Here is a 56982-nt window from a genome sequence, read left to right on the forward strand (position 1 = left end):
TGACCGGTGGTGTCAGGTCGTGGCGCCGTCGGTGGGCGGGGCCGGTGTGGTGGTGTCCGGCTTCCGCCACTCGCGAGGGCCGTGTCCGTCCTGCGGTCCGGGGAGCGCGTCCCGCCACTGGCTCGGGGTCGGCTTCTCCCCGGTGTCCGGGAAGGCGCGGCCTAGGCGGGTGTCGCTGTGGCCCTGGTGACCGGTGGTGTCAGGTCGTGGCGCCGCCGGTGGACGGGGCCGGTGCGGTGGTGTCCGGCTTCCGCCACTCGCGAGGGCCGTGTCCGTCCTGCGGTCCGGGGAGCGCGTCCCGCCATCGGCCCGGGTCCGGCTTCTCCCAGGTGCCCGCGAGGACGCGCTCGGCGGTCCTGGAGTCGCCGGACCGGGTGCCGGTCAGCGCGACCGTCTCGCCCTGTTCGAGGTCACCGGCTCCGGTGCCCCGGCCGCCGTCCCGTAGGACGGGTGTGTCCGAGGCGACGGTCCACGTCCATTCGGCGCCGTCCTCGCTCTTCACGGTGACGCGGTCGCCGTCGGCGCTCTCGACGGTGCCCCGCTGCCAGACGCGGACGACCCAGTCGCCGGTGCCGGGGTCCTTGACGGTGCTCTCGCCGTGCACGCCCTCGCCGCCGGGCCCGAACCACCGGCCGTGCCCGTGGCCGTGCCCCCGCTCCCCGGGCGAGGGCGACGCGGACCCCGAGGCCGAGGGCGTCGCCCCGCCGTCCGCACCCGACGAGGTCGCCGCGTAGGCGACGACGGTCCCGCCGAGGGTGAGGGCCGCGACGGCCGCCGCCGCGGTGAGGGTCCGCCCGCGGACGGACCGCTGCCGCCAGTGGTCCCGCAGGACGCCGTGTTCGCCAGGGCCTTCCAGCACCTCGGGCGGTGTCGCTCCCCGGTCCGGATCGTGCGTCATGGCTCGCTCCCCTCGGCCTCGGCACCCTGGGCCACGCCTGCCTGTGAGTCTGGCCGGGGTCCGATAAGAAGCGGGTAACGAATTCCTGTGAATCCGCGGGCCCGGCCGGCGGACCTCAGTCCCGGTGCTGCGCGCGGGCGATGAGCAGGGCCACGTCGTCGCTGTTGTCCGGCTGGTGCAGCGTGCGCAGCAGCAGGTCGCAGACCTCCTGCAAGGGGCGGTCGGGACCGTCGAGCAGGTCCAGGAGCGCGTCGAGGCGTTCGTCGAGGGGGTGCTGGCGGGTCTCGACGAGTCCGTCGGTGTAGAACACCAGCCGGTCGCCGGGCTCCAGGTCGACGGTCGTGGTGGCGAACGCGACGCCGCCCACGCCCAGCGGCGCCCCGGTGGGCAGTTCGAGCAGCTCCGGCTTGCGTCCGGCGCGCAGCCGCACCGGCGGCAGATGACCGGCGTTGGCGATCCGGCACTGCCGCAGCCCAGGGTCGTGCACCGCGTACACGCAGGTGGCGATCGAGTGGGCGAGATCCTGGGTGATCCGGTCCAGATGCTCCAGCAGACGCTCCGGCGCGAGGTCGAGCGAGGCGAGGGTGTTCGTCGCGGTGCGCAGCCGGCCCATGGTGGCCGCCGCGTTGATCCCGCTGCCCATCACGTCGCCGACGACGAGCGCCGTCTTGCGCTCGTCGAGCGGGATCACGTCGAACCAGTCGCCGCCGACCTCGGCGGTCCCGCCCGCGGGCTGGTAGCGCGAGGCGACCTCCAGGCCGCCGGTCACCGGCGGATGGCTGGGCAGCAGGCTGCGCTGGAGGGTCAGCGCGGTGTCCCGGGCGTTCTGGTACCAGCGCGCGTTGTCGATCTGCACCGCCGCTCGCGCCGCCAGCTCCCGGGCCAGCAGCACGTCGTCCGCGCTGAACGGCAGTGGGTTGCGGGTGCGCTTGAGGTCCAGCGCGCCGAGCACCTCGCCGCGCGCGGTCAGCGGCACCGCCAGGTACGAGTGCACGCCCGCGCGGGCCAGCAGGTCGGCCGCCTCGGGCGAGCGGGCGATCCGCGGCAGGTCCGCCTCCCCGACCTCCGCCACCAGGACCGCCTCGCCGGTGCGCACGCACTCGGTGACCAGCCGGTCCGGGCCGTACCGGGCGACCTGGCCGGGCGGGTCGGCCGCGGCGAGGGCCTCCGGCGCGTCGTCCGCCCGGACGGCCAGGGCGCGGATCACGGCCGGTTCGCTGGGGCCGAGGCTGCTGCGCCGGCCCGCCGTCACCGCTTCGAGGAGGTCCACGGCGGCGACGTCGGCCAGCTCCGGTACGGCCACTTCGGCCAGTTCGAGGGCGGTGCGGTCCAGTTCCAGGGTGGTGCCGATACGGGCGGAGGCGTCCGCGATCACGGCCAGACGGCGGCGCGCGGACTCCGCCTCCACGGCCGCCCGGTGCTGCTCGGTGACGTCCACGACCGAACCGGCCACGCCGAGCACGGTGCCGGCGGCGTCCTCCAGCCGGTACAGCGAGATCGTCCAGGCGTGCTCCTCGTCCGGGTCCGCCGGCGTCCGGCCGACGGTCTGCTGGTCGACGAGGGGAAGACCGGTCTTGAGGACGTCACGGGCGGCGGCCTCGATGGCGTCCACGTCCAGATGCGGGAGCACCTCGCGCATGGTCCGCCCCAGATGATCCTCGGCCGGGACGCCGTTGAGCCGTTCGAGCGCCGGGTTGACGGAGACGTACCGCAGATCGGTGTCGAGGACGGCCAGGCCGATGGGGGACTGGGCGACGATCCGCGTCGACAGGGCGACGTCCCGCTCCAGCCGGCTGACGGTGGTCTGGTCGGCGGCCAGGCCCAGCGCGTACACGTCCCCCCGGTCGTTCAGGAGCCGCATGTTGCGGAACTCCACGAGGCAGGTGCTGCCGTCCTTGCGGCGGATCGGGAAGGCGCCCGCCCAGCCCTCACCGGTCTCCATGACGTCGGCGAACAGCTTCACCACGAGGTCGAGGTGCTGCTCGTGGACCATGATCCGCGCGGCGTACTGCCCGAGGGCCTCGCTCGCCGAGTAGCCGAACAGCTCCTCGGCCTGCGGGCTCCACAGCGCGATGCGGCCCTCGGAGTCCAGCAGCACGGAGGCCACCCCGAGGACGTCGAGCAGTCCGGTGGGGCGCACCACACCGCGCGTGTCCCCACGGCCCGCTCTTCGTGCCGGTCCGTCGCCCTCGGCGACGGGAGACCGGGCTGCACTCATCGCACGCACCGCCTTCGACCGTCCACACGGCACGTCGTCCCCCGTGCCGGCTCCCCTGTTCTATCGCGTTCAACCGTTTCCCGGGCGTCATCGGCGCCTCCTCCACCATCCCTCACCACGCGGGAACGCGTCGGTCGAGGTCAGAAGTTCGACGTCCCGTCGCGACATTGGTCTGTACATGACCGGTGAGTAACGCAAGACTGTGCGCCGAACCGCCCCACCCCCCTCACGAGGAGTAGTTCGCCATGCCCCTGCGCACCCGGCAACGTTGTCGTACCGTCCTCGCCGGACTCGTCGCCGTCGCCACGAGTGCCGTCCTGTCCACCGCCTCGCCCGCCTCGGCGGCGGACACCTGGACCGAGGTCGGCTCCGACCGGGCCGACCCGCTGACCGAGAGCCAGGGGCTGGCCTCGGTCGAGGTGCCGGCGAACAGCGCCAACAGATACACCGGCATCGGCACCATCCCGATCGGTGTCTACAGCCGCGGCTGGAACCACGTGGGGGACCCCGACGCCTCCTACGACGGCTACTACGTCGAGCCCTACCAGGCCGACTCCGGCACCGCGAAGATGTACCGCGTCCAGTCCCCGGGCGGCACCTGGTCCGAGTACGTGCACACGCTGAGCAGCGGCGAGGCGCTCAACAACTCCTGGGTCGCGATCACGCCGAACAGCCAGTGGATGCTCACCGGCGAGTGGGGCACCATGACCCGCTTCCTCGTCCTGCCGACCCCCGGGGCCAACGCGAGCACCTCGCCCTCGGCGAACCTCCCGCAGGCGTCGACCGTCACCCTCGACCACGCCGTGCGCGACGTCCAGGGCTGCGACTTCGTGACCGCCACCCAGCTCCTGTGCTCCTCCGACGACCCCGCGGGCACCCTCTTCGGCATCACCAAGCCGCTGCTCCAGATCGACCTGTCCGCCGAGCCCGGCTCCACGAACGTGACCGGCCACGTCACCGCGCTCCGGCAGCTGCCGCTGCGCAGCTCCTGCTCGGGCGGCTTCGAGGCGGAGGGCATCGACTACGACCGGCGTACGGCCACCCTGCGGGTGATCGTCGTGTCGCCCGGGTTCTGCGTGCTGACCGACAGCAAGACGTACCGCTTCACGAAGAGCTGACCCCGGAGCGCCGGGCGCCGGGGCCGGCCGGTGGCCCCGGCCGCCCGGCGGTGCTTTTCTGATGGTGTGGCGCGGCGCGCGGGGGGACCCGTGCGACCGTGCCGTCGTCATGAGAGGAGCGATCACGATGGACCGCGCGCGTATGCACGAGGAACCCGTCTCGCTGGAGATCAGCGGGTGCAGCAAGGAGGACGCCCGGATCGTGTTCGACGTGCTGTGCCAGTGCTTCGAGTCCGACCGGTCCGCCGAGGACGTGCCCCAGCAGCTCCACGAGACCCGCCCGATGGTCTGGCTCGGCACCTTCGAGGTCACCGACGCCCACGAGTGCGCGGCGCCGCCCCGCCTGGCCTCCTCCGTCGAGCTGGACGCACAGGGCGGCTACTGGGCCATCGACCGGCTGCGCTCGACCCTCGACCCCCTGTTCGCGGTGCGCGACCTCGCCTCCGCCTCGGGGGACCAGGAGCGGGAGCTGCACGTCCTGCTGGCGAGCAGGTGAGCCGCGGCCGGCGTGCCGCACCCCGGTGACCTGCGGCACATCGGCCCCACCCCATTGTGCAACTAGTTGCACAACCCGTGCGCGGTCCTCTACAACAGGAGGGACAACCGCCGCGCACGGAGGCCCGCCATGAGCCGTTACCCCCATCTGCTGAGCCCGCTGGACCTGGGCTTCACCACGCTGCCCAACCGCGTCCTGATGGGCTCGATGCACGTGGGCCTGGAGGAGGCCGAGCGCGGCTTCGAACGCATGGCGGCCTTCTACGCCGAGCGGGCCCGCGGGGGAGTGGGCCTGATCGTCACCGGCGGCATCGCGCCCAACGACGCGGGACGGCCGTACGAGGGCGGCGCCAAGCTGACCACGGACGCGGAGGCCGAGCAGCACCGCACGATCACCGAGGCCGTGCACCGCGAGGGCGGCCGGATCGCGATGCAGATCCTCCACTTCGGCCGCTATGCCTACCACCAGGACCTGGTCGCCCCGAGCCCGGTCCAGGCGCCGATCAGCTTCTTCCCGCCCCGCGAACTCACCGACGCCGAGGTCGAGCAGACCATCGACGACTACGCCCGCACCGCCCGCCTCGCGCGCCGGGCCGGCTACGACGGCGTGGAGATCATGGGCTCCGAGGGCTACCTCATCAACGAGTTCATCGCCGCTCAGACCAACCACCGCACCGACCGCTGGGGCGGCTCGTACGAGAACCGGATGCGCTTCCCGGTCGAGATCGTGCGCCGCGTCCGCGAGGCCGTCGGCGAGGACTTCATCATCGTCTACCGCCTGTCCATGCTGGACCTGGTCCCCGGCGGCTCCACCCACGACGAGGTCGTCACCCTCGCCCGGGCCGTCGAGGCGGCGGGCGCCACCATCATCAACACCGGCATCGGCTGGCACGAGGCGCGCATCCCCACCATCGCCACCTCGGTGCCGCGCGGCGCCTACACCTGGGTCACCAAGAAGCTCATGGGCGCGGTGTCCGTCCCGCTCGTCACCACCAACCGCATCAACACCCCCGAGCTGGCCGAGGAACTGCTCGCCGAGGGATACGCGGACATGGTGTCGATGGCCCGCCCGATGCTCGCCGACCCGGAGTTCGTCAACAAGGCCGCGGCCGGCACGCCGGAGGCGATCAACACCTGCATCGGCTGCAACCAGGCCTGCCTCGACCACACCTTCAGCCTCCGGATCACCTCCTGCCTGGTGAACCCGCGCGCCTGCCACGAGACCGAGCTGGTCCTCGCCCCGACCCGGCTCAGGAAGCGCGTGGCGGTCGTCGGCGCCGGCCCCGCGGGCCTCGCCTGTTCCGTCTCCGCCGCCGAACGCGGCCACGACGTCACCCTGTTCGACGCCGCGAGCGAGATCGGCGGCCAGCTCAACGTGGCCCGCCAGGTCCCCGGCAAGCAGGAGTTCGACGAGACGATCCGCTACTTCCGCCACCAGCTCGGCGCCCACGGCGTGGACGTACGCCTGAACACCCGCGTCACGGCGGCCGACCTGGAGGGGTACGACGAGGTCGTCGTCGCCACCGGTGTCTCCCCGCGCACCCCCGACATCCCCGGCGTCGACCACCCGAGCGTCGTGGGCTACCTCGACGTCCTGCGCGACAAGGCCCCCGTCGGCGACCGGGTCGCGATCCTCGGCGCGGGCGGCATCGGCTTCGACGTCGCCGAGTTCCTCACCGACGCCGGCGACAAGGCGAACGAGGACCCGGCCACGTACTTCCGCCACTGGGGCGTCGACATGGAGTACACGGGGCCCGGCGGCCTCGGCCGCCCCGAGCGCCCGGCCCCGCCGCGCACGGTCCATCTGCTCCAGCGCAAGACCACCAAGGTCGGCGCGGGCCTCGGCAAGACCACCGGCTGGATCCACCGCACCGAGCTGAAGCACCGCGGCGTCACCATGGTCCCCGGCGTCAGCTACGACCGGATCGACGACGCCGGTCTGCACATCACCGTCGGCGAGGAGAGCACGGTCCTGGAGGTCGACACCATCGTGCTGTGCACGGGGCAGGACCCGCGCCGCGACCTGTACGAGGCGCTCGTCGCCGCCGGGGCGAACGCGCACCTCATCGGCGGTGCGGACGTGGCCGCCGAACTGGACGCGAAGCGGGCGATCAAGCAGGGCACCGAGCTGGCCGCGGCGCTCTAGGGGGCTCGGGCCGTCCCTAGGATGACTCCATGTCACTCCCGCACGCGATCCTCACCGCCCTGCTGGAACGGCCGTCCTCGGGCCTGGACCTGACCCGCCGGTTCGACCGGTCGATCGGCTACTTCTGGTCGGCGACGCACCAGCAGATCTATCGCGAGCTGGGAAAACTGGAGGCCGAGGGCCTGATCCGGGAACTGCCCGCGGCGCAGCCCGCGCGCGGGCAGCGCAAGAGCTACGAGGTGCTGCCCGCGGGCCGCGCCGAACTGGCCCGCTGGACGGCCGCCGCCCAGGACCGCAAGCCCTACCGGGACAGTCTGTTCCTGCGGCTGCGGGCGGCGGCCGTGGTCGGCACCGAGGGCATCGAGGACGACCTGCGCCGCCACCTGGAGGCCCACCGGCGCCAGCTCGCCGAGTACGAGGCGATCGAGCACCGGGACTTCCCGCCGGACAAGGACGGCCCGCAGGACCGGTTGCGGCATCTGGTCCTGCGGGCGGGCATCGATCTGGAGACCTTCTGGACCCAGTGGCTCACCCGGGCCCTGGAGGACTTCCCCGAGGTGCCCGGACCCTCCGAGAGCTGAGAGCTGAGAGCTGAGAGCTGAGAGCTGAGGGATGGGAGCTGGGGGCTAGAGCCGGTACGGCTTGGAGCGGCGGCGCAGGAACCAGGCCGCCGCGATCCCGCCGCCGGCGACCAGCGCGGCACCCGCGCCCAGCGTCAGCGGACCGTAGTCCTTGGTGGCGCCGCCGAGCCCGCCCATGACACCCCGGGAGGGGGAGGCGGTCGCGGTGGCGGAGATGGTGGGCGTGGAGACGATGACCGACTGGGTGCCGGCGGTGGTCGTGTCGGAGCACATGACGACGACGGTGTAGGTGCCGGCGCTGACGTTCGACCAGGCGGCGGACTGGAGGGAACTCGTCCCCGAGAGCGTCACCTGACGGCCCTGGGAGAAGTTCGCCTGGCTGCTGGTCAGGAGCGAGGCGGTGCCCCAGTTGCCGCCCGCGTTCTGGGCGCAGGCGCTCGTGGTGACGGAGACGGTGGACCCGGTGGTGCTCACCGAGATCCCGGACGCCGCTGTCGCCGGACCGGCCGCCAGAGCGACGGACAGCACCGCGCCGGCAGCCGCTGCCGGGCCGGAGCGGAGGAGTTGCGGGGAGATGCGCATGTGGACTGCCCTCCGGCGGCACGGTCGGCGGTACGTCCGTGCGCCGCCGAGGGTCGGGGAACTCCCGTGCGCCTCAGAGGCATCCCATGTGCCCGCGGCCCGGCGCGCACCCGGACCGCCTCCGGGCAGGTGACGGATTCCGTCGTCCGGCCCAAACGGGCGGCGCGCGGGACCTCCCGCGCGGGGCCTCAGCCGCCCGTCGTCACGGTGCGTTCCGGGGTGAACCCGCCCCAGGTCCCGTCGGGCAGCCTGGGCCGTACCCGCACCCGGTGGGTCTCCCCGGCCCGCTCCCCGACGTAGAAGCTGTACGTGGCCCGGTCGCGCGGCGGGGTGCCGCCGTACACCAGCGAAGTGGCCGGGTGCCCGTCGAGGTGGATCTGGTACTCGGTGATCACCCCGTCCGCGGCGGGCGGCACCCAGGACAGGTCGATGGAGTAGGACCCGTCGTCGGCCCGCCGGGTCGTCGCGCGGAAGTCGGACGGCGCGGTGCCGCGGCCGTCGTCGGCGCCCGCCGCGGTGGTGAGGCGGACGGTGGCGCTCGCGGGGGAGACGTTGTCGGCGGCGTCCCGGGCGCGCACGGTGAAGGCGTAGCGGGTGCCCGGCCGCAGCCCGGTCACCACGGCCGCGGTCTGGTTGCCGCCCACACTGTGGATCTTCGTCCCGCCCTGAAGGATGTCGTACGACACCACACCCACGGCGTCCGAGGACGCGGACCACGACACCTGCACCGCCCGGTCCCCGACCACCCGGCCCGTCACGCCGCCGGGACGCGTCGGCGCCCGGGTGTCCGCCGGCCCCGAGGCGGGGGTGGTCGCGCGGACCGCGCGGCTCGGCGGACCGAGCCGGCCCTCGGTGTCGCGGGCCCGCACGGTGAAGACGTAGGCGGTGGACGGCCTGAGCCTGGTGACGTCCACCATGTGCGTGCCGGCGGGCACCTCCGTCACCTTGGCGGTGCCGCGGTACACCTCGTACACCTCGATGCCGCCGTCCGTCGCGGGCGCCGCGTTCCACATCACGTGCACGCTGGTGGAGCTGCCCGCCTCGGCGGTGACGCCCGCGGGGGCGCCCGGCATCCGTCCCTCGTCCCCGGCCGGGCCGGGCCCGCCGCACCCGGAGAGCGGGAAGAGGGCCGCGCAGAGCGCGAGCACAGCGACGCGTCGCACGACACCGCCTCCCCGGACACCACCACGGAATGGTCCGGACCAATATGGCGCGGGTGACGTGATCCCATCAAGAGGGCGTGGTGGAGGACCTGTGGAGGCGAGGGTGCGACCGGTGAAGAGTCCGCCGGGCGGTCGCCGTTGTGGAACGGACGGACGGGTTACGTATGCTGAAGCTCCTCGGTCGAACTCCCTTCGAGGGCTCGGGAGTTCGTGCCGTTGGCGCGGGCCCGCTGTCGTCGCTGTCCCCGCGCCGGACGCGGGTGGCCGGGTGGCCGGGCCGATCTCGGTTCAGCCGCCCGGCCCCTGACGCCGCCTCGGCCGCCGCCCGCCGTGCACCGTCCGGCCCCCTTCATGTGGCCGCCCCGCCCCTCCGGCACCAGATTGGGCTGAGTGTCCGTCAGTGTCCCCCAGGAGAGGGTCCCTTATCGTGCGTGTCCAGTCCCTCACGCTGGCCGCGGCAGGCGTCGCCCTGCTCGCCCCCACGACGACGTCCCCCACCGTCGTGCCGCAGGCCCAGGACCAGCCCGTCGTCCGGCACGAGGGCGACGTCCGCGCCGCCGATCTGCTGGCCAAGGTGCGTGAGTGCGTGCCCGTGTCCAAGGGGCGGTACCGCACCGACTACGACGAACCCGCGACCGTCCGGGTCTGCGGCACCCGGGACGCCGTCTTCTGGAAGGCCGACATGGACATCGACTGCGACGGCCGCCCCGGCCGCCGCTGCAACAGCCGCACCGACCCGCTCTTCTCGCCCATGACGGCCTACCAGCAGGCCGACGGCCGCTACCTCAGCGCCGAACGGCTCCCCTACATCGTCGTCCCCGGCGTGAGCCGCATCTGGGACCACAGCAAGAGCGGGGTGCGCGGCGGCGCCGTCGCCGCCGTCGTTCACGAGGGCCGCGTCCAGTACGCCGTCGTCGGCGACGTGGGCCCCGCCGACGTCATCGGCGAGGCCTCCTACGCCACCGCCAAGGCGCTCGGCATCCCGGCCGACCCGCACGGCGGCGGCACGGACTCCGGGGTCACCTACATCGTCTTCAAGGACTCGCAGGTCAAACCCATCGAGGACCATGACGCCGCCGTGGCCACCGGGGAACGGCTGGCGCGGCTGTTCGTACGCGGCGGCTGAAGCCGAGCGGCGCCCGAGGCCGGGCGGCGACCGGGTTCGCGTGGCGGGCCGGGGCTCAGACCGCCGACCAGCCGTTGTCGACCGGCAGCACCACACCGCTGATGTTGCTCGCCGCGTCCGAGGCCAGGAACACGATCGCCGCGGCCTGCTCCTCCGGCGTCGAGATGCGGCCCACGTTGCCGAAGTACGGGCCGAGCGCCCGCGGCCCGTGGGCCTCGCCGTCGACGTCGGGGACCATGCCGGTCGCCGTGCCGCCCGGCGCGATGGCGTTGGCGCGGATGCCCTGGCCCCGGTACATCACCGCCAGGTTCTTGGTCAGGCCCACCACGCCGTGCTTCGAGGCCGTGTAGGCGGCGCCCGCCGCGCTGCCGCGCAGACCGGCCTCGGACGCGGTGTTCACGACCGCGCCCCGGCCCGCCGCCAGCATGTGCGGCAGCACGGCCCGGGTGAGCAGGAACGGCGCGGTCAGGTTCACCCGCAGGACCCGCTCCCACTCGGCGTCGCTCACGTCCGCGAGCGCCGACATGCGGTCCATGATCCCGGCGTTGTTCACCAGGACGTCCACACCGCCGAACCGCTCCACCGCGGTCTGGGCGACCCGGTCGACGACGGCCTGCTCGCTCAGGTCGCCGGTGACGGCCAGCGCGGTGCCGCCCGTCTTCTCGATCTCCTCGACGACGGCCCGCGCGCCCTCCTCGTTCAGGTCCGCCACCAGCACGCGGGCCCCTTCGGCGGCGAAGGCGAGGGCGGCGGCGCGCCCGATGCCCGAGCCCGCTCCGGTGACGATGACGCTGCGTCCGTCGAGTCCAGTGGTCATGGTGGTTCCTGTCCGTGCGGAGGAAGGCGGACCGGACGGGTCCGCGGAGCCCACTCTACGACTTAATGTCTTCGAGCGACATAAAGTCGTCGCGTGCCGCCCCGAAGCCGTGGGGGAGAATCCCGGAAGAGCGATCACCGCACCCGGAGGAGCCCGATGACCCGTACCGGACGACCGCCCCTCACCGAGGAGCGCAAGGCCGAGATCCGGCTGGAGATCGCCCGCGCCGCCGTGGACCTGTTCGTCGCCCAGGGCGTCGCCGCCACCACCGGCGAGCAGATCGGCCAGGCCGTCGGCGTCTCCGCGCGCACGGTCTGGCGCTACTTCCCGAGCAAGGAGAGCTGCGTACGGCCCCTGTTCTCGGCCGGGATCGACGTGATCGTGGAGTGCCTGCGGGAGTGGCGCCCCGGACAGCCCCTGGAGCACCTCTTCGACCGCCGCCTCGCGGTGGACCCCGGCTTCGTCGCCGGCCCCGAACGCGCCACGGTCGGCGGCCTCGTCCGCCTGACCCGCACCGAACCCGGCCTGCGCGCGATCTGGCTCCAGACGTACGACGAGGCCGAACCGGCGTTCGCCCGCGCCCTCGCCGAACGCGCCGGACTGCCCGCCGGTGACCTGCGGCCCGCGATCCAGGCCGCCCTGTTCAACGCGGCCCTGCGCGCGGCCGTCGAGCACTACGCCTGGCGGCCGGACGCAGCCGCGGACGACGGGGCGACGGCGGAGGCCGAACTGGCCGCGACCATGCGTGCGGCCCTCGCCGTCGTCGCCGAAGGGCTCCGCTGAGAGCGCGGAGCCCGTCTCAGACCTTGCGGTAGCCGTACGCCTCCGTCGCCGCCGCCTCGACCGCGGCCAGGTCCGCGCCGGTCGACGCCGTGACCACCGCGGCGACGGCACCCTCGACGAACGGGGCGTCCACCAGACGGGTGCCCTCGGGCAGCTCGTCGCCCTCCGCGAGCAGTGCCTTCACCGTCAGCACGGCACTGCCGAGATCGGCGAGGACGGCCACCCCGGCACCCCGGTCCACCGAGGCCGCCGCCGCCGCGATCAGCTCGGAGCTGGTGCCGAGCCCGCCGCCCTCGGTGCCGCCCGCCGGCGCGACGGGCACCGTGACCGCGCCGCCGACCAGGCCCCGCGCCAGCTCGGCGACCGACTCGGCCACCGCCGCGCTGTGCGAGACCAGCACGATCCCCACCAGCTCGTCGTCACTCACCAGCGGCCTCCGCGAGCGCCGCGACCAGCAGGGCGGACGACGTCGCTCCCGGGTCCTGGTGCCCGATGCTGCGCTCGCCGAGATAGCTGGCCCGGCCCTTGCGCGCCTGCAAGGGGGTCGTCGCCTCGGCGCCCCGCTCGGCGGCGGCCCGCGCGGCGGCGAAACCGTCACCGAGCGCGTCGACCGCCGGCACCAGCGCGTCGATCATGGTCTTGTCGCCGGGCGCGGCACCGCCCAGCGCCCGCACCGCCTCCACCCCGGCCCGCAGCGCCTCCGCGAACTGCTCCTCGCTGACCTCGGCGGCGTCCCCGAGCGCCTTGCCGGTCCGCCGCAGGAGCGTGCCGTACAGCGGCCCGGACGCCCCGCCGACCGTCGAGATCAGCTGCCGCCCGGCGAGCGTGAGGACCCCGCCGGGCGTGGCGGGGGGCTCCTTCTCCAGCACGGCCGCGACCGCCTGGAACCCGCGCCGGAGGTTGCTGCCGTGGTCGGCGTCGCCGATGGGGGAGTCGAGAGCGGTCAGTCGGTCCGCCTCACGCCCCACCGAGGCGTCGGTCGCCGTCATCCAACGGCGGAAGAAGTCGGCGTCGAGCACTGGATCTCCTTGCGTGGTAGGTGCGTTGACGGTCCGGCGCGCGATGCGGGAGCCGGGCGGGCCGGAGGTCCGGCTCACACGCCCCAGCGCAGCCCGGCCGTCTTCACCGGCGCGTCCCACAGACGCAGCGTCTCCTCGTCGATCTGGCACAGGGTGACGGAGGCGCCCGCCATGTCGAGCGAGGTCACGTAGTTCCCCACCAGCGTGCGCGCCACGGCGACCCCGCGCTCGGTGAGCACCCGCTGCACCTCGGCGTTGAACCCGTACAGTTCCAGGAGCGGGGTCGCGCCCATGCCGTTGACCAGCAGCAGCACCGGGTTGCGTGGGCTGAAGTCGTCCAGGATCGCGTTGACCGCGAAGTCGGCGATCTCCCGCGAGGTCATCATCGCCCGCCGCTCCCGGCCCGGCTCGCCGTGGATGCCGATGCCCAGCTCCAGCTCCCCGTCCGGCAGGTCGAAGGTGGGGCTGCCCTTGGCGTACGTCGTGCAGGCGCTCAGCGCGACGCCGAAGCTGCGCGCGTTCTCGTTGACCTGGCGGGCGATCGACTCCACCCGCTCCAGCGGCTGCCCCTCCTCGGCGGCGGCACCGGCGATCTTCTCGACGAACAGGGTGGCCCCCGTGCCGCGCCGGCCGGCCGTGTAGAGGCTGTCGGTGACGGCCACGTCGTCGTTGACGAGGACCTTCGCGACCTGGATGCCCTCGTCCTCGGCGAGTTCGGCGGCCATGTCGAAGTTGAGGACGTCCCCGGTGTAGTTCTTCACGATGAACAGCACGCCCGCCCCGCTGTCCACGGCCGCGGCGGCCCGCACCATCTGGTCGGGCACGGGGGACGTGAACACCTCGCCGGGACAGGCCGCCGACAGCATGCCGGCACCCACGAACCCGCCGTGCAACGGCTCGTGCCCCGACCCGCCCCCGGACACCAGCGCGACCTTCCCGGCCACGGGCGCGTCCCGCCGCACCACCACCCGGTTCTCCACGTCGACGATCAGCTCGGGATGAGCGGCGGCCATCCCCCGCAACGCATCCGCGACCACGGACTCCGGCACGTTGATGAGCATCCTCATGGGTTCCTCCTGGAGAGCTCTGCAGGCAGCTTCACTTCGATGATGGACGTCAGGTCGCGTCGGCGAACGGACGTGCGGGGGCGGAGTCCCGTATGTCGGCAGTATCGACCTTGGGGCGGCGAAGGTCACGGGCGCGGTACACAGTGCCGCCGGTGGTGTCGTGACCGATAGGTCAGGCCTATGCGGGGCATCGATTTTTGGTCGTGGACCCCGTCCCGCGTGGGCCGCTTCACTGTGGCGAAAGCCGGCGTGCGCTCCGATCGGGCTCGGGGACGCGCCCTCAGGGAGGCTGCAATGACGCATACCCCAGGCAGCGGAAGCGGACGAGCCGAGCAGGCCGCGCGGATCGCGGCGAGGCCGTGGTACCGGCAGCTGTACGTGCAGGTGCTGGTGGCCATCGTGATCGGCGTCGTGCTGGGCTGGCGGTGGCCGGATCTGGCCACTGGCATGGAGCCGATCGGCACGACGTTCATCACCGCGATGAAGATGCTCATCGGGCCGATCGTCTTCCTGACGATCATCGGCGGCATCGCCGGGGTCGCCGACCTGCGCAAGGTCGGCCGGACCGGCGTCAAGGCGCTGACCTACTTCCAGGCCGGCACGATCGTCGCCCTGCTGACCGGGCTGGTCGCGATCAACGTCTTCCGCCTCGGCGACGGCGTGCACGCCGACCCCGCCACGCTCACCACCTCGGGCGACGCGAGCCAGTACATCGAGCAGGGCGAGCACCAGCACTGGTGGGAGTTCCTCACGGGCATCGTGCCGGACAGTTTCTTCGGCCCCTTCGTCGAGGGGAACATCCTCCAGGTCATCTTCCTGGCCGTCGTGTTCGGTATCGCGCTCAAGACGGTCGGCAGGACCGGGGAGCCGATCATCGCGGCCGTCGGACGGCTCACCGAGGTCGTCTTCAAGGTCCTGTCCTTCGTCATGAAGGCCGCCCCGCTGGGCGCGTTCGGCGCGATGTCGTACGCCATCGGGAAGTTCGGCCTGTCCACGCTGACCAGCCTGGGCTCGCTGATCGTGCTCTTCTACGTCACCTCGGCGCTGTTCGTCGTGCTCGTGCTCGGCGGCGTGCTCGCCCTGTACGTACGGCTGAACATCTTCCAGCTCTTCCGCTACCTCAAGGAGGAGTTCTGGCTGATCCTCGGCACCTCCACCGCCGAGCCCGCGCTGCCCGGACTGATGCGCAAGCTCCAGTTCATGGGCGCCGAGCGGTCCACGGTCGGCCTGGTCGTGCCGACGGGCTACAGCTTCAACCTGGACGGCGCGGCGATCTACCTCTCGCTCGCCACGCTCTACATCGCCCAGGCCACCGACACCGCGCTCTCGCTCGGCCAGCAGCTCGGGCTGCTGGCCGTCATGCTGCTGACGTCGAAGGGCGCCGCCGGTGTCGCGGGCGGCGGGTTCATCGCGCTCACCGCGACCCTCTCGACGGTCGGGTCCGTGCCGGCCGCCGGCATCATGCTGATCTTCGGCATCGACAAGTTCATGTCGGAGTGCCGGGCGCTGGTCAACTTCTTCGGCAACGCCGTGGCCACCCTGTTCATCGCCAAGTGGGAGAACGGCCTCGATCTGGAGCGGGCGCGGGCCGTGCTCGCCGGGAAGGCGGGGGAGCCCTCCGTGGCCGTCGAGGCGGGCACCGACGCGGGGGCGGAGACGGACAGCGGCGCCGGGCGCCGGCGTCCCGCCGGGCTGCCTGCTCCGGCCGCGACCGCCGAGGTGGCGTCCTGACGGGGGTCGCGGGCGCCGAGGCGGCGTCCTGACGTGGTCCGCGGGCGGCGGGTAGGCTCGCCTGCCGCACCGAGAAAGAACGAGGTGGCCCGGTGGACGCCCGGCAGCTGGAGTACTTCCTCGCCATCGTCGAGCACGGCGGCTTCAGCAGGGCCGCCGCCGCCCTCCACGTGGCCCAGCCCTCCCTCTCCCAGGCGATGGCCAACCTGGAGGCCGATCTCGGGGTGGCGCTGTTCCACCGGGTGGGCCGCGGTGTCGTCCTCAGCGAGGCCGGGCAGGAACTGCTGGAACCCAGCCGCCGCGTGCTGCGGGACCTCGCCGCCGTACGGGACACGGCCGCCGCGCTCGCCGGGCTGCACGGCGGCACCGTCGAGATCGCCACCATGCCCTCGCCCGGCATCGAGCCCCTCACCACGCTCGTCCACCGCTTCGCCGCACTGCACCCCTCGGTGACGGTGAGCACGCAGGCGGCGTTCACCCCGGACGAGGTCGTCGCCCTGGTCCGCAGCGGAGCCTGTGAGCTGGGGCTGCTGGGCAGCGCGGCGCCGGTGCGGCCGACGGGGCTCGACGTCCTGGAGGTCGAGGACCAGCCGTTCGTCGTCGTCGCGGCGCCGGGCGGGGTCGTCGAGGACGAGGTCGTGATCCGGCCCGGGGACCTGGCCGGGCAGAAGCTGATCGCCTCACGGACCGGCAGCCTGATGCGGACCATCGTCGACGAGATCACCGCGGGCGGCACCGGCACGGAGATCGTCACCGTCGTCGACCACCGCACCTCGATCCTGCCGCTGGTCCTCACCGGCGTCGGCGTCGCCGTCCTGCCCTCCTCCTGGACCCGGCTGGCCCGCCGCTGCGGCGCGGTCGTCGCCCCCATCGAACCCACCGCCCACCTCCATGTCGCGATGGTCAGCCTGCCCGCCCACCTGACGCCCGCGGCCCGCGCCTTCCTCGGCCTCACCAGGTCGCTCGCCCGGCGGCGCGGCCACGCCGGCTGACGCCGGACCGATCGGCTGCGCCTATACGTCGCATCGGAAGCAGGTCTTGGACGCCGCGCACCCGGGATGTGTTGACTCGAAACCGATCCCGAACCGACGCCGGACACCGCCCCGGAGGCACCCATGACCGCCGCATCCCGCACCTTCCGCATCGCCGCGATCCCCGCCGACGGGGTGGGCCGGGAGGTCGTCGCCGCCGGGCGGGCCGTCCTGGACGCGCTGGCCGAGCAGTCGCACGGCGCGTTCGCCTTCGCGTGGGAGGAGTTCCCCTGGGGCTGCGACCACTACGAACGCACCGGGAAGATGATGGACGAGGACGGGCTCGACCGGCTCAAGGACTTCGACGCCATCTACTTCGGCGCGGTCGGCTGGCCCACCGTGCCCGACCATGTCAGCCTGTGGGGCCTGCGCCTGCGGATCTGCCAGTCCTTCGACCAGTGGGCCAACGTCCGGCCCGTGCACTTCCTGCCCGGAGTCCTCAGCCCCCTGCGCAAGGCCGACGACACCGACCTGGACTGGGTCGTCGTCCGGGAGAACAGCGAGGGCGAGTACGCCGGGCTCGGCGGCCGCAACCTCGGCGGACGCGGCCCCGGCGGCGAGGTCGCCGTCCAGTCGTCGCTGTTCACCGAGGTGGGCTGCGAGCGGATCATACGGTTCGCCTTCGACCTGGCACGGACCCGCAGCCGCCGCAAGGTCTCCTCGGTCACCAAGAGCAACGCGCAGCAGTACGGCATGGTGCTCTGGGACGACGTCTTTTGGCGGGTCGCCGCCGACTACCCGGACGTCGAGACCGAGAGCGTCCTCGTCGACGCGATGTCCGCGAAATTCGTCCTGCGCCCCGAGGACCTGTCCGTGGTCGTCGCCTCCAACCTCAACGCCGACATCCTCTCCGACCTCGGCAGCGCCCTCGCCGGCAGCCTGGGTCTGGCCGCCAGCGCCAACCTCAACCCCGAGCGCCGCTTCCCCAGCATGTTCGAACCGGTCCACGGCTCCGCCCCCGACATCGCCGGACAGGGCCTCGCCAACCCGATCGGGGCGGTCGGCAGCGCGGCCCTGATGCTGGAGCACCTCGGTCTGCCCGAACAGGCGGCCCGTCTGGAGAAGGCGATCGAGACGACGACCGCCTCCGGGGTCCTGACCCGTGACGTCGGAGGCACCGCCACGACCGAGGACGTCACCCGGGCGCTGATCGCCGCCCTCACCGGCTGACCCCGCCGGCCGGCGCCGCGGGTGGGCCCTGGCGGTCCGGCGGAAGGTCACTAATCTGAGCGCTGACACTGACGTTCGATCAGCGCGAGGAGTCGTCGATGAGCGATGCCGGGTCCCGGTCCCCTCAGGTGGTCACGGCGGCGGGCACGGTGCGTGGCCTGCGCGAAGGCGGGCTCGACGTGTACCGGGGCATCCCGTACGCCCGGCCGCCGGTCGGCGAGGCGCGGTTCGCGGCGCCCCGGCGGCCGGACCGCTGGGACGGGGTGCGCGAGGCGACGGCGTTCGGCCCGCCGCCCCCGCAGGAGCCGCTCGGCCCCGACGGCCCGCTGCCGCCCCGGTTCCTGGACGCGGGCGACGACTGGCTCACCGTGAACGTGTGGACGCCCGACGCCGATCCCGCGGCCCGTCGCCCGGTGATGGTGTGGGTGTACGGCGGGGCCTACAAGCTGGGTTCCGCCGACGACCCCGCCTACGACGGCGGACGCCTCGCCCGTGACGGCGACCTGGTCGTCGTCACCCTCAACTACCGTGTCGGCATCGAGGGGTTCCTGCGGATCGAGGGGGCGCCCGCCAACCGGGGGCTGCTCGACCAGGTGGCCGCCCTGGAATGGGTCCAGGAGAACATCGCCGGCTTCGGCGGCGACCCCGCGCGGGTCACCGTCTTCGGCGAGTCGGCCGGCGCCGGGTCGGTGGCCTCGCTGCTGGCCATGCCGCGGGCCAGGGGGCTGTTCCGGCGGGCCATCGCGCAGAGCGTGCCCGGCACGTTCTTCTCGGACGCGCTCGCCGGGGACATCGCCGTGGCCGCCGCGGACGTGCTGGGCCTGCGCCCCACGGTGGCCGACCTGGCCGGGGTCGAGCCGCGGAAACTGCCCGACGCGGGCGCGGCGCTGGGCGGCCGGATGCCGGCGCACGCCCACCGCTGGGGCCGTGTCGCCCACACCGCCACCCCGTACTCGCCGGTCGTCGACGGCGACGTCCTGCCCGCCACGCCCTGGGAGGCCCTCGCGGGCGGCGCCGCCCGCGACGTGGAGCTGATCACCGGTCACAACCGCGACGAGTACCGCCTGTTCATGCTGCTCGGCGGTGAACTCGGCCGTGTCGACGCGGCGGCGGCGTCCCGGGCGCTGCGTCTGTTCGGGCCGACGCCGGACGCCGAGGCGGCCTACCGTGCCGCGTTCCCGGACGCCTCGGCGGAGCGGCTGTACGAACTGGTCAAGTCCGACTGGCTGTTCCGCATGCCCACCCTGCACCTGGCCGACGCGCACGCCGCCGCCGGCGGCCGGACCCACCTCTACGAACTCACCTGGTCCGCCCCCGTGGACGGCGGTGTGCTCGGCGCCTGCCACGGCCTAGACATCCCGTTGACGTTCGGCCGCTTCGAGACCCTCGGCGCCCTCCTCATCGGCCCCGAGCCGGGCCCGGACGCCGAGGCCCTCTCGGCCCGCTTCCGCACGGCCTGGACCTCCTTCGCCGCCACCGGCGACCCGGGCTGGCCCCTCTACGACACCGAGCGCCGCGCGACCCGGCTCCTCGACACGGAACCGACGGTGACCGCCTACCCGGAGGAGGCGTCCCGCCGCCTGTGGGAGAGCCACACCTTCGGCCCGCTGCCGCTGCTGGAGGGGTGAGCGGCGAGGGTCGGCCGTGCCCGCACCGGAGCAGCGGGGCTCAGTCGCGTCCGCACCGGAGCGGCGGGGTCCTGTCGCGCCCTCGCCGGAGCGGCGGGTTCAGTCGCGCCCCCGCCGGTCCGGGTCCGGTCCCGTGCGGGTGGGGCTGTTGCCGAAGCCGGGCATCTCGTGCGGGGTCGTCCGCTCGTCGCTCCTGGGCATCTCGGCGGGCTCCCGCTCCTCCATGACCTCCCGCACCGGCCCGCCCTCCGGCAGCCGCGGCTGCTCCTCGGGACGGGGCGGCGGGAGTTCACGCCTGCGGACCCGCGCGCCCGTCCAGAACGCGCCGAGCAGCAGCGCCACGACCAGCACGCCCGCCACGACCAGCCCGACGCCCAGGGCGCCCCGGCCTGCCGCCATCTCGATCCATGTGGTGCTCATGGTGCGCCGGGTACCCCTCGCGGCCCGGCCGAACCGGCCCGCGGGACAGCCGGTCCGCGGGAACCTGGTCCGCGAGAACCCGGCCCGCAGGAACCCCGGCCCCGGGGTTTGGCGCGCACCGCGACGGCTACCCGCCCGGGGTGACTACGACGACATCCCAACAGGAGCTCTTCCGGTTCCTGGAGGACCGCTTCGCGTGCGCACAGGCGTGCACCGAGTGTGCGCGGGCGTGCGCGCTGCGGGCGAGCCTCATCGATCCGGAGGGGACGGAACAGCAGGAACTCGTGCGGCGCAAGGGCATCATGTGCGCCGAGGTCTGCGACGCGACCTGCCGTGTCCTGTCCGAGGAGAACCACCTGGACGAACACGCGATCCGCGTCCAACTGGAATGGTGCCGGGCCGTGGCCCTGGAGTGCGCCCAGCTCCTCGACGACCACTCGGGCGCGGTGGAGACCGCGAAGGCCTGCCGCGAGTGCGCGCAGGCGTGCACGGACTTCATGGCGGCGCTGGTCTGAGGGCCGCGGCGGACGCGACCCACCTCAAGGCCCGCTGACCGGGCGGTACTTGAGGCCAGGGCGCCCGGTACGAGACACCCTGGCCGTAGGTGCCCGACCGCCCGGCTCGGCCCGACCGCACCTGGCCGCTTGGGGTGCTTGGCCTGCAGCCTGGCGACGGGCTTGGGGCTCGGGTGCCAAGCGGGGCCCTGGGCCGAGCCGCACCGTTCATGGAGCCGGACGCCCGCGGCCCGGCCCGAGGCATCCGGCTGCCCGGCCCGAGGCATCCGGCTGCCCGGCCGGCGGCCCCTCCTGCAAGGTGTCCGGCCCTTGGCGCCCGCCTCAAGTGCCATGGCGTGCCGCGCCCGCTCGAGGGCCGGGCCCCTGGTCCTCGCCCCGTCCCCTCACACCCCCCGCAGCGGACTCCCCACCCGGACGTTCCACCGGCCCGCCCTCCCGCTCAGTTCCACCGCCGTCAGCGGGGTGACGTCGGTGCGCCAGAAGGCGGACTCCGGGGCGCCCAGGGCGCGGACGACCGCCGCGCGGACGATCTCCGGTTCGGCCACCGCGACGGTGCGGCCGGAGAGAGGGGCGAGGGCGATGAGCCAGGTCCCGACCCGGTCGCACAGGGCCCGTACCGATTCGCCGCCGTGGGGCGCCGCCTCCGGGTCGCCGAGCCAGCGGGCCAGTTCGGCAGGCTCCGACGCGCTGACGTCCGCGAGGGAGGCCCCGCGCCAGCGGCCCGCGTCCAGGGCGGCCAGCTCCGGCGCCTCCAGGGCGTCGAGGCCGAGCGCGGCGGCGGTCTCGCGGCAGCGGACCGTGGGGGAGACCAGCACCCGTTCCGCGGCGGGAAGCGTGCCCGCGGCGGAGCGCGCGAGCCGCGCTCCGGACGGGTCGAGGCCGCAGCCGTCGTCGAACCTGGCCTCGCGCAGGGCCGCCGTGATCGCGGGTGAGATCAACATCACTTGGCTGGTCATGAGTCCGTTCTCGCGGTCGATTTCCGGTCCACGCACGCTCGTTGACGGCCTGGACGGCCTCCCGTGAGCACCCGGCCGCCTCCCGTGCGCTCTTGGCCGTATCCCTCCCACGCGGTACCTTCTCGTCGATATCGACGACGGTTCGGTGGAAGCCGGTGGGATTCCGGCACGGTCGCGCCACTGTATGCCGGGCACGCCCTCACGGGTGCGGGCCGGGTGAGTCAGACCCGCCCCGTCGTCCTGTGCACCACCGACACGGGACGCGAGTTCCCCCAGGAGGCACCTGCCATGGCGCAGTCTGTCGCTCAGCCGACCACCAGCACCGCCGCCGTACCCGCCAAACTGCCGATCGGCGCCATCGCCCCCTGGGCGGTCTTCTTCGGCGTCCTGATGCTGGTCCTGCTCTACTTCGTCGGCGCCGAGCAGGGCGCCACCTCCCTCGTCTCCGGCGAGGGCGTTCACGAGTGGGTGCACGACGCCCGCCATCTGCTCGGCTTCCCCTGCCACTGACAGCGACGAGGAAGCACACCTGAGCATGAATTCCGCAACTGTCAGAAACCTCCTGGTACGTGGCATGCTCGCGGGTCTCGCCGCGGGCCTGGCCGCTCTCGTCGTCGCCTACTTCCTGGGCGAACCACGGGTCGACGAGGCGATCGCCTTCGAGGAGTCCCACGCCCACGAGCACGGCGGCGAGGAACTCGTCAGCCGCGCCCTCCAGTCCACGGCCGGGCTGTCCACGGGCGTTCTCGTCTACGGGATCGCCTTCGGCGGCATCGCCGCGCTCGCCTACTGTTTCGCGCTCGGCCGGATCGGCCGGTTCGGACCGCGGGCGAGCGCGCTGCTGCTCGCCGCGGCCGGCCTCGGTTCGGTCTACGTCGTGCCGTTCCTGAAGTACCCGGCCAACCCGCCGGCCGTCGGTGACCCGGACACGCTCAACCAGCGGACCGCGCTGTTCTTCCTGATGATCGTCCTCAGCGTGCTGCTGACGGTGGGCGCGGTCATCCTGGGCAAGCGTCTCGCGCCCCGTCTGGGCAACTGGAACGCGACCGTCGCGGCGGGCGCGGCCTTCGTCCTCGTCGTCGGGCTCGCGTACGCGTTCCTGCCGTCGTTCAGCGAGGTGCCGGAGCACTTCCCGGCGGCGCTGCTGTGGCAGTACCGACTCGCCGCGCTGGCCGTCCAGTTCACCTTGTGGACCTCCTTCGGTCTGGTCTTCGGACTGCTGGCCGAACGCCAACTGGCCCCGAAACCGGCACGGGAGGCGGCTGCCGCACAGGCGACCCCGGTCGCCCACTGAAGCAGCGCCACAGGAAAGGCCCCCGCCGGGCGGGGGCCTTTCGCGCGCCCCGGGGTCGTGCGCGCGTGCCTTTCGTACGCCTCGCCATTCCCAATTTCTGGAACGCGTTCTACCGTGTGCGCCGACAGGACGGACCGGTACCGGGGAGCCTGGAGGCGCCGTGCATCTCGAATACACGCCCGAGCAGCAGCGGCTGCGCACCGAACTGCGCGCCTACTTCGCCGAGTTGGCTCCCGACGAGGCACGGGCCCGGCACGGCGAACGGCGTGAGCAGAAGCGCTTCTACCGCGACAGCGTCCGCCGCCTCGGCGCCGACCGCTGGCTGGGCGTGGGCTGGCCCGAGGAGTACGGCGGACGCGGGCTGACCGCGATGGAACAGTTCATCTTCTTCGACGAGGCCGCCCAGGCGGGCGTCCCGCTGCCCCTGATGGCGCTGAACACCGTCGGCCCGACGATCATGCAGTACGGCACCGACGAGCAGAAGGCGTACTTCCTGCCGAAGATCCTCTCCGGCGAGATCGACTTCGCGATCGGCTACAGCGAGCCCGACGCGGGCACCGACCTCGCCGCCCTGAAGACCCGGGCCGTGCGCGAGGGCGACGAGTACGTCGTCAACGGGCAGAAGATCTGGACGACCAACGGCGACACCGCCGACTGGGTCTGGCTCGCCACCCGCACCGACCCGGCGGCCCCGCCGCACAAGGGCATCACCATGCTGCTGGTGCCGACCACCGAACCCGGCTACTCCTGCACCGTGATCAACACGCTCGCCGGGCACGACACCACGGCCAGCTACTACGAGGACATCCGCGTCCCCGTCTCGCGCCGCGTCGGGGCGGAGAACCAGGGCTGGCGGCTGATCACCAACCAGCTCAACCACGAGCGGGTCACCCTCGCCGCCCACGGCACCATGGCGATCCGCGCCCTCCAGGACGTCCAGCGCTGGGCCACCGACACCAAACTCGCCGACGGCCGCCGCGTCGTCGACCTGCCCTGGGTGCGGTGCCGGCTCGCGCAGACCCACACCCGCCTGGAGGCCATGAAGCTGCTGAACTGGCAGATGGTGCACGCCGTCCAGAACGGCACCCTCACCCCGCAGGACGCTTCCGCCGTCAAGGTCTACGGCTCCGAGGCCCGCCGGGACGCCTACGCCTGGCTCATGGAGGTCGTGGGCGCGGCGGGCGCCCTCAAGGAGGGCTCGGCCGGCGCGGTCCTGCACGGCGAACTGGAACGCGGCTACCGCTCGGCGGTCATCTTCACCTTCGGCGGCGGCAACAACGAGATCCAGCGGGAGATCATCTCCTGGATCGGCCTGGGGATGCCGCGCGTACGGCGTTAACCTGCACACATGGGAGATCCCGGGCTGTTCACGCCGAAGTCGGTGACCTGGCAGATGCACGCCGACCCCATGATGTGGGTCGCCGGTGTCCGCGCCCTCTACCTCCAGGCCCTGCACCCGCGCGCGGTGCGCGGCGTCCTGCAGAACTCCGACTTCCGGCGCGACGCCTGGGGCCGCCTGCTGCGCACCGCGAACTTCGTCGGCACCATCAGCTACGGCACCACCGACGCGGCCGAGCGCGCGGGTGCCCGGGTCCGGAAGATCCACACCATGCTGACGGCCACCGACCCCGCCACCGGCGAGACCTACGGCGTCGACGAACCCGCGCTGCTGCTGTGGGTGCACTGTGCCGAGATCGACTCCTACCTCCACGTCGGCCGCCGCTCCGGCTTTCCGCTCACCGACGCGCAGGCCGACCGGTACATCGACGAACAGCGCGCCAGCGCCCGGCTGGTCGGCCTCGACCCCGGCGCCGTACCCTCCGACCGGGCCGAGCTGGCCGCCTACTTCGAGAAGGTCCGCCCCGAACTCGCCGCCGGAGCCGAGGCACGCGTGGTGGACGACTTCCTGCTCCGCCCTCCGACGCACCCCCTCCTCGTCCCGGCGCGCGAGGTGCTGTGGCGGCGCGTGGCACACCTGGCGTACGCCGCACTGCCGCCGTACGCCCACGAGTTGTACGGCAGACCGGCCCCGCCGCCCGCCACCGTCACCCGGCAACTGCGCGCCACGGGCACCTTGCTGCGCTGCGTTCCCGCACGTCTGCGCTGGCAACTGCCGCCCAAACACATCATCCGCGCCATGTCACGGCTCGGCCCCGGCTCACGCCCAGCACCGTACAAAGCCGGGAGATAGCTCGCCATACTGGACGGACAGGGGGATGCCGGGCGCGACTTCGACGGGGGCGATCGCAGCAGATGGGGGACAGCAAGCTGATCCAGGGCCGCTACCGGCTGCTCGATCTGATCGGGCGCGGTGGCATGGGCGAGGTGTGGCGGGCGCGGGACGAGTCGCTGGGCCGTCAGGTCGCCGTGAAGTGCCTCAAGCCGCTGGGGCCCTCCCACGACCAGACGTTCACCCGGGTGCTGCGCGAGCGCTTCCGCCGCGAGGCCCGGGTCGCCGCCGCGCTCAGCCACCGCGGAGTCACCGTCGTGCACGACTTCGGCGAGTCCGACGGCATCCTCTTCCTGGTGATGGAGCTGCTGGAGGGCCGCAACCTCAGTCAGCTCCTGGAGGACAACCGGCACCATCCGCTGCCCGTCGGGGACGTCGTCGACATCGCCGACCAGGTCGCCGCCGCCCTCGCCTACACCCACCAGCAGGGCATCGTGCACCGGGACCTGAAGCCCGCCAACATCATGCGGCTGACCGACGGCACGGTGAAGATCTGCGACTTCGGCATCGCCCGCCTCGGCCACGACATCGGCTTCACCTCCCGCCTCACCGGCACCGGCATCGCCATGGGCACCCCGCACTACATGTCCCCGGAGCAGATCGGCGGCACCGAGGTCGACCAGCGCAGCGACCTGTACTCCCTGGGCTGCGTGCTCTACGAGATCACCACCGGGGCCCCGCCGTTCGACCTCGACGACGCCTGGGCGATCCTCGTCGGCCACCGCGACACCGCGCCCCGCCCGCCCCGCAGCCTGCGCGCCGAGGTGCCCGAGTACTTCGAGAAGGTCATCCTCGACCTCCTCGCCAAACATCCCGAGGAACGCCCGCACGACGCCCGCGAGCTGGGCCGCCGCATCGGCCTGGGCCGCAGCACCCCCCTGTACGTGCCCACGGTGGTGACCCCCCGCCCGGCGCTGCGCCCCGCGCTCGGACCGGCCGCCCGTGAGGCCCGGCTGCCGTCCTGGACGCGCGGCATGACCACCGGCCACAAGGCCGCCGGGGCGGGCCTGGGCACCACCCCGCCGGACGCCGGGGCCGGCCTCACCGGCGAATGGATACCGCGCACCGCCACCGGCCGCCCCGTCGAGCCGCTCGCCGGGGAACCCGCCGCGCCCGCCCCTGAGCGCGTCACCGCGCTGGCCGCACGCCACAACGCGGGCCTCAGCCTCGGCCGCCTGGGCCGCTGGACCGAGGCCGGGGAGGTGCACCGCGCGGTCGCCGCCGAACGCGAGCACCTGCTCGGCCCCGACCACCCGGACACCCTCGCCAGCCGCTACGAGGTCGCCTTCACCCTCAGCCGCACCGGCCGGGCCGCCGACGCCCTGCGCGAGTACAAGCACGTCGCCCGTTCCCGCAGCCTCTCGCTCGGCCCCGACCACCCCGACACCCTCGCCGCCCGGCAGGAGATGGCGTACGTGCTGGGCCAGTTGGGCCGCCACTTCGACGCCCACCAGGTCTACATGTCGGTCCTGACCGCCCGCGAACGCACCATGGGCACCGACCACCCCGACACCTTGCGCTGCCGCCACAACCTCGCCTTCAACCTCAGCAGACTCGGCCGCCTGGAGGACTCCCACCGGATGGCCTGCGACGTGGCCGCGGCCCGCGCCCGGGTCCTCGGCCCCGCTCATCCCGACACGCTGGTCACCCGGTACGAGGTCGCCTACGCGCTCGGTCAGCTGGGCCGCTGGCCCGAGGCCCTCCAGGCGTACCACGAGGTCGCCGAGGCCCGGGTCCAGGCGCTCGGCCGGGACCATCCGGACACGCTGGCCGCCCGCTACGAGGTCGGCATCAGCCTCGGCCGTCTCGGCCGCAGCGCGGAGGCCCTCCAGCTGTACCGCGAGCTCATCGACGACCGCACCCGCGTCCACGGCCCCGCCCACCCCGAGACCCTCCGCGCCCGCCACGGCCTCGGCGTCAACCTCGGCCGCCTCGGCCGCTGGGAGGAGGCCCTCGCCGAGTCCCGGGACGTCTGCGCCATCCGCGACCGGGTCCTGGGCCCCGAGCACCCGGACACCCTGGTCAGCCGCCGTGAGGTCGCCGTGGGCCTCGGCTGGCTGGGCCGCTGGGCCGACGCCCTCGACGAGTACCGCAGGGTCGGCGGGGCCCGCGAACGCGTCCTGGGCGCCGACCACCCCGACACCCTCGCCAGCCGCAACGACGAGGCCCACTGCCTGGAGCAGCTCGGACGGCACGCGGAGGCCGTCGAGCTGTACCGCAGGGTGGCGGTCCTGCGCCGGCAGCGCGAGACCGGCGGCACCTGACCCGTGCGCGGCGGCCCACCCCTGGCCGCCCGCGATCATCGCGTGTTACGAAGAGACATGCCTGCACTCGATGGACGTACGTACGACGCCGTGATCGTCGGCGGCGGACACAACGGACTGGTCGCCGCCGCCTATCTGGCCCGGGCCGGCCGGTCCGTGCTGGTGCTGGAGCGGCTGGACCACACCGGCGGGGCCGCCGTCTCCACCCGCCCCTTCACCGGCGTCGACGCACGCCTGTCGCGCTACTCCTACCTGGTCAGCCTGCTCCCCAAGAAGATCGTCCGGGACCTCGGCCTGACCTTCCGGGTACGGGGGCGCACGATCTCCTCGTACACCCCGGTCGAACGCGCCGGAGTGCCGACCGGACTGCTGGTCGGCGGCGGCGAGCGGCGCACCCGCGAGGCCTTCGCCCGGCTGACCGGCGGCGAGGACGAGTACCGGTCCTGGCAGCGCTTCTACGGCATGACCGGCCGCGTCGCCGAACGGGTCTTCCCCACCCTCACCGAACCGCTGCCCACGCGCGAGGAGCTGCGCCGCCGGATCGACGACGAGGAGGCCTGGCGGACCCTGTTCGAGGAGCCGATCGGGGTCGCGGTGGAGGACCGGTTCGCCGACGACCTGGTGCGGGGCGTGGTCCTGACCGACGCGCTCATCGGCACCTTCGCCGACGCCCACGACCCCTCCCTGAAGCAGAACCGCTGCTTCCTGTACCACGTCATCGGTGGCGGCACCGGCGCCTGGGACGTCCCCGTCGGCGGCATGGGCGCCCTCACGGACGCCCTCGCGGGCGCGGCCCGGGACGCGGGCGCCGTCCTCGCCACCGGCCACGAGGCGGTCCGGATCGCCACGGACGGCCGTACGGCCGAGGTCACGTTCCGCACGGCGGACGGCGAGGGCGTCGCGGCGGCCCGGCACGTCCTGGTCAACGCCTCGCCGCAGGCCCTCGCCGAGCTCACCGGCGATCAGCCCTCGGCCCCCGCCGAAGGCGCGCAGCTCAAGGTGAACATGCTGCTCAAGCGGCTGCCGCGGCTGCGGGACACCTCCGTCGACCCGCGTGAGGCGTTCGCCGGCACCTTCCACATCGCCGAGGGCTACGAGCAGCTCGCCACCGCCCACGCGCAGGCCGCGGCCGGCGCGCTGCCCTCGGCGCCGCCGTCGGAGATCTACTGCCACTCCCTGACCGATCCGACGATCCTCGGCCCCGACCTCGTCGAACAGGGCTACCAGACCCTCACCCTCTTCGGTCTGCACACCCCGGCCCGCCTCTTCGACCGGGACAACTCCGCCGTCCGCGAGGAACTCCTCAAGGCGACCCTCGCCCAGCTCGACGCCCACCTCGCCGAACCCCTCGCCGACTGCCTGGCCACCGACGCGGACGGCCGCCCCTGCATCGAGGCGAGGACCCCGCTCGACCTGGAACACGACCTGCGCCTGCCCGGCGGCAACATCTTCCACCGCGACCTGTCCTGGCCCTACGCGGACGACGGCACCGGCCCCTGGGGCGTGGAGACCCGGCACACGAACGTCCTGCTCTGCGGCGCGGGCGCGGTCCGCGGCGGCGGGGTGAGCGGCGTTCCCGGGCACAACGCGGCGATGGCGGTGCTGGGCGAGGCCGGGTGACCGGTCCACGCCGAATCTGACGGAGCATCAGAAAAGCCCTTCCGTCCTCCCGGTGACTGCGGCATCCTGCGCCCATGCAGACGGAGTTGAGCAGGAGACTGGGAATCGAGCACGCCGTGTTCGGCTTCACGCCGTTCCCCGCCGTCGCCGCGGCCATCAGCCGGGCCGGCGGGTTCGGCGTGCTCGGCGCGGTCCGCTACACCGCCCCCGACGAGCTCGAACGGGACCTCGACTGGATCGAGGCGCACGTCGACGGCAAGCCCTACGGGCTGGACGTCGTGATGCCCGCCAAGAAGGTCGAGGGCGTCACCGAGGCCGACGTCGAGGCGATGATCCCCGAGGAGCACCGGCAGTTCGTCCGGGACACCCTCGCCAAGTACGGCGTGCCCGAACTGGCCGAGGGCGAGGCGTCGGGCTGGCGGATCACCGGCTGGATGGAACAGGTCGCCCGCCGTCAGCTCGACGTCGCCTTCGGCTACCCGATCAGACTCCTCGCCAACGCACTCGGTTCACCGCCCGCCGACGTCATCGAGCGCGCCCACGAGCAGGGCGTCCTCGTCGCCGCGCTCGCGGGCAGCGCCCGGCACGCCCTCAAGCACAAGGAGGCGGGCATCGACGTCGTCGTCGCCCAGGGCTACGAGGCCGGCGGGCACACCGGCGAGATCGCCTCCATGGTCCTCACCCCCGAGGTCGTGGACGCCGTCGGTCCCCTGCCGGTGCTCGCCGCCGGAGGCATCGGCAGCGGACGGCAGGTGGCCGCCGCCCTCGCCCTCGGCGCCCAGGGCGCGTGGCTCGGCTCGCTCTGGCTGACCACCACCGAGGCCGAACTCCCCTCGCCCCGGCTGATCGAGAAGCTCCTCGCCGCAGGTTCCGGCGACACCGTGCGCTCCCGCGCCCTGACCGGCAAACCCGCACGCCAGCTCCGTACCGAATGGACCGACGCCTGGGACGACCCGGCCGGACCCGGCACCCTGCCCATGCCGTTGCAGGGGCTGCTCGTCGCCGACGCGGTGACCCGCATCCAGAAATACGAGGTCGAGCCCCTGCTCGGGACGCCCGTCGGGCAGATCGTCGGCCGGATGAACAGCAGGCGCAGCGTCCAGGAGGTCTTCGACGACCTCACCCGCGGCTTCGAGGAGGCCGTCGACCACGTCAACCGCATCGCCGGAAGGAGCGGCCAGTGACGACCACACCCCCCGCGGGCTTCTGGGCCCAGGCCACCGCCGACCCCGACCGGGTAGTCCTCGTCGCCCCCGACGGCGAGCAGTGGAGCGCCGGACGCCTGCACGCCGCCGCCAACCGCCTCGTCCACGGGCTGCGCGCCGCCGGGATGAGCCGCGGGGACGCCTTCGCGGTCGTCCTGCCCAACGGAGTCGAGTTCCTCACCGCCCATCTCGCCGCCGGCCAGGCCGGGTTCTACCTCGTCCCCGTCAACCACCACTTCGTCGCACCGGAGATCGCCTGGATCGTCGCCGACTCCGGCGCCAAGGTCCTCCTCGCCCACGAACGGTTCGCGGACCCCGTCCGCCGGGCCGCCGACGAGGCCGGCGTCCCCGCCACCCACCGGTACGCCGTCGGCACGGTCGAGGGCTTCCGGCCGTACGGCGAACTCCTCGACGGGCAGCCGGAGTCGGCGCCCGAGGACCGCGAGCTCGGCTGGGTCATGAACTACACCTCGGGCACCACGGGCCGCCCCCGCGGCATCCGCCGCCCGCTGTCCGGCAAGCGCCCTGAGGAGGCCTATCTCGGCGGCTTCCTCGGCATCTTCGGCGTCAAGCCGTTCGACGACAACGTGCACCTCGTCTGCTCACCGCTCTACCACACCGCCGTCCTCCAGTTCGCGGGCGCCTCCCTGCACATCGGCCACCGGCTCGTCCTGATGGACAAGTGGACCCCCGAGGAGATGCTCCGGCTCATCGACCGCGAGAAGTGCACCCACACGCACATGGTCCCGACCCAGTTCCACCGCCTCCTCGCCCTCCCGCAGCAGGTACGGGACTCCTACGACGTGTCGTCCATGCGGCACGCCATCCACGGCGCCGCCCCCTGCCCCGACCACGTGAAGCGGGCGATGCTCGACTGGTGGGGCCCCTGCGTGGAGGAGTACTACGCGGCCAGCGAGGGCGGCGGGGCCTTCGCGACCGCCGAGGACTGGCTGAAGAAGCCCGGCACCGTCGGGAAGGCCTGGCCCATCAGCGAGCTGGCCGTCTTCGACGACGACGGCAGGCGCCTGCCGCCCGGCGAACTCGGCACCGTCTACATGAGGATGACCACCGGAGGCTTCGCCTACCACAAGGACGAGTCCAAGACCCGGAAGAACCGCATCGGCGACTTCTTCACCGTCGGCGACCTCGGACTCCTCGACGAGGACGGCTATCTCTTCCTCCGCGACCGCAAGATCGACATGATCATCTCCGGCGGGGTGAACATCTACCCCGCCGAGATCGAGTCCGTGCTCCTCGCCCACCCCGCCGTCGCCGACGCCGCCGCCTTCGGCATCCCGCACGACGACTGGGGCGAGGAGGTCAAGGCCGTCGTGGAGCCCGCGCCCGGCCAGGAGGCGGGACCCGGACTCGCCGCCTCGGTCCTGGAGCACTGCGCCGAGCGGCTCGCCGGCTACAAGCGGCCCAAGACCGTCGACTTCATCGCCGAGATGCCCCGCGACCCCAACGGCAAGCTCTACAAGCGACGGCTCAGGGACCCCTACTGGGAGGGGCGCACCCGACCGGTATGACCGGCGTCAGGCCCGGTACCACCCCGCCCACCTCGGCTCCTTCCCGCACCCGGCTCACGGTGCGAGGATTCCCCCGCACGCGCGGGAGCGCCTCCCGCACGGCGAACCACCGGGAAGGACACGGGAATTGGAGACCGCGGAAGAGTCGGCGGCCCAGCAGTTCGAGAAGCGGCGCCCCCTGCTGCTCGGACTCGCCTACCGGCTGCTCGGCAGCATGGCCGACGCCGAGGACGTCGTCCGGGCGGCGTACCGACGAGGGACCGGGGAGCCCGACGAGACCAGGGCCCTGCTGTTCACCCAGGTCACCCGGCTGGCGGTGGAGCGGCTCGGCGCGCTGGGCGAGGCCAGGCAGGCGTATCCGGGGCCGTGGCTGCCCGACCCGGTGGCCGACTCCCTGCTCGGCCCGCTGGACACCGCCCCGCTGCGGGACACGGTCGCCTACGCCGCCGTCCACCTCATGGAGCGTCTGTCACCCACCGAACGGGCGGTGTTCGTGCTGCGCGAGGCGTACGAGGTGCCGTACGGCGAGGTCGCCCGCATCCTCGACACCACGGAGACCAACTGCCGCCGGATGCACCTGCGTTCCCGGCGGCGCCTGGCCGTCGGGCGCGACCGCTTCGGCCTCACGTGGGGCGAGCACGCCGACCTGCTGACCCGTCTCGTGGGCGCCGCGCGCGACGCCGACCGGGCCGCTCTGGCGGACCTCCTGACCGAGGACGCCGTCGCCTGGTACGACGCCGGGGGCACGGCCCAGGCGCCGTCCGCCCCGGTCGAAGGGGCGGCCGACGTCAGCGCGTTCCTCGTCGGCCGCCACCCCTACGGGGCACCCCGCACCCTGGACGTCAACGGCCGCCCCGCGCTCGCGCTCATCGTGGAGGGCGTCGAGCAGGTGATCGTCATCGACGTCTGGGCCGGACTGGTCGACGGCGTCTACTGCGTCCTCAACCCCGACAAGCTCGGCCACGCGCGGACCTGACGAACGGGACGGTCCCGCCGCACCTGCGACGGGACCACCTCCGCCCTCAGCGTCCGCTCACCCGCACCACCCGCAGCGCGGGCGACGCCAGGACGTCCTTCTCGCAGAACCGGGACGTCACCCACCGCTCCCGGGAGAAGAGCCGCGTCTGGTCGTCGTAGTGCGGCGAGGCGGGGTTCGAGGACTGCGCGTACGTCAGCAGCGTCCGTGCCACCGGGCAGCCGCTCCCGTCCCAGCCCACGGCCTGGATGTGGCTGGAGCCGAACGGCACGTCCGTGTAGCCGCCCGTCGCCGTGTCCCACGTCGGCTCCAGCACGTTCCACACGCCGAGCCGGCCCGCACCGCCCGGCATCGGCAGCCGCTCGCCGTGGCGCACGACGTACTGGTGCGCGCCGAGCGGCGCGTCCGGCGCGATGCCCGCCGCCCGTAGTTCCGTCACCGTGTCGGCGAGCGCCGCGAACAGACCGGGCGCGGCCGTGTCGACGGTGTTGGGCGTGCGGACCGGGTCCGCTGCCGAGAACGGCACCTTCCACAGCCGCGCGGGCGGCACCGTCTGGAGCACCCGCCGCCAGAACCGGTCGAAGAGCAGCGCGCCCCGGCTCCCGGTGTCCATGGTGCGGTCCCAGTCCTTCAGGACCGCGCACGCCCCGGACACGTCCACGGCCGTGCCGTCGGTGCCCGTCGCCGTGCCCCCGGGCAGCGCGGCGCACGCCGCCGCCACGTCCGAGGCGGCGAGGTCACCGGCGGGCACCCGGTTCGCGAGCTGCTGCTCCTGGAGGTCCCGTACGGTCAGCCCGCCCCGCGCGGCCATCGCCGCCACGTCCTCGACCGCGCCGCGGGTCCGGGCGCTCAGCTCCGTGCCGACCGTGCCGAAGACCCGCTCGTACCCGGTCAGCGGCCGGTCGGTGTTGGTCATCCAGGCGGTCCCGTTGGAGTTCTCCGCGTAGGGCGCGTCCTTCAGCGTCGGCATCCGCGCCGGGCCGAGGATCCCCGCCTGCACGGCGTCGGCGTCCCGGCCGAGCGCGCAGTCGCCCCGCGACCCGTCCAGGACCGCGATCCCGGACGCCGGGTAGGTGACCCTGCCCAGCGCCGTGGAGCAGCGGGCCGCCAGCTCGTCGGTGATCCGGGGCAGGACCTGGGACTGGGTGTACAGCGAGTGCCCGGCCCGGTCGGCGGCCACGGTGTTCACCCAGGGGATGCCCTGGTGCCGGGCGAGCGAGGCGAGGATGTCCGCGGTGCCGCGCGCCTTGCCGAAGCCGAGCGAGGTGTCCATGAAGCGCATGTTGGACGCGTTCGGGTCGTACAGCGCGTACGCCGTCGTGCTCGTCCAGGGCAGCGGCACCTGCGAGCTGAGCGAGGTGACGACCGGCCCGTACCGGGTCCACCACTGCGTCCTGGTGACCGGCTCGCCGCCCTGCACCGCGACCGTCACCGTCCGCCGCGTCATGCGCTCCGGCCGGCCGTCCACGAGGTAGACGGTCGGGTCGGCGGGGTCCAGGGCGAGCTGGTGGACGGCGGCCGGGATGCCCGTGGAGACGGTGTGGCTCCAGGCGACCCGGGAGTTGAAGCCGATGGCGATCACCGGTGATCCCAGCAACGAGCCGCCGGAGACGTCGAGTTCGCCGGGAATGGTCTGCTGCGACTGCCAGAAGCGGCGCCCGCCCGTCCACGGGTAGTGCGGGTTGCCGAGCAGCAGACCGGAGCCGTTCGCCGTCGTGGCGCCGCTGAAGGCGACCGCGTTGGAGCCCATGGCCCGGTCCGCCCACAGCTCATCGGCCGCCGCGGTCACGGCCCTCGCGGCCGGTACGGCAGGGGCGGCGACGGTCGTCGTCGACGGCGGCCGGGCGGACGTGATCGTGTCCACCAGCCGGCCCTCGCCCGCGATGACGGTCAGGGCGTAGGCGCGCGCGGCCACGTCGACCGCGGTGACGGGCCGCACCCACGCGGCGCCCGCGCACGCCGGGTCCGTGATCCTGTTCCGCGCCAGCCAGGTGTTGTACCCGGCCGCCCAGCCCCGCATCAGGTCCCGCACCTCACGGCCGGGACCCAGGGGAGCGGGCCGGTCGAGCAGCTTCTCCACGGTCCGGCTCTGCCGTACGCCGCGGAAGTACAGGTCGCTGGTGAGGTTCGTGGCGGCCGAGGAGAGGGCTCCGTCGCCGGGGGCGTCGGCGCCGAAGTGGCGGGAGCGTTCGCCCCGCAGGGTCACGAAGCCGTCGGCGAGGGTGCACACCTCGTCGGCGGCCTGCGCCCAGCCCTCGCCGAAGCCGAGATCGGCGTAGCTCTTCGCGACGATGTGCGGAATGCCGTACTCGGTGTAGCGGATGACCGCGGACAGACCGCCGCCCGAGGGGTGGTCCCGACCGCCGGCCGAACCGGCCGCCGCCGCGGGCAGCGCGGACGCCGCCGTGAACAGGGCGACCGCCGCGACGACGAGACGTCTTAACCGGGTGCGCATGGTGCCTCCCGACAACACTGGGGGAAGGGGTAGTTGACCGTGCCTACAGGTAGGTTGTCAGGTATGACGCCCGGACACGGAAGCACGGTTGACGGAGTGCTGCGGCGCAGCGCCCGGCGCACCCCGGCGCGCGTCGCGCTGGAGTACGGCGACCGCGCCTGGACCTACGAGGAACTCGACGAGGCGGTCTCCCGGGCGGCGAGCGTCCTGCTCGCCGAGGGCCTGGACCGCGGCGACCGGGTCGGCGCCTACGGGCACAACTCCGACGCCTACCTCATCGCGTTCCTGGCGTGCGCACGCGCCGGACTCGTCCACGTCCCCGTCAACCAGAACCTGACCGGCGACGACCTGGCGTACCTCGTCGGCCAGTCGGGCAGCGCGCTCGTCCTCGCCGACCCGGACCTCGCCGGTGAACTCCCCGACGGGACACGGGTCCTGGCGCTGCGCGGTGCCGACGACTCGCTGCTCGCCCGGCTCGACGCGGCCCCGGCGTACGACGGGCCGGAGGCACGCGGCGAGGACCTGGTCCAGCTGCTCTACACCTCGGGCACCACCGCCCTGCCCAAGGGCGCGATGATGACGCACCGCGCCCTGGTGCACGAGTACCTGAGCGCGATCACCGCCCTGGACCTGAGCGCGGGCGACCTGCCCGTGCACTCCCTGCCGCTCTACCACTCCGCGCAGATGCACGTCTTCCTGCTGCCCTACCTCGCCGTCGGCGCGACGAACGTCGTCCTCGACGCCCCCGACGGGGACCGCCTGTTCGACCTGATCGAGGGAGGCCGCGCCGACAGTCTCTTCGCCCCGCCCACCGTGTGGATCGCCCTGTCGAACCGGCCCGACTTCGCCACCCGCGACCTCGGCGGGCTGCGCAAGGCCTACTACGGGGCGTCGATCATGCCGGTGCCGGTCCTGGAGCGGCTGCGCGAGCGGCTGCCGAAGCTCGCCTTCTACAACTGCTTCGGGCAGAGCGAGATCGGCCCGCTCGCCACCGTCCTCGGACCCGACGAGCACAAGGGCCGCCTGGACTCCTGCGGGCGCCCCGTGCTGTTCGTGGACGCCCGGGTCGTCGACGAGCACGGCGAGGACGTGCCCGACGGCACGCCCGGCGAGATCGTCTACCGGTCGCCGCAGCTGTGCGAGGGCTACTGGGACAAGCCCGAGGAGACCCAGGAGGCCTTCCGTGACGGCTGGTTCCACTCCGGCGACCTCGCGGTCCGGGACGCGCACGGCTACTTCACCATCGTCGACCGGGTCAAGGACGTCATCAACTCCGGTGGTGTGCTGATCGCCTCGCGCCAGGTCGAGGACGCGCTGTACACGCACGACGCCGTCGCCGAGGTCGCCGTGATCGGGCTGCCGGACGAGCGCTGGATCGAGGCGGTGACGGCCGTGGTCGTCGCGCGCGGCGAGGTCGGGGAGGACGAACTCGTCGAGCACGCGCGGGAGAAGCTTCCGCACTTCAAGGCGCCGAAGCGGGTGGTGTTCGTCGAGGAGCTGCCGCGCAACGCCAGCGGGAAGATCCTCAAGCGGGAGCTGCGGGACCGGCTGAGCCAGGGCTGACGAGGGTCCGGCCGGCTCGGCCTGCGCTGAGAGCCGGCCCCGCGAGCTCCGTCGCTACTTCGAGTAGGCCGTCATGAAACGGTCGCGGAACTTGTCCATCTGCCACACCGGCGCGTCGTCGGCGGGCTTCAGCCCCTGGGTCCAGCCCCAGTCGGAGATCCGGTCCAGCACCTTGGGGTCCCGGGCGACGATGGTGATGGGCACGTCCCGGTTGGAGGAGCCCTTGGTGACCGTGGGCACGGGCTGGTGGTCGCCGAGGAAGACGAGGACCGTGTCGTCGTCGCCGTAGCGCTCCAGCCACTCGGTGAGGCTGTGCAGGGAGTACTCGACGGCCTTGCGGTACTCGGTGCGCACGCGCTCCGCGCTCTGCCAGACCTCCTTGGGGTCGGTGCCCTGCTTCTTGATCTGCTCGAACACCGAACCGTCACCGAGCTCGTCCCAGTCGATCATGCGGGCGATCGGCGACCAGGGGTTGTGGCTGGAGGCGAGGATGATCTCCGCCATGATCGGGTCGCGGTCCTCCTTGCCGTGCTCCAGCCGCTCGAACGCCTCCAGGCTGAACTGGTCGGGCACCGGCGTCCAGCTGAAGTACGGGCCCTGGTAGCCGAGATGGGTGGAGTCGTAGATGTGGTCGAGGCCGAAGTAGCTGCCCTCGGGCCAGGTCTTGCGCACCCCGGGGACGATGCCGACGGTCCGCCAGGCGCCCGTCTTCTGGAAGTAGCTGGTGAGCGTCGCCCGGTCGCCGGTGGTCAGACTCCGGTACCGCTGCTGGTTCTTGACCCACAGCCCGGACAGGAACGTCGAGTGCGCGAGCCAGCTGCCCGCGCCCGCCACCGGTGACCTGAGCCAGCCGCTGCGGGCCTGGAACCCGGCCGTCGCCAGCTTGCTCGTGCCCTCCTTCAGCGTCGCGTCGAGGTACGGGGCCATCGCCGGGTCGTCGATGGCGACCCGGCCGTAGCTCTCGATGAACGTGAACAGCACGTCCTTGCCGCGCAGTCCGGTCAGCAGCTGGTCCTTCGGGGTACCGGCGAACGCGTCGACGGCGGCCTGCTTCTCGAAGACCTTGGCGTCGACCAGCCCGTCCCGCACCTGCTGGACCCGGTTGGCGACGAACTGGATGTTGCCCTTGGTGGCGAAGGTGACCCCGGCGACCTGGACGCCGGTGGTGAAGCAGACGATCCACACCGTGCCGAGGACGAGGGTCGTGCGCGCGGCCACCGCCCGGTGCCGGGCCGCCACCTTCGTCAGCCGCACCACCGCCAGCGTGGACAGCACGAGGACGCCGATGAACAGGGCGACCACGGCGACGATCGCGAGGATCTCGCCCCAGCGGCCGTAGGACTCCCGCACGAAATCGGCGGCGTCGTCGAACAGGATCCAGTCGAAGACCAGGTCGAACGGGCGGGCCAGGGTCTGCCGGAAGCCCATGTCGAGGAGTTTGACGACGGTGAACAGCCCGAGGAACGCGCCCACGACGACGGCCGCGATCCGGCGCGGCCTCGGCGGCAGCGCCAGCAGCAGCCCGGTCAGCAGGATGCCCTCGACGGGCAGCCGCAGGAACGACTGGGGTGTGATCCAGTCGAGCCGGTTGGGGACGAGCAGCGCGACGAAGACGAAGAGCGCGGCGAGGACCGTGGTGGCGAGCGTCGTGCCGCGTGCCACGCGCGGGAAGCGGTCGCGCCAGCCGAACCAGCCGGACCGGCCCGGTTTCGCCTCCCGTGAGTCCGCCCCCGTCTCCGGGCCCGTCTCCACCTCGCCCTCGGGGTCCTCCGACGACTGACGGGAGCGAGGTGTGAAGAGCGACACCCGGCGGTCCTTCCGTGCGGTACTGCGATGGCATGACGAGCAGGGCCCGCGGGAACGAGCCTGCCACCACCAGTACGTCCGCACGTCACCTTCGGTTCAATCCGCCGGGACCGGAATTCACCCGTCCGCCGACGCGGCGACCTCCCGCGCCCACCGGTAGTCCGCCTTGCCGCTGGGGGAGCGCCGGATCGCCTCCGCGATCACCAGCTGACGCGGGATCTTGTACCCCGCCAACCGGGTGCGGCAGTGGGTCTGGATGTCGTCCAGGGACGGCCGCGCCGCGCCCGTCCGCATCTGCACCACGGCCGCGACATGGTTGCCCCACTTCGCGTCCGGCACGCCGGCCACCAGTGCGTCGTACACGTCCGGATGGGACTTGAGGGCCTGCTCGACCTCCTCGGGGTACACCTTCTCGCCGCCGGTGTTGATGCACTGCGAGCCCCGGCCGAGGACCGTGACGACGCCTTCCTCGTCGACGGTGGCCATGTCGCCGAGCAGCACCCACCGCTTCCCGTCCTTCTGGAAGAACGTCTCCGCTGTCTTGCGCGGGTCGTTGTAGTAGCCGAGGGGGACATGACCGCACTGGGCGACCCGGCCCACCTCGCCCACCGCCACCGGCTCGTGGGTGGCCGGATCGACCACCTGTGTACGGGTGTTGACCTTGACGCGGAAGCCGCGCTCGGGGCCGGAGTCGGCGGTGGCGGTGCCGTTGAACCCGGACTCCGAGGAGCCGAAGTTGTTGAGCAGCATCACGTTCGGGACGAGCGCCTGGAACTGGCGGCGCACGGTGTCCGACATGATCGCGCCCGACGACGACACACTGAACATCGACGAGGTGTCCGTGCCCTTCAGCGGCCCTTCGAGGGCGTCGATCAGCGGGCGCAGCATCGCGTCGCCGACCAGCGACATGCTGGTGACCTTCTCCCTCTCGACGGTCCTCAGCACCTCCTCGGGCACGAACTTGCGGTGGATCACGACCCGTTGGCCGAAGTTGAAGCCGATGAACGCGGTGAGCGTGGAGGTGCCGTGCATCAGCGGGGGAGTGGGGAAGAAGGTGATCCCGTAGCCGCTCGCGGCGACCCGCTCGGCCAGCTCGCCGGGCGCCTTGACCGGCTCGCCCGTCGGGGCGCCGCCGCCCATCCCCGCGAAGAACAGGTCCTCCTGACGCCACATCACCCCCTTGGGCATCCCGGTGGTGCCGCCGGTGTAGATGATGAACTGGTCGTCGGCCGACCGCTCGGGGAACCCGCGCTCCGGGGACCCGGCCGCCTCCGCCTCCGTGAACGCGACGGCCGCCACGTCCGCCGGGGACTCGCCGACCCGCACCAGATGGCGCAGCTTCTCCGTCAGCGGCAGCGCGCCCGCCACCCGCTCGCCGAACTCCCCGTCGAAGAACAGCCCCACCAGGTCGGCGTCCCGGTACAGGTACACCAACTCGTCCTCGACATAGCGGTAGTTGACGTTGACGGGCACGACCCGCGCCTTCAGGCAGCCCAGTGCGATCTGGAGGTACTCGACGCCGTTGTACAGATGCAGGCCCACGTGCTCCCCGGGCCGTATCCCGCTGTCGAGGAGGTGATGGCCGATCCGGTTGGCCGCCGTGTCCAGTTCGGCGTAGGTCAGCCTGCGCTCCGCCCCGGTGCCGGGGTGGTCGACGTACACGAGCGCCTCACGGTCCGGGACCACGTCCACGACCGACTCGAACAGGTCGGCAAGGTTGTACTCCACCGCTCCTCCTGACCTCGCTGCCGCTCGGGTTGCCGGTCATCAGAGCAAAGGGCGGCGTGACTGTGAAGGGTCCGCGCAAACAAATCTGACTGACTGTCAGAAAACTCTTGAAGACCCCGGTCCACTACTGCAACCTGTTCTCGTTCTGTCAGTGGGGGTGGAGAGGGGAGACGGACCATGGGTGGGACGGAACACCTCACCGTGCGACGCGAAGGCGCCACACTGGTGCTCACGCTCAACCGGCCCGAGGCCAGGAACGCGTTGTCGATCGCGATGCTCGTCGGCCTGTACGACGGCTGGCTGGAGGCCGACGCCGACGACAGGGTCCGCTCGATCGTGTTCACCGGAGCGGGCGGCTCCTTCTGCTCCGGCATGGACCTCAAGGCCCTGGCCGGACAGGGCATGGCGGGCGAGGCGCACCGCGACCGCCTCAAGGCCGACCCGGACCTGCACTGGAAGGCGATGCTGCGCCACCACCGCCCCCGCAAACCGGTGATCGCCGCCGTGGAGGGGTACTGCGTCGCGGGCGGCACCGAGATGCTCCAGGGCACCGACATCCGCGTCGCCGGCGAATCGGCCACCTTCGGCCTCTTCGAGGTCAGACGCGGCCTGTTCCCGATCGGCGGCTCCACGGTCCGCCTCCAGCGGCAGATCCCGCGCACCCACGCCCTGGAGATGCTCCTCACCGGCCGCCCCTACAGCGCCCGCGAGGCCGCCGGCATCGGGCTCATCGGCCATGTCGTCCCCGACGGCACCGCGCTCGACAAGGCGCTGGAGATCGCCGAACAGATCAACGCCTGCGGCCCGTTGGCCGTCGAGGCCGTCAAGGCGTCGGTGTACGAGACCGCCGAGCTCACCGAGACCGAGGGACTCGCCGCCGAACTCAAGCGCGGCTGGCCGGTGTTCGACACCGCCGACGCCAGGGAAGGCGCCCGCGCCTTCGCGGAGAAGCGCCCGCCCACCTACCAGCGCCACTGAAGGAGCCCCGGCATGCCGGACGTCCTCAAAGCCCCGCTCGTCGTCGAGTTCCCCTTCACCCGCTCCCTCGGCCCCGTCCAGAGCGCCTTCCTGACCGGCCTGCGCGAGCGGGTCGTCCTCGGCGTACGCACCGGCGACGGCCGCACCCTGGTCCCGCCCGTCGAGTACGACCCCGTCACCGCCGAGGAGATCCGCGACCTCGTCGAGGTCGCCCCCACCGGCACGGTCACCACCTGGGCCTGGAACCACGCCCCTCGCCGCGGCCAGCCCCTCGGCACGCCCTTCGCCTGGGTCCTGGTCCGCCTCGACGGCGCCGACACCGCCCTCCTGCACGCCCTCGACGCCCCCGGCCCCGACGCCGTGCACACCGGCATGCGGGTCCGCGTCCGCTGGGCCGAGGACCGCGTCGGCGCGATCACCGACATCGCCTGCTTCGAGCCGTACGACGGGGACGCCGCCCAAGTCGCCGGACACGACGGTGTGTTCGACGAACCCGTCACCGGCATCGTCGCCGCCGCCCGCCTCGACTACACCTACTCGCCGGGCCGCGCCCAGACCGCGTACATCAACGCCCTGGCCGAACAGCGCTCCGTCGGCGAACGCTGCCCGGTCTGCCGCAAGGTCTACGTCCCGCCCCGCGGCGCCTGCCCCACCTGCGGCGTCGGCACCTCCGAACAGGTCGAGGTGGGCCCCGGCGGCACCGTCACCACGTACTGCATCGTCAACATCAAGGCCAAGAACCTCGACATCGAAGTCCCCTACGTCTACGCCCACATCGCCCTCGACGGCGCCGACCTCGCCCTGCACGGACGCATCGGCGGCATCCCGTACGACCAGGTGCGGATGGGACTGCGGGTCGAACCCGTGTGGAGCGAGGGCGGACGGTATCCGGACCACTACCGGCCCACCGGCGAACCCGACGCGGACTACGAGACCTACAAGGAGCTGCTGTGACCCGGGAAGCGAACTCGCAACGGGACGCGCTGAGTCGGGAACCGGAACGCCGGGAGGTCGCCGTCGTCGCCTTCGCGCAGACCGACGTCCTGCGCACCACCGAGGAGCAGTCCGAGGTGGAGATGCTCATGCCGGTCCTGCACGAGGTCCTCGACCGCACCGGCCTCAAGACCGCCGACATCGGCTTCACCTGCTCCGGCTCCAGCGACTACCTCGCCGGCCGCGCCTTCTCCTTCACCCTCGCCCTCGACGGCGTCGGCGCCTGGCCGCCGATCTCCGAGTCCCACGTCGAGATGGACGGCGCCTGGGCGCTGTACGAGGCCTGGACGAAACTCCTCGCCGGGGACGCCGACACCGCCCTCGTCTACTCCTACGGCAAGTCCTCCCCGGGCTCCCTGCGCGACGTCCTCACCCGCCAGCTCGACCCGTACTACGTGGCCCCCCTGTGGCCCGACGCCGTGGCCCTGGCCGCGCTCCAGGCCCAGGCCCTCATCGATGCGGGCGAGACCGACGAACCCGCCCTCGCGGCGATCGGCGCCCGCAGCCGGGCCGCCGACAACCCCCATGCCCAGCTCAAGGGCCCCGTCCCGCAGGGCGACTACGTCGTCCGCCCCCTGCGCACCGGCGACTGCCCGCCCATCGGGGACGGGGCCGCCGCCGTCGTCCTCGCGGCCGGGGACCGCGCCCGCGACCTGTGCGAGCGACCCGCCTGGATCCGCGGCATCGACCACCGCGTCGAGGCCCACGCCCTCGGCGTCCGCGACCTCACCGACTCGCCCTCCGCGCGCCTCGCCGCCGAACGGGCCGGAGCCTTCGAACGCCCCGTGGACACCGCCGAGCTGTACGCGCCGTTCAGCTCCCAGGAGGTGGTGCTGCGCAAGGCGCTGCGGCTCGACGACAGCGTCCGGGTCAACCCGTCCGGGGGTGCGCTCGCCGCCAACCCGATGATGGCCGCGGGCCTGATCCGCATCGGCGAGGCCGCCGCCCGTATCCACCGGGGCGAGTCCGACCGGGCCCTCGCCCACGCCACCTCCGGCCCCTGCCTCCAGCAGAACCTGGTCGCCGTACTCGAAGGGGATCCGCGATGAGCATGGAACCCGTGGCCGTCGTCGGCGTCGGCCAGACCAAGCACGTGGCGGCACGACGGGACGTGTCGATCGCCGGACTCGTCCGCGAGGCCGCGCAACGAGCCCTTGAGGACGCCGAGTTGACCTGGGCCGACATCGACGCCGTCGTCATCGGCAAGGCGCCCGACTTCTTCGAGGGCGTCATGATGCCCGAGCTGTACCTCGCCGACGCCCTCGGCGCGGTCGGCAAACCCATGCTGCGCGTCCACACCGCGGGCAGCGTCGGCGGCTCCACCGCCCTGGTCGCCGCGAACCTCGTCGCCGCCCGCGTCCACGGCACCGTCCTGACCCTCGCCTTCGAGAAGCAGTCCGAGTCCAACGCGATGTGGGGCCTGTCCCTGCCCATCCCCTTCCAGCAGCCCCTGCTGGCCGGCGCGGGCGGCTTCTTCGCACCCCACGTGCGCGCGTACATGCGGCGCAGCGGCGCCCCCGACGGCGTCGGCTCGCTCGTGGCGTTCAAGGACCGGCGCAACGCGCTGAAGAACCCCTACGCCCACCTCCACGAGCACGACATCACCCTGGAGAAGGTCCAGGCCTCGCCGATGCTCTGGGACCCGATCCGCTACTCGGAGACCTGCCCGTCCTCCGACGGCGCCTGCGCCATGGTCCTCACCGACCGGGCCGGTGCCGCGCGCTCCCCCAAGCGGCCCGCCTGGATGCACGGCGGTGCGATGCGCAGCGAACCCACCATGTTCGCCGGCAAGGACTTCGTCTCGCCCCGGGCCGGCAAGGACTGCGCCGCCGACGTGTACCGCCAGGCCGGCATCGCCGACCCGCGCCGCGACATCGACGCCGTGGAGATGTACGTGCCGTTCTCCTGGTACGAGCCCATGTGGCTGGAGAACCTGGGCTTCGCCGCCGAGGGCGAGGGCTGGAAGCTCACCGAATCAGGCGTCACGGAACTCGACGGGGACCTCCCCGTCAACATGTCGGGCGGCGTCCTGTCCACCAATCCCATCGGCGCCTCCGGCATGATCCGCTTCGCCGAGGCGGCCCTCCAGGTGCGCGGACAGGCCGGAGAACACCAGGTGGAAGGGGCCCGCAGGGTGCTCGGGCACGCCTACGGAGGCGGCTCCCAGTTCTTCTCGATGTGGCTCGTGGGCGCCGAACCCCCGACGAGCTGAAAGGTCCCCCTCACGTGGCCTGTCGGCCGTCGGAGTCGATCGCTAGGCTGGCCGCGGACGACGAATCGGGAGGAGCACGGACGTGGCCGAGAGCACCATCCAGCAGCATCCGTTCACGGGCTGGGACAAGCCGGAGCTGGACCTGAGCAGCGCCGACTGGCACTCCAGCAGCCGGGGCCTGGGGGATGTCCAGATCGCCTTTGTCGAGGGTTTCATCGCCATGCGCAACAGCGGCCGCCCGGAGAGCCCTTCCCTGATCTTCACGCCCGCGGAGTGGGGCGCGTTCGTGTCGGGGGCGCGGGAAGGGGAGTTCGACCTCACCTAGGGGGTGCCGGGCCGAACCGGCGGTGTTCCCTCCGTTTTTCCGGACACGCGACCGTGAGCAGCCTCCCGGAGCGTCGGCCTGAGCCAGGCTGGCCCCGGGGGAAGGCCGCACTCCGGAGAAGAGGAATCCCATGAGCACGCTGCCGGTCATCGCGGCGGTCGACGGCTCGGACGACAGCCTGCGCGCCCTGGACTGGGCCGTGGACGCCGCCCGCGGGCGCGGGGCGCCCCTGCGGGTCGCGCATGTCCGGCAGTACACCGCCTGGACCCGGCCCGGCGTCCTGGCCGAGGGACCGCCCGAACCCGACGACAGCGTGCTCGACGAGGTGCGCGCCCGTCTCACGGACCTCCCCGGCGTACCGGAGACCGAGTACCTCGCCCTGGAGGGCGCGCCGGGCGCGCTGGTGCCCGAACTGGGGGCCATCGCCCAGCTGCTGGTCCTCGGCTCCCGAGGGCGCGGCGGCTTCGCCGGCCTGCTGCTCGGGTCCAACGGGATGGCCGCCGCCCGCGACGCCGAGTGCCCGGTCGTCGTCGTGCCCCGGCCCGGCCGGGAGGTCCACGGCGACCTGCCCCAGGAGCCGGGGCCCCGGGTCGTGGCCGGTCTCCAGGTCGACGGCCCCGACGACGCGACCCTCGCGTTCGCCTTCACCGAGGCCGCCCTGCGCGGCGCCCGGCTCCAGGTCGTCGCCGCCTACGCGTGGCCGCTGCCGACCTGGGCCGTCTCCGGCGAGGTCGTGACCCTGCTCGCCGACCAGGACGCCGCCGAGGCGGAGACCCGCACGCTCGCCGAGGGCCGTCTCGCCCCGCACCGCGCCCGGCACCCGGAGGTACGGGCCGAGGTGACCGTCCTCCCGGGCGACGCCGCCGGGAACCTCGTCGCCGCCTCCCGGGACGCCGAACTCGTCGTCGTCGGCCGTCACCGGCGGCGGCTGCTCGCCCCGGCCCGCATGCTGGGATCGGTGACCCACGCGGTGCTGCTGCACGCCACGAGCCCGGTGGCGGTGGTGCCCCCGGCGGCGGCTAATGGATGAGGGCCGACCCTGTCATTAGGGCCGGACGTATCATCGGGCCATGCAGGACACGATGAGCCGGGACACCCGACTCGCCCTCGACCTCGCCCTGACCGTCCGCCACGACGGCCACGGCGGCGTCGCCGACGACCTCACCACCCCCGCGGGCCTCACGGCCTGGCTCGCCGCCCACCCCGGCCTGCCCGGGACGGACGCCGACCTGAGCGCCGTACGCGAACTGCGGGCCGCCGTACGGGCCCTGTTCGCCCATGCCGTGCGGCCCGCCGCGCCCAGCCCCGCCGACGCGGCCCGCCTCATGCCCGTCCCCACCGCCCTCGACGTGCTCAACACGGCCGCCGCCCGCACCCCCACGGTCCCGGCCCTGCGCTGGCCCGAGGACACCGGCCCCGTCGTCGAGCACCGGCCCGTCCACGGCGCGCCGGACCTCACGGCCCTGCTCGCCCAGGCGGCCGTCGCGTTCCTCGCCGGACCCGACCTGCCACGCCTGCGCGCCTGCCACGCACCCCGCTGCGTGCGGTACTTCCTCAAGGACCACCCGCGCCAGGAATGGTGCACACCGTCCTGCGGGAACCGCGCCCGCGTCGCCCGCCACCACGAACGGCACAAGCAGGCACGCTGAACCACCGTCAGGCGTACGCTGAGGTGCCTGTAGGTCACGGTGCGCACCCGCTCCCCGCGTGGGTGCAATCCCGTGACAGGGGGTGCGGCATGGGGTGGCGCAGCACGCGGAGCGACCGGACACTCTTCGAACGGGAGAGTGAACTCGCCGCCGTCGACGAGGCGTTGGGTGAACTGGCCGGTCTGCGGCCGGACGGCTCGGAGATGGCCGACCGGCCGCGCGGAGCGCTGCTCGCGTTCGCCGCGCCCGCCGGACTCGGCAAGACGACCCTGCTCGCCGAGGTCCGCCGCCGGGCCGCCGCCCGCGGCTGCACCGTGCTGTCCGCCCGCGGCGGCGACCAGGAACAGCGCGTCGCCTTCCATGTCGCCCGGCAGCTCCTGCAACCCCGCCTCGCCGGCGTCCCCGAAGCCGAACTCCGTGCCCGGCTGGGCAGTTGGTACGACATCGTCGGCCCCGCCCTCGGCCTGTGCGCGCTCACCGACGGCGCGCCGCCCGACCAGCAGGGCCTGCGCGACGGCCTGGACTGGGTGCTCACCCATCTCGCCCTCCAGCAGGCCCCGATGGTTCTCACCCTCGACGACGCGCACTGGGCGGACCCCGAATCGCTGCGCTGGCTGGCCGCGTTCGCGCCCCGCGCCGAAGACCTCCCCCTGGTGGTCGTCGTCGCCTACCGGCCCGACGAACTCCCCGAACACGCCGAGGCGTTCAGGGAACTGCCCGGCCGTGCGGGCGGCCGGCCCCTTGACCTGGAACCGCTCAGCTCCGCCGCCGTCGCCCGCCTGGTGCGCGAAGCGCTCGGCGCGCACGCCGACGACACGTTCTGCCGCGAGTGCTGGGCCGTCACCACCGGCAACCCCTTCGAGACCGTCGAGCTGATCGTCAAGGTCCGCGACCGCGGCCTCAGCCCCACCGAGGCCGAGGCCCCGCTGCTGCGCGACCTCGCCGCCGCCGTCAAGGGCAGCGGACTCATCGCCCGCCTGGAACGCCTCGGGACCTCCACCGTCCGCTTCGCCTGGGCCTGCGCCGTCCTCGGCACCGAGATCCACCCCTCGCTGGCCGCCGCCGTCGCGGGCCTGGGCCACGAGGAGGCCGCCGACGCCGCCGACGCCCTGCGCGGTGCCCGCATCCTCACCGGCGCCGCCCCCCTGGAGTTCGTCCACCCGCTCATCGCCACCGCCGTCTACCGGGCCATCCCCTCCGGCGTCCGGGTCGCCCTGCACGGCCAGGCCGCCTGGTGCGTCGTCAACGACGGACAGGACCCCTCCGTCGCCGCCCGGCACCTCCTGGAGACCCACCCCGACGGCGACCCCTGGGTCGTCCAGCAGCTCCGCGCCGCCGCCGTGGAGACCCTGCGCGCCGGAGCCCCGGACGCCGCCCGCAGCTACCTCGCCCGCGCCCTGCGCGAACCCCCGCCCTTCGAGGACCGCGCCGCCGTCCTGTACGAACTGGGCAGCGCCTCCCTGCTCACGGAACCGGCGACCACGGTCAACCACCTGCGCGCCGCGCTGGAGGAACCCATCGCCGACCCCGCCCTGCGCCAGCACATCGTCTACCGGCTCTCCCAGGTCCTGGCCCACAGCGACCGCCTCGCCGAGGCCTCCGAGACCCTCGGCCGCGAGATCCCCGTCACCGGCGACGCCCGCGTCAGACTCCGCATGATCGCCGAGCAGTTCATGTGGGACGCCTTCCGCGCCGACGAACCCGACCACCCCTCCCGCTCCCGCCGCCTGACCCGGCTCGCCGACCGGCTCAGCGGACGCGACCTCACCGAGCGGTACGTCATCGGCCTGCGCACCTGGGACGCCGTCCAGCGCGGCGAACCCGCCCACGTAGCCCTCCGCCACGCCGAACGCGCCCTCGCCGGCGGGCTCGGCTGGGCCGAGGCCGACCGCGGCTTCGAGGTCCCCGTCCTTGTCGCGCTCGCCTTCATGTACGCCGATCGGCCCTGCCGCACCGAGGAGCTCTTCGCCGCCGGCATCGCCGACTTCGAGAGCCAGGGCTGGCGCGGCGGCCACCTCTCCTTCGGCTACACCCTCCTCGGCTACCTCCGCTACCGGCGCGGCCGGCTGGCCGAGGCCGAGGACTTCGCCCGCGCCGGACTCCGCCTCGCCGCCCGCGTCGGCCCCGGCACCCCCGCCCACTGGTACGCCGTCGGCAGCCTCATCGAGGTCCTCCTCGCCCGCGGCCGGGTCGCCGAGGCGGCCCGCACCGCCACCGACCACGCCTTCGGCGAGCCCTTCCCGGCCGCCGTGGTCTTCCCCGACGCCCAGACCGTGTACGGCGAGCTGCTGCTGGCCCAGGGCCGCACCGAGGACGCGGTGGCCCACCTCGCCGCCGCGGGCCGCCGCCTGGAACCGCGCGGCATCCGCAACCCGGCCTGGTGCCCCTGGCAGCTCCACCTCGCCCGCGCGGAGAGCCACGACACCCCCGACCGCGCCGTCACCACCGCCCTCGAAGCCCTCTCCCGGGCCCGCCAGTTCGGCACCCCCTCCGCGATCGGCCAGGCCCTGCGCGTCACCGCCGAGGTGTCCTCCGGCTCGGCCCGCGTCAAACACCTGGAGGAGGCCGTCGCCCACCTGGAGTGCTCCCCGGCCGCCTACGAGCTGGCGTGCGCGCTCGTCGCCCTCGGCACCGCGCTGCGCGGCACCGGACGCACCACGGAGGCCGCCGAGTACCTGTACCGGGGCCTGGAGGCCGCCGCGCAGTGCGGCGCCGACGGCCTCGTCGAAGCGGCGCGCGACGAGCTGGCCGCGGCCGGCCTGCGCCCCCGCCGCCCGCACACCGCGGAGACGGACACCCTCACCGCCCAGGAGCGCTCGGCGGCCACCCTCACGGTCGACGGACTGACGCGGACGGAGATCGCGAAACGGCTGCACACCGACGAGCGGACCGTCGTCCGGCTGCTCTCGGCGGTCTACCGGAAGATGGGCACCGACAGCACCGGGCTCGCCCAGGCCCTGGAACCGGCCTGAGCGGCCCACGCGGCACGACCTGCCACCGGGCCATTACCATGGGCGCATGTCGTTCCTCCGCCGCCGCAGCGCCACCCCCGCCGGCCCCGACTTCGATGTGCTGGCCATGGACCCGGGCGACTGGCCCGGCAACCTCGGCGCCGGTCTGCTCCCCGCACCCGACGGCACCTGCCAGGGCGTCTTCCTGCGCTACGACCTGTTCGGCGGACGCGGCCCCGCGATGATCATCGGCAACCTCCCCGAGGGCTCCCCGGCCCGTGAGCTGGGCGAGGGCGAGGTGCCCTTCGAGGTCGCGCAACTGCTGATCGCGCTGGAGAACGACGAGGAGGTCACCGTCACCGAGACCGAGGACGTCCCGGTGATGCAGGGCGACAACCTCCTCATCGTGCGCCGTCTCAAGCTCTCCGAGGGCCGGATCTCCTGCGTCCAGTTCGACCGCAGCGACAACGTCCTGGTCACCATCGCCGCCTGGGACCGCCCGATCACCGACGACCTCTACGCCCTCCTCAAGCCGCTGCCGGCGGAGCTCTTCCAGCAGGGCTGAACCGCTACCGGCCCAGCACGTCGACGTCCGCCGCCCGGACGAACGCCACCCGGTGACCGAACTGGATCTCGTAGTACCGGTCCTGGCCCACCACGACCCGGTGCGAGTCCGCCGTGAAGGTGACCGCGTAGTAGTACTCGCCGGGCACCTCGTCACCGACCACGTACCGCTGCCCCGCGAGCAGCTTGTACGGCAGCGGGGACACCGACTGGACGGGCACCCCCGCCGGGTAGGCGGACGCCTCGGGGTAGGCCCGCCCGTACACCGGGACGCTCTCCGCGCCGGCCTTCGGCGTGATCACCCGGCCGCGCGCGTTCACGGCGGCCGGGGCGCTCCTCGGGTTCTCGAACCAGGCCTTCTGTCCCAGGTACCAGATCGCGGTCCAGTCGCCGTCCCGGCCGGCCACGGCGTACTGCTGACCGGTGGAGACCCGGGAGGAGAGGTCGTTCACCCCGGTCGTCGGAGTCGTGCCCAGACCGATGTCCTTGATCAGCGGGTACTCCTCGCCCGGCCCCGAGTACAGCCGCACCTCGCTGGACCCGTGCGCCGCGCACGGCTCGCCCTTGGTGACACAGCCCGTGTACTCGGGCCGGTTGGAGGCGTAGTCGGGGCGGATCGTCACCACACCGCTCTTCTTGCCCCCGGTCGCCTCGAGGGGACGGCCGAGCAGCTGGAAGTAGTGGCGCCAGTCCCAGTACGGGCCCGGGTCGGTGTGCATCCCGCCGATGGTGGACGTGGTCGGGCCCGGCACGGTGTCGTGGCCGAGGATGTGCTGCCGGTCCAGCGGGATGCCGTACTTCTTCGCCAGGTACGTCACCAGCCGCGCCGACGAGCGGTACATCGCCTCCGTGTACCAGGCGTCCGGGTTGGCCAGGAACCCCTCGTGCTCCAGACCGATCGACTTGGCGTTGACGTACCAGTTGCCCGCGTGCCAGGCCACGTCCTCGGCCTTCACGTGCTGGGCGACATGGCCGTCGGTGGAGCGCAGGGTGTACTGCCAGGACACGTACGTCGGGTCCTGCACGAGGTTGAGGACACCCGCCCAGGCGCCCTCCGTGTCGTGGATGACGATGTACTTGATGGACTGCGACGCCGGCCGGTCACCGAGGTCGTGGTTGCCGTAGTCGTCGTCGCCGAACTCCTCGTACGGCGCCGGGATCCACTCGCAGGCCAGCGACCGCGGGCACTCGGTGTCGCCGCTGCTCGTCGTCCGCGCCGTGGGGTGTACGCCGGGCTGGGCGGCGAGCGACACCAACTGCCCCTCGTCCGTGGTGCGTTCCTCGCCGCCGCGGATCACGTCGTACACGTCGTTCGCGTACGCCGCGCCCGCCGCGTCGTCCTCCGACGCCGGGAAGCGGGCCACCGCCCCGTACCAGTCCGCCGGGTCCGCGCTCAGCGGCGCGCCCAGGTCCCGCTGGGCGGCGGCCAGCAGCGCGGCGCCCCCGGTGATGTTCGCGGCCGGGTCGGTGCGCAGCCGCTCGGCGCTGATGCCGGTCAGCGCGGCGGCCTCGGGGAGTGTGGTCAGACGTGCCGGGAGCGCGGTCGGCGCCGGGACCTCCTGGCGGGGCAGCAGGGCCGCGCGGGCGCTGTCCCCGCGCGCGTCCTCCGTGCCCTCGCTGTGGTGCGGGGCCTCGGCCAGCGCGGTCCGCGCGTCCGTGAGGTGCATCGGGCCGTAGCCGCCGGTCACGCTCGGCGCCCCGGCGTGCGCGTCCCAGCGGGACTGGAGGTAGGAGACCGCCAGGAGCACGCTCTGCGGCACCTGGTACTCGGCGGCGGCCGAGGCGAACGCCCGCTGGAGGCCGCCCGCCGAGGTCTCGGCCCCCGACGGCGGGGCCGCCCCGAGCAGCGGGAGCAGCAGGGCCGCCGTGACGGCGGCCGTACGGGTACGTCTGGTGGCGGTGACTCGCAAGACAGCCTCCTGGTACGGACGGGGCCGGGCGTGCGTCAGTGGTACCGGCTTGCCGACGATCCGTCAATCATGCCCAGGAAGGCGGGAATCCCCATGTCAGCGCGGGGGTGTGGCGATCCCTTTCTGGTCCGCTTCTGGCCTGCGGGGCGTCAGTGGCTTACACCAATGGAGGGTTTCGACAGGCCCGTTCGCACATACGAAGGCCCGCGGTGCCCCGCTCTTCGGGGAGCACCGCGGACCTTCCTCCCCGTCAGCGAGTGCCGACCGCCGCGCGCACGGCCCGTCGCGCCAGCTGGCAGTCGTCGTGCAGCCGCCGCAGCAGCAGCCGCTGTTCCTCGCCGGACGGCGCAGCACCCGGATGGGCCATGCCCGGTGCCGCCGGGGTCGCGTCGTGCATCGAACGCTGCACGGCGGTCTCGTAGGTACGGATCTCACGCGTCAGGACGAGCATCAGGTTCACCAGGAAGGCGTCGCGGGAGGCCGGGCCCGCCGACTGCGCGATCTGGCTGATCTGGCGACGGGCCACCGGCGCGTCCCCGAGGACCGACCACAGCGTCGCCAGGTCGTAGCCCGGCAGGTACCAGCCCGCGTGCTCCCAGTCCACCAGCACTGGACCGGCCGGTGACAGAAGGATGTTCGAGAGCAGTGCGTCGCCGTGGCAGAACTGGCCCATGCCCTGCCGGCCCGCGGCGTGCGCGATGCCGCGCAGCAGTTTCTGGAGGTCGCCCAGGTCCCGGTCGGTGAGCAGCCCCAGCTCGTGGTAGCGGGAGATACGGGCCGCGTAGTCCAGCGGGGCGTCGAAGGTGCCCGCCGGTGGCCGCCAGGCGTTCAGCCGGCAGATCGCGCCGAGCGCCGCCCGGATGTCCGCGCGGGGCGGGGCCTCCGCCGGATGCCGGTGCAGCGCCGCCACCCGGCCGGGCATCCGCTCGATCACCAGGGTGCAGTTGTCCGGGTCCGCCGCGATCAGCCGGGGCACCCGCACGGGCGGGCGGTGCCGGACGAACGAGCGGTAGGCCGCTATCTCGTGGCGGATCCGCTCGGCCCACACGGGGGAGTGGTCCAGTAAACACTTCGCTACGGCCGTACTGCGCCCTGTCGTCCCCACCAGGAGGACGGAGCGTCCGCTGCGGCGCAGCACCTGGACCGGAGCGAACTCCGGGCAGATCCGGTGCACCGAGGCGATCGCCGTCCGCAGTTGCGCGCCCTGAGGGCCGGACAAGTCGAGTCTCCCGCTGAGCGGTTGGGTGCCTGTGCCCGGAGCCCGCCTCGCCCGGCCGGCCCCGAGCACGGCTGCCGCCGGGCGGGCGGGATCGAGATAGGGGCCGCTGCCCGCCGGGCGGGGGTACAGCGACCGGGGCGGGGCGGACACGGAGGACGATGCTGCGTACATGGGCGAGACAGATCCCTTCGTGTGCCTGCACTGCATGTCTGCGCAAGTGCGCCGCCCGGCCCGGTCTCCCGGGTGCACCCTGGGGAATGCACCCGGCATGTTCCGCTGGAGACCGGGTCGGGGTGGCGCGTTCCTACCTGACACCCGTTGAGCACTGGCACACCATCTGGCGCACCCTGGCGAACCCTGGCGAATAGTCGCCCGGCACCTCCCACCGGGCTACTGTCAACTCAGCCGAGAACCTGGGGGCTTGACGTGAGCGGACAACCCAACACCCGTCTGTCGGACCTGTTCGGCCTCGCCGGCTGGTCCAAGGGCGAACTCGCGCGGCTGGTCAACCGGCAGGCGGCGGCCATGGGCCACCCCCAGCTCTCGACCGACACCTCGCGGGTGCGGCGTTGGATCGACACGGGAGAGATCCCGCGCGATCCGGTGCCGCGGGTGCTGGCGGCTCTGTTCACCGAGCGTCTCGGCCGTGTCGTGACCATCGAGGACCTCGGTCTGGTCCGGCACGGGCGCGCGGGGAAACGGCAGAGCGACGGGAATGCGGAACATCCCGACGGTGTGCCGTGGGCGCCCGAGCGGACGGCTGCGGTCCTCACCGAATTCACGGGAATGGACCTCATGCTCAACCGACGCGGCTTGGTGGGCGCGGGTGCCGCGCTCGCCGCGGGATCCGCACTCAGCAGCGCCATGCACGACTGGCTCCACACAGATCCGGCCCTCATGGCCGACGCCCCCCGTTTCGACGATCCCCTGCACGCCGACCCCGCTGGGTTCGACCGCTACGAGGCCGCCCCCATCGGGTCGCAGGAGATCGAGGAACTGGAGCGTTCGGTCGAGGTGTTCCGGGCGTGGGACGCGGCCCGCGGCGGCGGGCTCCAGCGCAAAGCGGTCGTGGGCCAGCTCAACGAGGTGGGCGGCATGCTCGCCTACCGTCACCCCGAACATCTCCAGCGGCGCCTGTGGGGCGTCGCTGCCAACCTCGCCGTGCTCGCGGGCTGGATGTCACACGACGTCGGGCTCGAACCCACGGCCCAGAAGTACTTCGTCATCGCCGCCCACGCGGCCCGAGAGGGCGGCGACCGGCCCCGCGCCGGGGAGGCGCTCTCCCGAGCGGCTCGCCAGATGGTGCACCTGGGCCGGCCCGACGACGCACTCGACCTGATGAAACTCGCCCAGGGAGGCTCGGGCGAGCAGGTCCTGCCGCGCACCATGGCCATGTTCCACACCATCGAGGCCTGGGCACAGGCGTCGATGGGCAAGGGGCAGGCCATGCGCCGCACGCTGGGACGGGCGGAGGACCTCTTCGTCTCCGACCGCAGCGACGTACCGTCCCCGAGCTGGATGCAGACCTTCAAGGACGAGGATCTGTACGGCATGCAGGCACTGGCCTACCGGACTCTGGCCGAGTTCGAGCCGGGCGCGGCGGCGCACGCCCAGCACTACGCGGAGAAGGCCCTGGCCCTGCGCGTGGACGGCCGGGAACGGTCGAAGATCTTCGACCATCTCTCCATGGCGTCCGCCTGCTTCATCGCGGACGACCCGGAACAGGCCGCGAGCTACGCCAGGCTGGCCCTGGTGTCGATGGGGTCGAACTCCTCGGGCCGTACCTGGGACCGGCTGCGCCAGATGTACCGGCTCACCGCCGAGTACTCCAGCTACCCGAAGATCCATGAGCTGAGGGAGGAGATCAAACTCGCACTGCCGAAGGTGAAGGGCGGCAACAGCGCACGGACATAGGGGGTTCGTGCGCCGGTCCTACCGAGCACCGGCATCGAGCGGCTGCGCTCAGTGCGTCACCTTTGCGATGAGCACACAGGCGTCGCTGTGACGCTCGGTGCTGTCGAACTCCTCCACGACCAGCCGTACGCAGTCCTGTGCGGTGTCCGCCGCGGCGAAGCGCGGTGCCAGGTCCAGGAGGCGGTCCACGGTCTCGCCACCGCTGTCGCCGGGTGTCAGTCCGTCGGTGTGCAGCAGGAGCAGGTCGCCGGCTTCGAGGGTCGTCTCGGCCTGCCCGTAGGCGGCGCCCGTGGTCGCGCCGAGCAGGACGCCGTCCGGTGCGGTCAGCCCGCGCCCCGTCCCGTCGCGGAACAGCAGCGGGGCGGGGTGTCCGGCCTGCGCCCAGGCGAGGGTGCGGGTCGCGGGCCGGTAGCGGCAGCAGACGGCGCTGCCGAGCGCCGGTTGCACGGTCGCGTCGAGCAACTGGTTCAGCCAGGTCAGCAGTTGTCCCGGCTGGGTGCCGGCCATCGCCATGCCGCGCACGGCACCGAGCAGGGTCGCCATGCCGGACGTCACGGCGACCCCGTGCCCGGTGAGGTCACCGACGGACAACAGCATGTCCCCGTCGGTGAGTTCGAGCGCGTCGTACCAGTCGCCTCCGATCGGCGCGCTCGTCGTGGAGGGCAGCCGGTGGGCCGCCAGGTCCAGGGTCTGCGGGCCGGTGCGCGGGAGGCGCAGGGAGCCGCGCCACGGCGGCAGCACGGCTTCCTGGAGCTCGACCGCGAGCCGGTGCTCGGTCTGCGCGCGGTGCCGGTGGCGCTGGAGCGAGTCACGGGTCTCGCTCACCACCCGCTGGCTGCGGCGCAGTTCGCTGACATCGCGGAGCACGGCCCACATCGAGGCGGTGGTGCCGTCGGTGTCGAGCACGGGTTCGCCCATCATGTGGACGGTGCGCAGGGCGCCGTCGGGGCGCACCACGCGGAACTCGCCGTCTATCGGCTTCGCGTCGACCAGGCAACTGGTCACCATCGAGGTCAGCCTGGGCCGGTCCTCGTCATGGACCAGCGCGGGCAGTTCGTCGAGGGTGAGCGGAGCGGTGGAGGGGTCACGGCCGAGGATCCGGTAGAGCTCTCCGGACCAGCTCGCCTCGTCCGTCAGCAGGTTCCATTCGGCGCTGCCCACCCGGCTGAGCAGCGAGCCGTGCCGGGGAGCGGTCGGCGCGGCCTGTGCGGAGAGAGCCGGCCGGGCGGCCGCGGGCGCTGGTGGGCCGTCCCGCAACTGTGCCAAGTGTGCGTCGAGGTCGGTGAGTTGATGCAGCGCCAGGTCGTACAGTGCGCGCTGCCAGCGTCCTTGGGGGTCCGAACCGTCGTCCTGGGCGTCCCGCCGTACGGCGTCCACGTCACCCTTGAGCCGTCGCGTCTGCGATATCAACGCGTCGACCGGACCGCGCCCCGGTGGAGGAGCGGCCGGGTGGTCCGCGGAGAGATGGGACGGCATGACGCACTCCGATGCGGGGAGGATACGGCCAAGGCGGACGGAGGGACCGTTACGACTGTTGCACAGCGCGCCACGCCCTGTAAGGGATTTGGCAACACACGATCCGGTGGTGCTTCCGGCATATGCCACAGTCTCCACGGAGAGGCCCGGCCGTGTGATTGACGTACCGCGCCGGACCGGTCAAGTCGTAGTGGACGTACGCGAGTTGGCGGAGGGGTGGGCTATTTCGCCGCCGATTCATTTGTGTGTTCGACGCCCTTTTGTTCGCTCTGGAGCGGCACGCCTGGTGGCGCCCGATCCCCGATTCGAATCTCCCGCTCCCAAGTGACGCAGGTCACATAAATTGATGTGCGCTCTCGCGTAATGCAGAAGGCATCCACGAGGTCCTAAAGGAGTCGGCGAAAACGGCCGGCCACCGACCACAGGGGGAACGATCATGGACATCAGCGTCGAGCAGCGTGCCCAGGGGCGTCTGATCACGGCCGAGGAACGGGAGCTGCCCGTCACGGCGACCTTCCGCTACACCTCGGCCGACCCGCTCGCCGTGCACATCGACTTCCCGTCCGAGATCTCCCTGGACGGCGACGTCGTCACCTGGACGTTCGCCCGGAGCCTGCTGGAGGCGGGGGTGCGCGGGCCGGCGGGGGCAGGGGACGT

The 56982-nt window shown here is 73.0% G+C and carries 48 protein-coding genes and 1 riboswitch (1 of these 49 only partly in view); of the genes, 32 read left to right on the forward strand and 16 right to left on the reverse strand.

Translation table 11 applies throughout. The features are described 5' to 3' along the window. Positions 1-199 precede the first annotated feature (199 nt). Together ACIPSE_RS30745 and ACIPSE_RS30750 are read right to left on the reverse strand one after the other, a co-directional pair. The gene (locus ACIPSE_RS30745; RefSeq protein ID WP_401668799.1) at positions 200-898 is read right to left on the reverse strand and encodes a hypothetical protein; all 699 of its coding nucleotides are present in this window, start codon (positions 896-898) and stop codon (positions 200-202) included. 115 nt (positions 899-1013) lie between these two features. Next, the gene (locus tag ACIPSE_RS30750) at positions 1014-3116 is read right to left on the reverse strand and encodes a SpoIIE family protein phosphatase (RefSeq protein WP_401668802.1); all 2103 of its coding nucleotides are present in this window, start codon (positions 3114-3116) and stop codon (positions 1014-1016) included. Between the two features lie 245 nt (positions 3117-3361). Between ACIPSE_RS30750 and ACIPSE_RS30755 the strand changes: the two genes are divergently transcribed. The 4 genes from ACIPSE_RS30755 (at position 3362) to ACIPSE_RS30770 (ending at position 7456) form a co-directional block, all read left to right on the forward strand. Next, positions 3362-4234 carry a hypothetical protein gene (locus ACIPSE_RS30755; protein ID WP_401668804.1) on the forward strand — a complete coding sequence of 291 codons (873 nt, stop codon included), beginning with the start codon at positions 3362-3364 and terminating at the stop codon, positions 4232-4234. Between the two features lie 127 nt (positions 4235-4361). Further along, a complete protein-coding gene (locus ACIPSE_RS30760) occupies positions 4362-4730 on the forward strand; it encodes a hypothetical protein (protein ID WP_401668806.1) in 369 nt (122 codons plus the stop codon). A gap of 129 nt (positions 4731-4859) precedes the next feature. Next, complete coding sequence (locus tag ACIPSE_RS30765) at positions 4860-6875, forward strand: FAD-dependent oxidoreductase (RefSeq protein WP_401668808.1); 2016 nt, start codon at positions 4860-4862, stop codon at positions 6873-6875. A 29-nt stretch (positions 6876-6904) separates the two neighbouring features. Continuing rightward, a complete protein-coding gene (locus ACIPSE_RS30770; protein ID WP_401668811.1) occupies positions 6905-7456 on the forward strand; it encodes a PadR family transcriptional regulator in 552 nt (183 codons plus the stop codon). A gap of 45 nt (positions 7457-7501) precedes the next feature. Here the strand turns inward: ACIPSE_RS30770 and ACIPSE_RS30775 are convergent, their stop codons facing one another. Further along, positions 7502-8038, reverse strand: coding sequence for a hypothetical protein (locus tag ACIPSE_RS30775; RefSeq protein ID WP_401668813.1), 537 nt, complete (start codon positions 8036-8038; stop codon positions 7502-7504). Between the two features lie 188 nt (positions 8039-8226). Further along, positions 8227-9201, reverse strand: coding sequence for a fibronectin type III domain-containing protein (locus ACIPSE_RS30780; protein WP_401668815.1), 975 nt, complete (start codon positions 9199-9201; stop codon positions 8227-8229). A gap of 427 nt (positions 9202-9628) precedes the next feature. Here ACIPSE_RS30780 and ACIPSE_RS30785 point away from each other — a divergent pair, with 427 nt between their 5' ends. Next, the gene (locus ACIPSE_RS30785) at positions 9629-10327 is read left to right on the forward strand and encodes a glycoside hydrolase family 75 protein (RefSeq protein ID WP_401668817.1); all 699 of its coding nucleotides are present in this window, start codon (positions 9629-9631) and stop codon (positions 10325-10327) included. Between the two features lie 55 nt (positions 10328-10382). On the opposite strand, the gene ACIPSE_RS30790 is transcribed toward ACIPSE_RS30785, so the two are convergent. Then, positions 10383-11144: an SDR family NAD(P)-dependent oxidoreductase gene (locus ACIPSE_RS30790; protein ID WP_401668820.1), complete on the reverse strand. Its 762-nt coding sequence runs from the start codon at positions 11142-11144 to the stop codon at positions 10383-10385. Between the two features lie 156 nt (positions 11145-11300). Between ACIPSE_RS30790 and ACIPSE_RS30795 the strand changes: the two genes are divergently transcribed. Continuing rightward, on the forward strand, positions 11301-11927 hold the full coding sequence (locus ACIPSE_RS30795) for a TetR/AcrR family transcriptional regulator (RefSeq protein WP_401668823.1): 627 nt from the start codon (positions 11301-11303) through the stop codon (positions 11925-11927). Positions 11928-11943: 16 nt separating this feature from the next. Here the strand turns inward: ACIPSE_RS30795 and ACIPSE_RS30800 are convergent, their stop codons facing one another. From ACIPSE_RS30800 to dhaK, 3 genes are all read right to left on the reverse strand, one after another. After that, positions 11944-12354 carry a PTS-dependent dihydroxyacetone kinase phosphotransferase subunit DhaM gene (locus ACIPSE_RS30800; RefSeq protein WP_401668826.1) on the reverse strand — a complete coding sequence of 137 codons (411 nt, stop codon included), beginning with the start codon at positions 12352-12354 and terminating at the stop codon, positions 11944-11946. After that, complete coding sequence (gene dhaL / locus ACIPSE_RS30805; protein WP_401668829.1) at positions 12347-12946, reverse strand: dihydroxyacetone kinase subunit DhaL; 600 nt, start codon at positions 12944-12946, stop codon at positions 12347-12349. Before dhaL ends, ACIPSE_RS30800 begins: the two co-directional genes overlap by 8 nt. 74 nt (positions 12947-13020) lie before the next feature. Then, complete coding sequence (dhaK, locus tag ACIPSE_RS30810; RefSeq protein ID WP_401668831.1) at positions 13021-14013, reverse strand: dihydroxyacetone kinase subunit DhaK; 993 nt, start codon at positions 14011-14013, stop codon at positions 13021-13023. Between the two features lie 294 nt (positions 14014-14307). On the opposite strand from dhaK, the gene dctA reads away from it, so the two are divergent. From dctA to ACIPSE_RS30830, 4 genes are all read left to right on the forward strand, one after another. Continuing rightward, the gene (gene dctA, locus ACIPSE_RS30815; protein ID WP_401668834.1) at positions 14308-15744 is read left to right on the forward strand and encodes a C4-dicarboxylate transporter DctA; all 1437 of its coding nucleotides are present in this window, start codon (positions 14308-14310) and stop codon (positions 15742-15744) included. Positions 15745-15836: 92 nt separating this feature from the next. Further along, positions 15837-16736 carry a LysR family transcriptional regulator gene (locus ACIPSE_RS30820; protein WP_401668836.1) on the forward strand — a complete coding sequence of 300 codons (900 nt, stop codon included), beginning with the start codon at positions 15837-15839 and terminating at the stop codon, positions 16734-16736. A gap of 123 nt (positions 16737-16859) precedes the next feature. Next, positions 16860-17945: a tartrate dehydrogenase gene (locus ACIPSE_RS30825; RefSeq protein WP_401668839.1), complete on the forward strand. Its 1086-nt coding sequence runs from the start codon at positions 16860-16862 to the stop codon at positions 17943-17945. A gap of 98 nt (positions 17946-18043) precedes the next feature. Beyond that, positions 18044-19573 carry a carboxylesterase/lipase family protein gene (locus tag ACIPSE_RS30830; protein ID WP_401668841.1) on the forward strand — a complete coding sequence of 510 codons (1530 nt, stop codon included), beginning with the start codon at positions 18044-18046 and terminating at the stop codon, positions 19571-19573. Between the two features lie 99 nt (positions 19574-19672). On the opposite strand, the gene ACIPSE_RS30835 is transcribed toward ACIPSE_RS30830, so the two are convergent. After that, positions 19673-19993 (reverse strand): DUF6479 family protein, encoded by a 321-nt coding sequence (locus ACIPSE_RS30835; RefSeq protein ID WP_401668844.1) that lies wholly within the window; start codon positions 19991-19993, stop codon positions 19673-19675. 140 nt (positions 19994-20133) lie between these two features. Between ACIPSE_RS30835 and ACIPSE_RS30840 the strand changes: the two genes are divergently transcribed. Further along, the gene (locus ACIPSE_RS30840) at positions 20134-20508 is read left to right on the forward strand and encodes a ferredoxin (RefSeq protein ID WP_401668846.1); all 375 of its coding nucleotides are present in this window, start codon (positions 20134-20136) and stop codon (positions 20506-20508) included. 383 nt (positions 20509-20891) lie between these two features. Here ACIPSE_RS30840 and ACIPSE_RS30845 read toward each other — a convergent pair whose 3' ends face one another. Further along, on the reverse strand, positions 20892-21464 hold the full coding sequence (locus tag ACIPSE_RS30845; RefSeq protein WP_401668849.1) for a histidine phosphatase family protein: 573 nt from the start codon (positions 21462-21464) through the stop codon (positions 20892-20894). Between the two features lie 95 nt (positions 21465-21559). Then, positions 21560-21714, forward strand: a riboswitch (cobalamin riboswitch). A gap of 38 nt (positions 21715-21752) precedes the next feature. Here ACIPSE_RS30845 and ACIPSE_RS30850 point away from each other — a divergent pair. From ACIPSE_RS30850 to ACIPSE_RS30890, 9 genes are all read left to right on the forward strand, one after another. Beyond that, positions 21753-21974, forward strand: a complete 222-nt coding sequence (locus ACIPSE_RS30850; protein ID WP_401668852.1) for a CbtB-domain containing protein — start codon at positions 21753-21755, stop codon at positions 21972-21974. A gap of 25 nt (positions 21975-21999) precedes the next feature. Next, positions 22000-22758: a CbtA family protein gene (locus ACIPSE_RS30855; protein WP_401668854.1), complete on the forward strand. Its 759-nt coding sequence runs from the start codon at positions 22000-22002 to the stop codon at positions 22756-22758. A gap of 160 nt (positions 22759-22918) precedes the next feature. Further along, positions 22919-24097 (forward strand): acyl-CoA dehydrogenase family protein, encoded by a 1179-nt coding sequence (locus ACIPSE_RS30860; protein ID WP_401668857.1) that lies wholly within the window; start codon positions 22919-22921, stop codon positions 24095-24097. Between the two features lie 9 nt (positions 24098-24106). After that, positions 24107-24949: an oxygenase MpaB family protein gene (locus ACIPSE_RS30865; RefSeq protein WP_401668859.1), complete on the forward strand. Its 843-nt coding sequence runs from the start codon at positions 24107-24109 to the stop codon at positions 24947-24949. A 62-nt stretch (positions 24950-25011) separates the two neighbouring features. Continuing rightward, positions 25012-27252 (forward strand): tetratricopeptide repeat protein, encoded by a 2241-nt coding sequence (locus ACIPSE_RS30870; RefSeq protein ID WP_401668862.1) that lies wholly within the window; start codon positions 25012-25014, stop codon positions 27250-27252. 57 nt (positions 27253-27309) lie between these two features. Further along, the gene (locus tag ACIPSE_RS30875) at positions 27310-28872 is read left to right on the forward strand and encodes a phytoene desaturase family protein (protein WP_401668865.1); all 1563 of its coding nucleotides are present in this window, start codon (positions 27310-27312) and stop codon (positions 28870-28872) included. Positions 28873-28946: 74 nt separating this feature from the next. Next, on the forward strand, positions 28947-30056 hold the full coding sequence (locus ACIPSE_RS30880) for an NAD(P)H-dependent flavin oxidoreductase (protein WP_401668867.1): 1110 nt from the start codon (positions 28947-28949) through the stop codon (positions 30054-30056). Further along, the gene (locus ACIPSE_RS30885) at positions 30053-31606 is read left to right on the forward strand and encodes an acyl-CoA synthetase (protein WP_401668869.1); all 1554 of its coding nucleotides are present in this window, start codon (positions 30053-30055) and stop codon (positions 31604-31606) included. Before ACIPSE_RS30880 ends, ACIPSE_RS30885 begins: the two co-directional genes overlap by 4 nt. A 127-nt stretch (positions 31607-31733) precedes the next feature. Continuing rightward, positions 31734-32582, forward strand: coding sequence for a sigma factor-like helix-turn-helix DNA-binding protein (locus ACIPSE_RS30890; RefSeq protein ID WP_401668871.1), 849 nt, complete (start codon positions 31734-31736; stop codon positions 32580-32582). Positions 32583-32628: 46 nt separating this feature from the next. Here the strand turns inward: ACIPSE_RS30890 and ACIPSE_RS30895 are convergent, their stop codons facing one another. Further along, on the reverse strand, positions 32629-35037 hold the full coding sequence (locus tag ACIPSE_RS30895) for a penicillin acylase family protein (protein ID WP_401668873.1): 2409 nt from the start codon (positions 35035-35037) through the stop codon (positions 32629-32631). A 63-nt stretch (positions 35038-35100) separates the two neighbouring features. On the opposite strand from ACIPSE_RS30895, the gene ACIPSE_RS30900 reads away from it, so the two are divergent. Next, entirely contained in the window at positions 35101-36600 is a 1500-nt protein-coding gene (locus ACIPSE_RS30900; RefSeq protein ID WP_401668876.1) for an acyl-CoA synthetase, read from the forward strand. Positions 36601-36654: 54 nt separating this feature from the next. Here the strand turns inward: ACIPSE_RS30900 and ACIPSE_RS30905 are convergent, their stop codons facing one another. Together ACIPSE_RS30905 and ACIPSE_RS30910 are read right to left on the reverse strand one after the other, a co-directional pair. Continuing rightward, on the reverse strand, positions 36655-38352 hold the full coding sequence (locus ACIPSE_RS30905; protein ID WP_401669260.1) for a sulfatase: 1698 nt from the start codon (positions 38350-38352) through the stop codon (positions 36655-36657). A 171-nt stretch (positions 38353-38523) separates the two neighbouring features. Then, positions 38524-40134: an acyl-CoA synthetase gene (locus ACIPSE_RS30910; RefSeq protein ID WP_401668879.1), complete on the reverse strand. Its 1611-nt coding sequence runs from the start codon at positions 40132-40134 to the stop codon at positions 38524-38526. A 177-nt stretch (positions 40135-40311) separates the two neighbouring features. On the opposite strand from ACIPSE_RS30910, the gene ACIPSE_RS30915 reads away from it, so the two are divergent. From ACIPSE_RS30915 to ACIPSE_RS30955, 9 genes are all read left to right on the forward strand, one after another. Then, on the forward strand, positions 40312-41112 hold the full coding sequence (locus ACIPSE_RS30915; protein ID WP_401668882.1) for a crotonase/enoyl-CoA hydratase family protein: 801 nt from the start codon (positions 40312-40314) through the stop codon (positions 41110-41112). A gap of 12 nt (positions 41113-41124) precedes the next feature. Beyond that, entirely contained in the window at positions 41125-42066 is a 942-nt protein-coding gene (locus ACIPSE_RS30920) for a Zn-ribbon domain-containing OB-fold protein (protein ID WP_401668884.1), read from the forward strand. Then, positions 42063-43154, forward strand: coding sequence for a thiolase domain-containing protein (locus ACIPSE_RS30925; protein WP_401668886.1), 1092 nt, complete (start codon positions 42063-42065; stop codon positions 43152-43154). Before ACIPSE_RS30920 ends, ACIPSE_RS30925 begins: the two co-directional genes overlap by 4 nt. Next, positions 43151-44317: a thiolase domain-containing protein gene (locus tag ACIPSE_RS30930; RefSeq protein WP_401668888.1), complete on the forward strand. Its 1167-nt coding sequence runs from the start codon at positions 43151-43153 to the stop codon at positions 44315-44317. The genes ACIPSE_RS30925 and ACIPSE_RS30930 overlap by 4 nt, the downstream gene beginning before the upstream one ends. A gap of 82 nt (positions 44318-44399) precedes the next feature. Next, on the forward strand, positions 44400-44642 hold the full coding sequence (locus ACIPSE_RS30935) for a DUF397 domain-containing protein (protein ID WP_401668891.1): 243 nt from the start codon (positions 44400-44402) through the stop codon (positions 44640-44642). 130 nt (positions 44643-44772) lie between these two features. Then, complete coding sequence (locus ACIPSE_RS30940) at positions 44773-45672, forward strand: universal stress protein (RefSeq protein ID WP_401668893.1); 900 nt, start codon at positions 44773-44775, stop codon at positions 45670-45672. Between the two features lie 40 nt (positions 45673-45712). Continuing rightward, positions 45713-46291, forward strand: a complete 579-nt coding sequence (locus ACIPSE_RS30945; protein WP_401668896.1) for a CGNR zinc finger domain-containing protein — start codon at positions 45713-45715, stop codon at positions 46289-46291. A gap of 89 nt (positions 46292-46380) precedes the next feature. Next, positions 46381-49263 carry an ATP-binding protein gene (locus ACIPSE_RS30950; RefSeq protein WP_401668898.1) on the forward strand — a complete coding sequence of 961 codons (2883 nt, stop codon included), beginning with the start codon at positions 46381-46383 and terminating at the stop codon, positions 49261-49263. 46 nt (positions 49264-49309) lie between these two features. Then, a complete protein-coding gene (locus tag ACIPSE_RS30955; RefSeq protein ID WP_401668900.1) occupies positions 49310-49807 on the forward strand; it encodes a hypothetical protein in 498 nt (165 codons plus the stop codon). 4 nt (positions 49808-49811) lie between these two features. Here the strand turns inward: ACIPSE_RS30955 and ACIPSE_RS30960 are convergent, their stop codons facing one another. Together ACIPSE_RS30960 and ACIPSE_RS30965 are read right to left on the reverse strand one after the other, a co-directional pair. Then, positions 49812-51716, reverse strand: coding sequence for an N-acetylmuramoyl-L-alanine amidase (locus ACIPSE_RS30960; protein WP_401668903.1), 1905 nt, complete (start codon positions 51714-51716; stop codon positions 49812-49814). A gap of 250 nt (positions 51717-51966) precedes the next feature. Further along, the gene (locus ACIPSE_RS30965; RefSeq protein WP_401668905.1) at positions 51967-53106 is read right to left on the reverse strand and encodes an aminoglycoside phosphotransferase family protein; all 1140 of its coding nucleotides are present in this window, start codon (positions 53104-53106) and stop codon (positions 51967-51969) included. A gap of 255 nt (positions 53107-53361) precedes the next feature. Between ACIPSE_RS30965 and ACIPSE_RS30970 the strand changes: the two genes are divergently transcribed. Then, the gene (locus ACIPSE_RS30970; protein WP_401668908.1) at positions 53362-54849 is read left to right on the forward strand and encodes a hypothetical protein; all 1488 of its coding nucleotides are present in this window, start codon (positions 53362-53364) and stop codon (positions 54847-54849) included. A 48-nt stretch (positions 54850-54897) separates the two neighbouring features. Here the strand turns inward: ACIPSE_RS30970 and ACIPSE_RS30975 are convergent, their stop codons facing one another. Beyond that, positions 54898-56325: a PP2C family protein-serine/threonine phosphatase gene (locus ACIPSE_RS30975; protein WP_401668910.1), complete on the reverse strand. Its 1428-nt coding sequence runs from the start codon at positions 56323-56325 to the stop codon at positions 54898-54900. Positions 56326-56761: 436 nt separating this feature from the next. Between ACIPSE_RS30975 and ACIPSE_RS30980 the strand changes: the two genes are divergently transcribed. After that, a protein-coding gene (locus ACIPSE_RS30980; RefSeq protein ID WP_401668912.1) for an SsgA family sporulation/cell division regulator crosses the window boundary here: on the forward strand, positions 56762-56982 show its 5' portion. Its footprint extends 193 nt past the window's final position; 221 of the gene's 414 nt are visible here — the first part of the coding sequence; the start codon lies at positions 56762-56764; its stop codon lies off the right edge, out of view.

Origin of the sequence: Streptomyces sp. NPDC090106 (genome assembly GCF_044747265.1) — a bacterium.
In the GTDB taxonomy this organism is placed as follows: Bacteria; Actinomycetota; Actinomycetes; order Streptomycetales; family Streptomycetaceae; genus Streptomyces.

Bases quoted from the DNA above. Each gene is read 5' to 3' on its own strand.
- ACIPSE_RS30845 (WP_401668849.1), bottom strand. From the start codon at position 21,464: ATGACCAGCCAAGTGATGTTGATCTCACCCGCGATCACGGCGGCCCTG.
- ACIPSE_RS30760 (WP_401668806.1), top strand. From the start codon at position 4,362: ATGGACCGCGCGCGTATGCACGAGGAACCCGTCTCGCTGGAGATCAGC.
- ACIPSE_RS30870 (WP_401668862.1), top strand. From the start codon at position 25,012: ATGGGGGACAGCAAGCTGATCCAGGGCCGCTACCGGCTGCTCGATCTG.
- ACIPSE_RS30835 (WP_401668844.1), bottom strand. From the start codon at position 19,993: ATGAGCACCACATGGATCGAGATGGCGGCAGGCCGGGGCGCCCTGGGC.
- ACIPSE_RS30795 (WP_401668823.1), top strand. From the start codon at position 11,301: ATGACCCGTACCGGACGACCGCCCCTCACCGAGGAGCGCAAGGCCGAG.
- ACIPSE_RS30930 (WP_401668888.1), top strand. From the start codon at position 43,151: ATGAGCATGGAACCCGTGGCCGTCGTCGGCGTCGGCCAGACCAAGCAC.
- ACIPSE_RS30825 (WP_401668839.1), top strand. From the start codon at position 16,860: ATGACCGCCGCATCCCGCACCTTCCGCATCGCCGCGATCCCCGCCGAC.
- ACIPSE_RS30750 (WP_401668802.1), bottom strand. From the start codon at position 3,116: ATGAGTGCAGCCCGGTCTCCCGTCGCCGAGGGCGACGGACCGGCACGA.
- ACIPSE_RS30955 (WP_401668900.1), top strand. From the start codon at position 49,310: ATGTCGTTCCTCCGCCGCCGCAGCGCCACCCCCGCCGGCCCCGACTTC.
- ACIPSE_RS30900 (WP_401668876.1), top strand. From the start codon at position 35,101: ATGACGCCCGGACACGGAAGCACGGTTGACGGAGTGCTGCGGCGCAGC.
- ACIPSE_RS30920 (WP_401668884.1), top strand. From the start codon at position 41,125: ATGCCGGACGTCCTCAAAGCCCCGCTCGTCGTCGAGTTCCCCTTCACC.
- ACIPSE_RS30850 (WP_401668852.1), top strand. From the start codon at position 21,753: ATGGCGCAGTCTGTCGCTCAGCCGACCACCAGCACCGCCGCCGTACCC.
- ACIPSE_RS30770 (WP_401668811.1), top strand. From the start codon at position 6,905: ATGTCACTCCCGCACGCGATCCTCACCGCCCTGCTGGAACGGCCGTCC.
- ACIPSE_RS30915 (WP_401668882.1), top strand. From the start codon at position 40,312: ATGGGTGGGACGGAACACCTCACCGTGCGACGCGAAGGCGCCACACTG.
- ACIPSE_RS30765 (WP_401668808.1), top strand. From the start codon at position 4,860: ATGAGCCGTTACCCCCATCTGCTGAGCCCGCTGGACCTGGGCTTCACC.
- ACIPSE_RS30755 (WP_401668804.1), top strand. From the start codon at position 3,362: ATGCCCCTGCGCACCCGGCAACGTTGTCGTACCGTCCTCGCCGGACTC.
- dctA (WP_401668834.1), top strand. From the start codon at position 14,308: ATGACGCATACCCCAGGCAGCGGAAGCGGACGAGCCGAGCAGGCCGCG.
- ACIPSE_RS30865 (WP_401668859.1), top strand. From the start codon at position 24,107: ATGGGAGATCCCGGGCTGTTCACGCCGAAGTCGGTGACCTGGCAGATG.
- ACIPSE_RS30790 (WP_401668820.1), bottom strand. From the start codon at position 11,144: ATGACCACTGGACTCGACGGACGCAGCGTCATCGTCACCGGAGCGGGC.
- ACIPSE_RS30855 (WP_401668854.1), top strand. From the start codon at position 22,000: ATGAATTCCGCAACTGTCAGAAACCTCCTGGTACGTGGCATGCTCGCG.
- ACIPSE_RS30830 (WP_401668841.1), top strand. From the start codon at position 18,044: ATGAGCGATGCCGGGTCCCGGTCCCCTCAGGTGGTCACGGCGGCGGGC.
- ACIPSE_RS30940 (WP_401668893.1), top strand. From the start codon at position 44,773: ATGAGCACGCTGCCGGTCATCGCGGCGGTCGACGGCTCGGACGACAGC.
- ACIPSE_RS30975 (WP_401668910.1), bottom strand. From the start codon at position 56,325: ATGCCGTCCCATCTCTCCGCGGACCACCCGGCCGCTCCTCCACCGGGG.
- ACIPSE_RS30745 (WP_401668799.1), bottom strand. From the start codon at position 898: ATGACGCACGATCCGGACCGGGGAGCGACACCGCCCGAGGTGCTGGAA.
- ACIPSE_RS30895 (WP_401668873.1), bottom strand. From the start codon at position 35,037: ATGCGCACCCGGTTAAGACGTCTCGTCGTCGCGGCGGTCGCCCTGTTC.
- ACIPSE_RS30875 (WP_401668865.1), top strand. From the start codon at position 27,310: ATGCCTGCACTCGATGGACGTACGTACGACGCCGTGATCGTCGGCGGC.
- ACIPSE_RS30965 (WP_401668905.1), bottom strand. From the start codon at position 53,106: ATGTACGCAGCATCGTCCTCCGTGTCCGCCCCGCCCCGGTCGCTGTAC.
- ACIPSE_RS30950 (WP_401668898.1), top strand. From the start codon at position 46,381: ATGGGGTGGCGCAGCACGCGGAGCGACCGGACACTCTTCGAACGGGAG.
- ACIPSE_RS30945 (WP_401668896.1), top strand. From the start codon at position 45,713: ATGCAGGACACGATGAGCCGGGACACCCGACTCGCCCTCGACCTCGCC.
- dhaK (WP_401668831.1), bottom strand. From the start codon at position 14,013: ATGAGGATGCTCATCAACGTGCCGGAGTCCGTGGTCGCGGATGCGTTG.
- ACIPSE_RS30775 (WP_401668813.1), bottom strand. From the start codon at position 8,038: ATGCGCATCTCCCCGCAACTCCTCCGCTCCGGCCCGGCAGCGGCTGCC.
- ACIPSE_RS30880 (WP_401668867.1), top strand. From the start codon at position 28,947: ATGCAGACGGAGTTGAGCAGGAGACTGGGAATCGAGCACGCCGTGTTC.